Genomic DNA, 57,671 nt, shown 5'->3' with positions numbered 1-57,671 from the left:
ATTAAGCCAGACAAGGAACGCTTTACTTTGATTTACAGGACAGCGACAGAAGTTCATTGGGACAACAATGGACTTTTTCTTTATTCACCAAAACCAAGAGACTGGACATATTTTGATTGGTTTAGACAAATCACAGGAGTAGCAAAAACAGAATGTAGCTGTAAACTTATTTTGACTGACGAAACAAAATGGACAAACATATCAGATGAACTTAAACAACAAATAATTGATTACCAAAAAAGCGAACGCATAATAGCAATTTGGCAAACCGACTGAAAGGAGCTCAGCGAAGCTAAATATCGGGTTTTGAACCAAATCCTACGGTAATTCTTCGATTGAAAGTTTGTACAAAACTTAACATTTGCGCTTTGGTTGCCCAACCATCGCAAATCACAGAAATAATAGTAAAAAAACTAACACAAATGCTGTCATTTTAAATAATATTTAATTACTTTTAACTTAAATATTATACCTCCTAAATTTGTATGTATGAAAATATTTTTATCCTTATCACTATTATGTACTTCCTTAGCTGTAAATGCTCAAAAATCTGTACTTATTAATAATGTTCAAATATTTAATGGTAAAGATGAAAACACAACTGTAGGAAATATTTTGATTGAAGACAATTTAATCAAAACAATTTCCAGTTCTAAGATTGCAGTTGACAAGAGCGCAACAATCATAGACGGTAAAGGCAAATTCGCAATGCCAGGATTAATAGATGCGCACTCCCACACCATGATGGAATCGATGTCTCTTCAGATGATGCAGGTTGCAGATATGGGCTATATTAATTTGTTTGCTGCTCATGCTGCAGAGAAACAATTGTTAAGAGGTTTTACAACAGTACGTGATTTGGGAGGGGCTTCCTTAAGCTTAAAAAAAGCTATTGATCAGCACCTAACCAGCGGACCAAGAATTTACCCGAGTGGCGCAACTATTTCTCAAACTGGAGGTCATGGTGATTTTGGTCTACCAACAGATGTGCCCAGAGATGGAAGCTTATCTTATATAGAAAGGGGTGGCATGACGATCGTTGCAGATGGGGGTGATCAAGTTTTAAAACGCACAAGAGAACAGCTTCGTAATGGTGCTACACAGATCAAATTAATGGCTGGCGGTGGTGTTGCTTCAGAATACGATCCATTAGATGTATCACAATATACGGAGGAGGAGTTTAAAGCAGCAGTAAGCGCCGCAGAAAATTGGGGAACATATGTTACTGTACATGCCTATACGCCAAAAGCAATTCAAGCGGCTATCAAATCTGGCGTAAAATGTATTGAACATGGTCAACTGGTAGATGAGGAAACAGTTAAATTGATTTCAGAACAAAAAATATGGTGGTGTATGCAGCCATTTCTAGATGATGAAGATGCCATCCCCTTTCCTGAAGGTTCTGCAAACCGCGCAAAACAACTGGAAATGACTAAAGGAACAGATAATGCATATAAGTTGGCTAAAAAATATAATGTGAAATTGGCCTGGGGTACAGATTGCTTATTTGATGCTCGACTAGCAACACGTCAGGGTGCTCAACTAACCAAAATGACTAAATGGTTCTCTCCATTTGAAGTATTGAAAATGGCAACATCAACAAATGCAGAATTACTAGCATTAAGCGGTAGAAGAAATCCTTATCCTCAACCTTTGGGAGTCATAACGGAAGGTGCGTACGCAGATTTAATTATTGTAGATGGAAATCCGCTTACTAATATTAAGCTCATCGAAAATCCGGAGTCTAATTTTAAGGTAATCATGAAAGATGGAATTGTCTTCAAAAATACATTAAACGATTAATAGTAAAATAATACTGTCCATAACAAATAATTTTTAAAAAGTAAGAATAGCTAATATGTGATTGGTGTGTATTAGTAAAAAAGTCATTCTAATAAGAATGACTTTTTTACTAATTATTATTCGATTTTTACACAGTTTGAACTCGAGTAAAGTTTTAGAAATCACTGATTCGGGCTATTAAACTATATATGACATACTTACATCTACTAACCCCGTGTAAAAAGTAGAACGAAAAAGCTTTAAAAAACATAGCATAACCTAGCCCCTATTTTGTTCTGAAAAGAAAATTACGTAGATTGAGCTATCCAATTTCGTAGATATAGAGCTCAAAATAAAGAAGCGAAACCAAGTCTATAATTATATGATAACATACCTAGCACTACCTTTTTGCTTTTTAATGTCCTGCTCTTCTAACCCAATTGACACTAAAGTCAATCAGCTGAATCAAACAGCAGCACACACTGAGGAAATACAACCAATAGAAGAATTCAAAGCTCCTTCAAAGTATTCATTTGAAGAGATTTCTAAGTTTGCTATCTCCTCCTTAATGTTTCAGGACCCGAAAAATATGACAGTTGTTACTGATGGCAATAACTTCATAGTCTCTTACATTAAAGACTCAAAACCATATTCATATAAGATAAAATTTAATAAAAATCAGATTATGTGGGGAAATGCAGATGGTAGATGGAGAGATAACGATTTGGATGAAAAGTTATATTACAAAGAAGCTGAGGATAGAATTGAGATAATTATGAAATATAGTGATGGATCAAATGAGACTAAAGAGTATCATAAGTAATCCTCAACATTAGCCTATTTTTCTTCAAAAAAGTAAAGATGCTACCGAAATATACTCAATGAATTAACGCCGCATTAGCTCAAATTTGCACCTAAGATATAAAATTCTTGACATTAGCGATCTAATTTTGCAGAATTATCATGTTTCGAAATAAACGCATTTTCACCTAGTTTAATATTATTCACTTTAAAATCAATTTTCATTTTTACTAACTCATTGGCAGAAAAGTCGATAAAGCTCCATGGGAAATCTTTTCTAAAGCCAATAAAATTATCCCAAAAATGTTCTATATCGCCTTGATTGGTAAAGAGATTATTATCCTTATCACTAAATGGCACAATAAATATCATTAAAATATCTCCATACCGAAACTCACCTATCAAATCAGGATATCTCGTATCATTAATATTTCGTTTATACTTAATAAGCTTAGGGTGATCTGTATAAAAATTAGTTTGTTTTAATTGTGCTATTTGTGGTAAATCTATATCTTCAACACGACCGAATAACCAATCAATAGTTCTTTTATATAAATGGAGCTCTTCTCGTGGGACTATAGCTAATAAAAACTTAACTAATGAGCGATATACATCTACCGGTATATATTGTTCTTTTAAATAAAGTTCCATATTAACTTCTCCATCAGGAAAATCGGTGACTTTTCCAGGAAATTGTATATTAAATCCTTGAACAGAATCTAATTCAAAATTGTCACCTTTAACTTTTTTCTTTCCTCTTTTACCAGGAATACCGTATAAACTACGAAATAATGCAAAAAAATTGACAATAGAAGGTTCAATTGTCTCACTAAAATATTCATTACAACTGTTGCATTCATCTAAAGATGTTAAATTCTTGTTCCCTAAAGCCTCAGATATTAGATGTGCTTTATTAGAAAAACTAACCTCTTCATTTCTAAAATGAATATCTCCTGCGACACAATTGCAAAATCGACAAATCTTTTGGTTATTCTTCCCATGAAACTCCAAATGATTTACGTTCATCGCCAACGAAATCTATATTATAATATAGTACAGTAGTTCCCCAATCATATTTTTTTTCATCAAAGACCTCTACTCCAACTTTTTCATTAATTACCCCCAATTTAGACCATAATTCACTCATTTCTTTGGTTGTACGATCTCTATGTTTGAGAAGGTAAAAACATTCACCATTAATCAGATATGGAAAAAATTGATAGACAAAACTTATTAATTGTGGAAATTCATTTTTCCTAGAGGCAACATAACCATTTACACGTTGCATCAGTTCATCATCCTTCTGCTGCAAAGAGTTCCATTTAATAGACTTTCCATCTTCTTTAGCTTCAGTATCAAACACCTTCAAAAAAATTAAAAAATCTTTTGATGACATAGTAAGTTCAAGCCTGCTATTTCTTTTCGGAGAAATCAGGTCTATACGAAATGTTTGATGGGCTTTATTTTTTTCATTACCAATCATATTTCAATCCCTTTACATGATAATGTTCCACAGCTGTACATACCAGATCCTGGTCATTAAATACAGCTAAATTATATCCACCAACTTTCATCGCGCTTCTATATTCTACAGCATTGAAACCTAATGCTTTGATATACTCACAGAGGTATTGCGTGGGTAAATAATCTAAGTTGACATCTTGCTTACGAACGGGCTTGGAAAGTTCTTCTTCAAGTTTCATAAGATAAGATCGAACCAACATAAATTCTTCAATATCAAAACCACGGTCCTGTATTTCAAAAGGTCCAAAATGCTCAATATTTTTTAGTGAAATTACCTGTAAAGGAGCTGTTAATACAAAACGTCCAATACTGATAGACTCATGCAAAGAAACGCGAGTTTCATAAAATGTAGTCTCCTCGCTTTCTGAAATGTACAGATATGGAATACCAACAGGATTGGCTCTACCGGGTGTTGTAAATTGTTTAGGTGGCTTCCCTAATTCATGGACTGTAAGCGAATGATCACTGATCCTTGCACGATAAAAATGGGTCCCTATTGGATATGTCTTTGCAAATCGGATAAATGTTGATTCTAATAACTCTAAATCTAAGGTATTTGATATAAAAAAGCGGTTCTCTTCTTTTATTTCGGTGGCGAAGGTCTCCCATTGCATTGTATAAGATTCATCTTCAGCCACTCCATTTATATAAATCTGTAACTCTACTGATTGTTCAAATAATGGTTCGTTAAACCCTACCCAACCACGACCAATCTGATTAAGTAATTGTTTTACATCTTTTGATTTTAAACTTTGCTTATTGAATAACTGTGGCCAATAACAAAGTATATGCTCGTGCATTAAAACAGGTTTTTCATCCTTCAGTGATAATTTGGCCGTGGGATGATTAATATAAAGCTCAAAAAGTGCATCAAAGATATCGGACAACTCATCACATGCTATAATAAAAACATCATTACTTGCACAAAAATCACATAGTCCCCTACCATTAGATTCGGCTTCAATCCTATTTTGCAACCCTTGGTCTGCAAAACAGTTTACACAACAATTCATATGATTGAGCTTATTAAATTAACCCTTGAATCAATTCAATATGATGCATGATTGAAAGCTTTTTAACGACTCCTAGACCTGAAAAGGCCTGCTGATCGTAGTGTCTACGAAACTCTTTTAAAGCTATTGTTTCAGGTATATTCTTTTCATCGACAAATCGTATTAAATCTCCTAAGGCCTCAAAGTACTTCCTTGCGGGATCGGATGTATCGTCATTTGAGCTAGATACAAAGTGAGCGATACGAATATCTTCGTCCCCTTCCAGTTTGAAGGTTAGATGTATGGCTACTGCATAAGCTGGACCTCCTCCTTCAGTGTAGCCATTCCCTATTGTCTGGTAATCTGAAAAAGCGATACAATCCTCATCTGGATAATCTAGGTAATCGCTAGAAAACACTTCTTCAGTTATTGCAATGTAATTGGTGTTCTTAGTCTGTTTATTGAAATTATCACTCAATAGAACTCTATCGTTATACTTGCGTTTAAGTCCAAACAGATTATTAATTTGAATAGTATTAAAAAGACACCTAGTATTCTTCGTAAAATCACTTAATTCTTGAATATCATTTGTCTTATTGAGATGTACTAATGCATATCCACTATCATTAAAACCTCTTTGTTCAATGCTTTGTTGCGCAAAAGCACTGTCACGATCAGTTTTTATTAAGTACGTTGGTATAATAGATGTAATACCTAAATCTCTGAATTCCTGGATTAGAGTAAAAATTGGTTCTCTATCAACTTTTAATTCCCCATACTCAGGGTTTACGATCAGCTGTACTCTAATATCACCTGCACTTAAAACTTTAAGTGCTGTCCTCAAAGATGAGACATTTTTTTTTACCGGTTCAATAATTGGAATAATCTTCTCTGGGTTTAATGGAAGTACTACAAGATCACGTAATGCAATTAACTCAAACTGCTTACCTCGAAGATAAGGAAAATACATAGGCGTTTTATAATAATAGGTTCTTACTTAGATTATTAATCATAGTAAGATACGAATTTTTATTGTATTTCGCCTGGTAAAAAGAGAAGTTAACGTATGAAGGTACGTCTCCTTGTGACAAGTATAAATTGGTCTGCCGGTCGATACGACTTTTCAATATGTGACAATACATCATTTGGACTTCTTCGACCGGTAACTCTTCCAATATTTCTAAACATGCACGATAGTAAAATACAGGTGTTGCTTCGGGTATAAAACCGACCAATTGTTTAACTAGCTTACTGTATTCGGGCTTGCGCAAGGATGCCATCATAAAACTGGCGTCGAGATATTCTTTATTGTTGAGGGCAGCGCGATGCTCTAACACCTCTCCTTTTTCTGTATAAACCAATACCCCAACATAAGAAGGAAGTATACGTATATATTTGTCCAGCAAGGAAATATGGGTAAATAGATATACTTCGGTAAACGCTTTATAATAGTCGTTCAATTGACTTTCCAGTCGCTCGGGTGTATCTAACTCGGTCTTGATTTCGAAGACTTTATTTGTTCCGTTGACTAGGACTGCATCTGCAATGGATTGTCCGATGCGAAATTCATTGAGCAGAATGGTGTCATCTAATAAATATTGCTTCAATACATAATCATTGAGCAACTTATTCTTGTAGATATATTCATGCCTGTAATTTTGCTCCAGTATCTGATAGGAATGGGCAATAAGATCTCCCAGTTGTGCTGGCTTATCTCCTGCCATGTCATTCCAACCGACATACTTTTTCATCCTCCTGATATACGAAGACTGATTGCTACTGCTGGATAGCTTCTTGAATGCCGCATGGGACACCATAGAAGCTAATTCGCGCAATTGGCTTTTATCGTATGTAGGGGTGATTTGCATAATGCAAAGTTATAAACTTTGAGATAGTTGGCAACTATGTTAAGCAATCAAATCAAAATTAAGTATTAGTTCGCGATAAGGACCATAATAACATCTCCTCATCTTTATTGATTTCCTTAAAATCCAACTTTTTCAGAAGATGGATAGAGCTATTGTTTTCAATAAGGCATTTTGCCGTAATTACATTTAATATGACATTAGAAAAAGCCCATTTGATAAGTGCTCGAGCGGCCTCCTCGGCATAGCCCTGTCTTCTTTCTTCAGTGATGATACCGTAACCGATATCGGCACTGCTTTCTTCTTTATTAAACCCTTTGAAGCCAATGTCTCCAATTATTTCAGATGTCTCGCTTTTAATGACCATCCATGATTCGAATCCTGTAGGTGCTGATACTGCTGAAAGATTTTTGATTATTTTGGGTAGCGTTTCTATAACATCTATATCTGGCCAACTTCTACCCTTTTTAAGCCCTAGCTTATCTAAAAATTTAAATTCTTCATTTAAGATATGAGTACAGATTTCTGTGGTAAACGGAATAAGGGTGAGCCGTTCTGTCTGTAGTTTCACGATCTGTAAGGTAGCTGGTTTCAAAATTTCTCTTTATATTTTTGATATGTTATGGATATTGGCTGTTATATGATTTGAGCTCCCTGCTTATTGTAAGCTAGGCAAGCTTACAATCATCTCACAATTTTACATTTTTTTCCTTAGATTTTCGTCGTTAAAATCGATACTGTGTATATGTTCTTATCACTTGAAGTCAAAAATGGGTCGGGAAGGTTTTATTTTGAAAAGAAAATAAAGCAATATAAAAATAACATGTTTATTTCATCGAAGATCTTTTTGCTAAACTAATTGCTTTTTCTAACATAGGGTCTCTTTCGGTTATGATATCATCTAGGCTGTAATCGATGTAATAATCGGGTTTTACACCTAGCAAATGATGTTGAGACCCATCTGAATTTAAAACCTTTACTCCAGAGAAAGTGACAGATGTATTTCCTATTAATTCTAGGTAATTAATTGTGCCATTCGCCCCAGAAGTCGGGGTACCGATAATTTCACCAATGTGCCAATACTTCATGATATCGAGGAAAGATTCAGGAGCACTTTGTGTAGAAGCATCTGCCAAAAAGAAAAATTGCGCTTTAGGACCTTTATTCTCCGGTGTATAGGTATGCTGCTCTGAAACAAATTCTTTTTTATCAGGTGATAAAATGTGCCATGCGTTCATATTTTTTTGTATAACTGTGTCACGTATTAATTTTGAAATCATAGAAGACTCCAGCATCTGAGATGATATGTAGCCTCTTAAATCGAAAATAACAGTCTTACTTGGATCATCAATAAATCGTAGAAGCGTATCGGTATAACCGCTTTGGGTATAATCGAAATAATAAATATTCGAATCCACTAAACGATTATTTCGATTCTGAACGAATGAAGTTCCCTGGAATATATTTTGTTCTTGAAATGTTCGTTTGGTGACAATGTCCCGAACGTTATTATTTTTTGGGTTTCTAAGCTTGATGGTTGCTTCACTTCCTTCTGCACCGCTCAAAATGAAAAAAGCTGTTCGTAATAGGCGATTAGCTTCTGAACCAGAAGTTCTATTTTTAAATTTAGCTACTACTTCTGCAATAGGTTTATTGTCCACAGCTATAACTTCATCACCTATGGATACCATGTTTTTTAAAGTTTTATCATGAATTTTCTTAATATAGAAGCGTCCTTCCAAAGGCATTACTGTGAGCGGAGCCATCCATTTATATGCAGATTCAATGGAGTTCATTGAAAAGAAGATATGTGAATCTTGATACTGGCCCAACATTTGCCAAATCGTATCGTAATAATCCTCTATGCTTGTGGCCTTTATCATCCTGCTTAAGGTACTTCTCAACAAATCGTCTTGCTCTTGTTCAGTAAAAGTATTATAGACGTAGGCAATGCGAAATACATTCCATATCCGGATCACATTGGCAAGACGAGCCCAGTGATTTTCAATTGCTGTAGCATCATTGATCTCTGCTAAACTACTTTTCACATAAGGATAGTTTTCAATCGAGCTCCTAGGAAAGGTATGGTCATAGTCACCGTAAACGGCTAGTGGAAAAGATGCGTTCACATTTTTTGAAACCGCGAAATGCAAGCTATCGCCTATTTGGTTTTGTTTTTCAAATAATGGAGAGTCATTGCCATAGACCTTTAATCGACGTGTAAAAGTTAATGAGTCAACTTGCTTTTCATCATCATAACTCGAAAGAGTAATGTTTTTATTATCGATTTCAAAAGATGCTACTTGTACGTTTATTTTTTTATCCATATCCAGAAGTACGTTGAGATTTAAACGATTTTGATTAGCAGGAACGATTAGTTCCAACTTAAAGATTGAATCTGCATGAGTAAGCGATCTTGAACTCAACGTTTCTCTCCCTTTCATCAAGGCCATCTTCATCTGTTGATCTGGACCTTCATATCGGATACCGATCTTTATCTTCCTGTCTTTTCCATTTGTCGGTATAGCCACATTTAACATTGATATTTCATATAGATCTGTATCAGACCCTTCTGATCGTCTATTAAGACGAATACTTTTAAACCCTCTCTGCCTTCCTGTTAAGAGATCTATTCCAACTTGCTGTCTACTGATGACGATACTACTTATTTGAGGCTTATTGAAAGTACTAATTATCTTCTTATCATCCATGATGACCAATGACGGCTCCAAAGGCTTAAACAGACGAACTAATGAGTCGATAAATACATGGTCATCATGTGCTTTATCCGCCATTTGAATTCCATTGATGTTAATATGATCCCATCCTGAATATCGGTTAGCCCATGCAACTTGGTCAGTTGGTGAAAAATATTCAATATTGCCAGATAGTTTTGCCAACATCATCAAGCGATCAATAAAACGTTGGTTATCCTGCGCATGAACAGTTTGTATAGTCATGAAAATTAATATGAGTGCAGAGAATTTAGGCGTAATAGTCATTTATAAAGTTTTAGACTTTTGATTTATGTACTTAAAATTGGTGATCTCTCGTTAATTATTTTTAGCACTAACTGATACCCATGCTGACATCTTTTAAAGGAATGAACTACTATGCGCTATTCTTTCAAATTTGAGATTGAATCTGTTAGCTTTTTAACATGCTCATTTTCTAATGTCTCGGCTTATAATGTTAATTCAAACATATTAAAAATTATACTTTCAAAATGTTAAAAAACTATAAATAATCTCAAAAAATAATGATCCATTGGTATGCCATCCCTAGTTCTAAAGGATTTACAAATGGTTAACTCTTTATTCCTTTCTATAACGATGCAAATGCAGCTCATAAAAAGGTGTTTAGATAATTGGCTTAATATTTTCTTCTCAAAATCAACTACAATATAAAGTGAAAATAAAATATTACAAAATAAAACGTAAAATAGTTTTACACAGTTTGAACTCGAGTAAAGTTTTAGAAATCACTGATTCGGGCTATCAAACTATATATAATACACTTACATCTATTAAACTCTTGTAAATAGCATAGCGAAAAAGGGTAAAGAAATATAGCATAACCTACCCCCTATTTTGTTCTAAAAAGAAAATTCCGTAGATTGAGGTATCCAATTTCGTAGATATAGAGCTCAAAATAAAGAAGCGAAACCAACTCTATAATTTTATGAAAACATACCTAGCATTACCTTTTTGTATTTATTATGCCCTACTAATCTAGTTGATATTAAAGTCAAAATAAAATGAAAAAACAATTTTTAAGTATTTCAGTCCTAATTGCCATGACGATAGGATTAATAATATTTATTGAGCCAATAATGGCACAAACATCGAAAAGAGACATTCTCAATAACTTTGATCGATTGAGAGTATATAGCGCCAATTACGATGCTTATAGAGAATTCAACCAACATGAATATGCTGAAGTGAAAAAAAAACATAGGAAAAAATATATGGACCTAATAGATAAAATTAAACGGGGGCCAAATAGAGATCTCTACATTCAATTTTTAGATGAAGCGACTGGTAAAGATTCATTAGAATATAAAAGCCAAATAGGAATGCACTACACTTATGCTAATCCAATAATGGTTCATAGAAGAAAAAATATGACTAATATGTTTGAATATTTAAAAGTAGTAAAATATTCATTGTTTACTATGGATAAAGATGAGCTTCTGTTACCCTATGATGTTCCTTTCTTGAAAGGTACCGGCAAATACTAATAGCTATTTAGTTGACTTACTGGCAATTTCAGGAGTATTCTAAAGTAGAAGAATCGGCTATTTTGGTCTGTTATTCAATAAACATTTCAGGTGTCAGCCCCCCTAAACAGCTATGGAGTCTGAAGGTGATATATTCGTGTCTACGGTTGACGCAACTTCCGTAGTTCGGAGATAGCCCGACCATCGCATTTTTTCTTCCAATTGTAGCATATGGTTTCATTAATACCCATTTTACGACGGATTTCCTCCACCCGAGCGCCAGTCTCGGATTGTAAATGAGTACATCGATATAATGAACTGGTAGGTATTCGTGGTAATGGTAAATAATAAAAGCCATTCTGCGAAGAATGGCTTTTGGTGTTTTATGTATTAAGGGTAGATTTATTTTAAATTTTCAATCTCTTCGATAGTAAGGCCAGTACCCGTTGCAATTATATCTAACGGAATTCCCATCTCTTTAAATTTCAAAGCCGTCGCAAGAGCTTTTTTGTGCTCACCTTCGGCAAGCCCTTCAGCTTTTCCAGCTGCAAGACCCTCAGCTTTTCCCTCGGCTTTTCCGGTTGCTAATGCAATACTTTTGGCTTCTTCAAATTGTTCCTGTTGGTACATCCGCACTGCCTCGGCATCCCATTTACGTTTTAAACTGATATCATACATAGTGCGCTCCTCCTTTGTCAATTTTGCGTAGCTCGCCAACTGAAAGAACCGTTGGAATACTGCCGAATTCATGATCCGTGGCAAGGTCTTTAACGTAGACATATTTTTCAGCATAAAGAATACTTTGTCCAATTCATTATCAACCTCTGCTTCGCTTTTAACAAAGTTAATCAATTCGAGGTAAATAAACCCCAAACCTTCGTAGAAAATTTCTCCTGAGTCTCTACTACACAGGCAGGTATCATGAAAATAGGTTGTACGATTGCCTCCTGGCATATGAAAGCCATCCATCAGTACAATGGTATAGACTTCGGGAATGGCATAGCCCCAAGCTTTACGGTTGCCTTTGGGTGCCGTGTCGGAAATAACCTTGCTGGCATAGTACAACATCCGTTGCTTGAGATTGGTCTGGCTGCTGGTCTGCATCTCGATGATGATCTCTTCGCCTGTGCTGATCTGGACTACTAGATCAAAGATAACCTTGCCGATGTCTTCTGCTGCACCGATACGCTCGGTATCCCGATACGTAAGATCGGTGATGGTCTTACGCCCACGGAAGATGATGTTAAGGAAATTGATCAGGTTGATCTTGTCTCCGAATAATCGTTTGAACCCCTCATCGGTCGTCGGATCAATAAATACGGGTTGTGAATCATTGTTCATAATAATACGGTTTGCTTAAATAATTGATTACTTAAAGCAAACATCAGGAAACTAAAAATATTAGCCGTATGTTAAACGTTTATAGTCGTTTGTAAACGTTTGTTGTCGGATAGCATGGCCATAAAGTTGGCAACATAACCACAGATGAACTGTAAAAAAACCCGATGGTAATGCTTCAGAAACATGTTTTGCAGTAGTTGGAAAAGATTGAAACAAAAAAAGCCACGTCTCTCGACGTGGCCTACACTAAACATATGATTAAGTTAATTACTTGTAGGTATTGATCGATTGTGTTACTTTCCAAGTCTCGCCGTCATTTACCAAGGTCACAAGATCGGTCTTGGTAAACCCTTCAAATTGTTGGGTTACTTTTGCTACCATATAGTCGCTTGATTCTTCTAAGATTGTGGTGTTCGTTTTACAGTTCAGCTGCTCTCCTCTTTGTTTTTTCAAGAATGAAATAACTGCTGAACGGCTATTGGTTTTATCGTCCGATCCTTGTACTTTTTGGTTGAAATCTGCTGCGAACAATTGCTCTACTCCTGCCGACTGCCCTGCTGTCATTACGGCTACGTAATGGTCGATGGCTAGATCTGCTGTAGATAGATTGACTGCTGCATTTTTTGGATTGCTTACTACTGGTTTGCCTGCTGCCATAGTGAAGGTAGATACTGCGACCAAGGCTACTGCTGCGAATGTTTTTGCTAAAGTGTTCATAATGTCTTTATTTTATAATGTTAGTTTTTTGTTTCTAGTTATTGACTCAAAAGTAGGGTGTAATTCACCCTAACCCTATGGCAATTAGATTAACACAACAAAAAACTCGGTGAATGGAAGGAATGAGAAGGTGAAGTTGTGGAGATGAGATAGCCTTTGCTAACGTCGGACCTCTCGAACCATTGCAGTACAAAATCTCGATAGCCCTGCTCCAAGAGATCTTGGAAATTACTACGGGTCAATTGCTCGAAGGGATTGTACAGCATAAGCGGTGTGGCGTTGGTTATACCAAGATAAAGAAACCATTTTTCTTAATTTCTAATGCAATAATTCTGTTTCTATTATTAGCTCAGGTGCAGAACTTCGCTTATCAAATAAAGCTTATATTTCCATATTTAATTTGGTATCTTGTAGAAAACAAACCAATTACCTATCCATGGTAAAATTATAACTTAAAAGTTGCAAAAACATATCAGGATAAACGATAAGAGAACCAATGAAAATCCTGATGTTTCTTTACGACCCAAATTAATTTCACTTTCGACAACCTGCAATTAGCATGAAAAGAAAAATATCAAAATTTGTCATCCCATTGGTTATTATCATAATTATTTCCAACACTCCACCAATAAGGTGGATGTGTGATTGGGTACTAGATCCTAGGCATTATCGATTTTCAAATAATTCAGGTAATTATTATCGTTTTAATCCAAATAGTGCTGAATTCGATGGTATCGAAATGGGCTTTGAAAGATATATCAAAGAAAGAAAAAATACACCAAGTGAGGATACAACGCTCTACCGTATGTTCTGGAGGAATCCATTAACATTTTGGAGATATCACAACTACCTAAATCCAATTTATAATCTACCTTATAAAAACAAGAATGAGATATCGAGATAATGAAAGAAGTTAATGTCATAAATGATTTGCCTACTAAAAATGATAGAGCTACTGTGTTAGCTGATTATGAAATGGGGTACAAAGGAATAAAATGTCCATAATTATGAAATATGCAGTAATGATGATGATGATGCTTTTATGTATTAAAGGTATCGCACAAGCCCTAGATGACTATGGTCCTTCGTCAGAATTTAAAAAAAGTTTAGGTTTAAACTTAAAATATCCACCTGACTTAATAAGGGATTCGATCCCTTCTTTTATTACTCTAAAAGTTCTATTTGATGGGAAAGATACATCATGTACCATCGATTTTTCGGATAATGCACATCCACAAGTAATTAAAGAATTTTTAAGAATTAAGGATAAATTGAATTTCAAATCTGTTTATAAAGATCTCAAAATTACGAATCATCAAATACCGGTTTTGATTCCGATACAGATTGAGATGGTCATACCGTCTACATTGTTTCTTAAGCCAAAAAGCGATGTGTTGACAGATAAAGAAACTAAAGGAGAACTAGATAGTAATGAACCTTCATTTTTTAAAACCTATCCAAAAAGCGAAGTCTTCAAAGACATGTATACTTTTAAGGAAAAACTAGCAATAGGCGAATTTTACATTTATAGACCTATCTCTTTACTTATTATGAATAATTAATTTTAGAAGTGATGAAGAGCTATATATTTATAATCAACGTACTTTTACTGATCAGCTCAGTAAGCGTATTGTCTGCACAAGAGAAACAGAATGAAGACCTGTTTTCTCAATTTGAACATTCATTTGTGACAAATTTCAAAGTACCTCCCCAATTACACGAAAGGTGCCTTCCAATAGTTACAATCATGTCCATTAAATTTGATGAATATGGAAATATAAGTGCCCTTAATTTTTCAGATAGTGCGTACCCACAGTTTGTCCAAGAGGTATTCAGAATTAAAGACAGTATCCAATTTAGATATTTATATGAGGAAATTAGCGCTTTGGGAAAACAAAATGAGAATATACTTATCCCAATACAGATTAACCCTGGAATAGTCGGTGTATGTGCTTCTCGAGTACTTCAATTTGATCTGTTAAATTTATATTTATTTAATAAAAAACCTCTAGAAGGAAAATACTTCCTTTATAAGAATATAACCTATTTCATATTAAAAACAAGAACAATTTTCTAAATAACAAGAAGGAAACGTAGTGTTATTCCATCTGGATAATTGGGAGTGTAACTAACCCCTAAAAAGGAGCATTCTACTTTTACAAGCACTTTACAGGATTTGGCTAATGCGATAAAATCCTTTAATCCTTCAATGAGCAACGCTGATGCCTTAGTATTAGCAAAAGCCGGTATAGTATCCAATATGCCACAAACAGAAATAGATTTAAACTTAAAACATAGAAAAGGTAATGCAGGTACAAAATGTAATTAAGAAAATGAAATATTGGTTTTTATTGCCACTCTTATTGATTACAGTCAATTTGCCGGCGCAGGTCAAATATTTTATAATACAGGACCAGACAGACGACTATTCCCTTAATCACTATAAGTTATCCACCGAACAATTATATGGTGTGAAAAAGAAAGTGGAACTGTTTTGCATGACCTTTCCAGGATTGGAAACCATAAAAAAAACTCAAAAGCAGTATGCTGATATTAATCTCGATATCGTCCTTCTTTCTGTCCTGCCTGATTTATCAGGTAATAGCGATTGGATAGAAATCGATATGGATAGTATTAAAAACAATATAATTACACATTGGGATCTGAAAAGGCTCTTCTCACTAAATACTTTTTCAGAATTTGATCAGAAGTATGGAGCAGAGACCAAATATTTTAATGAATACCAGGTTATAAAAAAAACAGACAATAAATATTACGCATCCAGACATTGTTTACTGCAGTTTTTTGCAGTGCGGAAAAGACCTTCTGTTTTTCAGAATGTTTTTGGAACCATAAATATTGAACAAGAACCGCTCTCAATCATTGAGATGGAACGCATCTTTAAAAAAAGATACTCTGATTTAATCTTTCCACCTTATTCAATGGCTGAATCACTATATTCTTCTTCTAATTCATTCGATTTTCTACGGGATAGAAGAGAATACTTATCAAAAGTGATAAAATTGCGGAATAAGGAACTTGCTTATCAGTTCTGGACATATACTGGTTGGCGTGGACAAGACTTTGAATATAAAATTGACCGGGGTATAGACCGTTTTGTATATCTACCGGGTAAAGGCATTATCGGAGGATCCTTTGACTTCTATTTCTATTATCACAGAAAGAAGCTACCTATTGAATACAAAGATTTTATGCAAAATATAAAGGAAGAAAAAGTTATGATTGCTGATATTTATAAATAAAACGTTGATTCAAGATAATGAATTATTGGTTGTATCGTAAATATAACTCAAACGTCCATTGCGACATAAACTCTTCTGGTGTATAAAATATCCTTGTACGGATATGATATATCCAACAATTGTTTTCCAGCGCTAAATTTATGAGCGCTCGTACATCAGAAGGTATTTCTCTTTTTTTATCTAACCATGCGGGTACCATATATTTTTCATGAAAAATAACTTCTTACTACGCTCTAATCTACCAATCTCTTCTTGAGCAGCGCCAACTCCCCTGCTATCATATCTGGCCATCGTGCGAAGCCCTGCTTAATGATATGCTCGCCATCCGCTAACGAAAACAATTGAGAGATGCTGAAGGCAGACTCACGGATGCCTGCAATCTGTCTAAAGGATAGTTGTGCTCTGCTCTTGCCTGGCTTTACTGCTGTAGGATGCTTGAGTATATATTCTTGCTGTATTTGCTTTAAATTCATCTTTAGTCGTTTTAAATTAATCGGTTATCAATTAGAAAACCCGTAGGAATTTCCCTTCTAACACTTCTTCGGGCACATCTAAGATCTGCTCGATAACTACGGTAGCAGAATCCTTGTTGAACTCACCCATAAATGCCCATAGGTCATTTACTTTTGTCGGAACAAAATGCTGGACTACATCGTCCACACTGTTATCGGACTTCAGGATATTGTATCCTTTACTTTTAAGGTCCTTTAAGATTTCGATAGTCAATGGTACATTCATCGCATTTATTATTTATCTTTTTCGCCTATTGCCAACAGGTAGTTCTTTTAGGTTGCTTTACTTAAACTCACCTGGAGCCTACTGCCCTGTTTTGATTAACAATATTGAACAGATCGGGCACGCCAGAATGTTGAGCAACCAGTTATCTTGGAGCGTGCCCTCCCTGATTCAATATCCAAAGATATACAATAAAACTAAATATATTAGCGTATTTATGCTATTATTTTTAGTTTTATTGATACTCAATATTTTAAAATTAGGGTGCTCCTATTTAGTGGACAAACTCAATTATAAAGCGTAAGATTATCAATGCTTTAAATTAAAAAAAAAGCAAGTCAATAAAACAAGGTTTTTTTTAATGTGTATTCAAATTCTAGGGGGCTTACTTTGGTAAGTATCATCGACTCGCAACCATTAAAAATAGCAAAATCTTTTATTGATTTAACAAACTGATCTAGCCATAACTCCACATCAATATTGGTGTTTTCAATATGTAAATGTATGATTTCAAGTTTTTTGATATTTCTATGGGCTTTACAATCAAGCCGACCAATAAATATATCTCCAAACAAAAGGGGTAAACAGAAATAACCGTATAGTCTCCTTTCTTTTGGCAAATAGCATTCTAGTCGAAAATCAAAATTGAAGAAATCTTTTATGCGTTCTCGATGAATAATTGAATTATCGAATGGTGATAAAATTTGGATATTAGCTTGTGGTTTTTTGAAGTTATTTTCTGACAGATCATTATAAGCGTACATTAAAGGAAATCCATCAACTTCAATTTGATGAATTATTTTTTCTCGAACTAATGACTGTAAAACATCTCGTACATTTTTTCTTAATATCTCTCCAGTTCTGAGATATGTTATTTGTTTAAAAGTTATAATACCATAGGCTCTAAGAAAAGTTTTCACCAAATATTCAGCAAATTCAATTGGGGTTGGTACAGTTAAATCAACAGATTTCGGTAATACTCTTTCTGTAAGATCATATATTTTTTGCATCCCATTTCGTTCACTTATCATCAGATCTCCTTGCATAAAGAGTCTTTCGAGAGCCACTTTTGTAGGTTTCCAGCTCCACCAACTTCCCTGTTTTTTAGTTTCGTTCTCAAAATCCCGAGCTCTTTTTGGTCCCTCAGCGCGGATTGTATCAAGCACATATTTCATTATTCTTGGATCAGCATTATAATAGTGCGTATCGGTACGTTTGATATTTAGCATTTGCGGTAAAACATAGCGAAAATCCTTCATTGGAATATATGATGCAGCGTGAAACCAGTATTCAAATACTTTTCGCTCTGCCATCAGTTCTTCTAAATAGTGAGTTTTATAATCTTTTACCCGTGTCCAGAGTGTATGATGGTGAGCCCGCTCAACGATTGATAATGTATCTATTTGTAAGTAACCAAGATGTTCTAATGTTCTGAGAACAGCATTTTTTCCAGCTCCGAATTGAGATGTTTGCGTTAATCCCTGGCTTGATAAGGTTAATCGTTGAAAGTCTTGAGATGTCCATACTCTTTTCATATTATTTTATGTTTTTCCAGAAAACTGTAAAGCTATACGCTGATAAGACCCTTAAATTATGTTTACAAACTGAATAGATCTCGTCCATGTGAATTGGATATTTTGAATAATCTGAGTAGATCAATAATTATACTTTTTTACGAAAAATTAACCTAGTTCTTTTATTAGATAAGCTTCTAGATCCGAAAGTGATATCTTTTTATCAATTATATTTCCTTTCTTATCGATAAGTATAGATGTTGGAAACATTCTAATATACATTTCAGAGGAAGTTATTGCCGCATTTTCGTCAAGAAATTGTTTCCAGGGAAGATCCTGATCCTGTATAACTTTCTTCCAATTATCAATCCTTTTAGTTTGATCTGTTGATATTCCTATAATTTCAAAACCCTTATCTTTATAACGATTATAAAGGTTCGTTAATTTAGGAAAAGATGCCAAACAAGGTTTGCAGTTGCTGAACCAGAAATCTATCAACACAATCTTATTTTTTGGAATAACTAGTTTTTGATTGGCCAATTTTTGATCTTTTAGCTCAATCGTGGGAAAAGGATCTCCTTGTTTAATCAAAGCATTATGAATATCACTATAAAGTAAATTCCATATTTTTGATGCTTTGACATCTGTCGAAAATTGATCCAGAATTGCTTCGCGTAGCGCAATGTGCCCGAACGTGAAAAACCTTTGTGCCGCATGCCATAATGCAACGTAAGAATCTGGATTGGCTTTTACATAATCCATATAGGCAGAATCTACTTTTTCTGACCTGTCCATTGAGATTCGATAATAAAAGTTCTCATCATCTTCTTCTTTAAAATATGATTTTAAAAATGGTTGAAATTTATTTCGATATTCATTCCCTGCTTTTCCGATAACATACCCCTCTTCACCTATTGGGTAGTCAAAGACCAGCTTTGAACTTGTACCATCAATGAAAAATGACCCCATCCTGGATGATAGTACATTTATATCTTCTGTAAGATAGGTATAGTACAATTGTGGATAGGTCCATGTATTATTATATACAAATAAGTTTTTTGAAATCTTAGCCGAGCTTTCAGTTGGTTCATAATATCGTGGTGGTATAAATATATCAGGCTTCAGATAAATACTGTCGGATTTGGTATTTCCATTAACAATCTCACCGTGCACTATTTTGTTTATTTGACAAAATACGGGTAAGCTTGATAGCATTAAAATAACGGTTGTAAGAGTACGGCTTAAAATTGTCATTATTGTATTTATAATTGTTGAATAAGAATCTAGATTTACATTGAACTCGAATATTATGAAATTTGGAACTCAATCCTGCTAACCTGCTAAATCAAGATACAAAATAACTTTCTTAAGGAAAAATATATTTATATTTCTTTAAGTTAACGGCCATTCATTATAATTTCTAGAACACATTCTTTGAGGTCAATTATACCCTCTTTTAGTAATGCTTGATGGAAACATTTTCAAAATCTATCAAATAACTATATTTAAACCCATTGGACGAAATATAACAGACGAATTCTAGGCATTACGGAAATTGTTATTTTTATGTTTACTCATTATTTTACAGTTTTCCCTTTTGATAGTTTTTTAAAGCACGGTCAGCTTTAAGATAGATTAAATACAAAAAAATCTACACCGATCCAATATAGATTTGATTTACCAAATCAATAATTTTATTTCTTTAAACATTTTAATTTTGATTAGATTAGCTATGAAAATTGTTATAAACATTATCTTTTTGTAATGAAAAAACTCATACTATTAATTGCTTTTCATTTTTCTATCACATCTGTAAGTAATGCACAGGTTGACTCAGTTCTTTCAAAAAAACTAGTCCATATGGCAAAATTAGATCAGGAAATCATGCAGTCACCACCGAAAAACATGAAGTTGACAGGCGAGGAACATATGGCACTCATCGATAGTATAGCCACGGAAAATTATGGCGAAGCTAAAATTATATTTGAGAAATATGGATTCCCAGGTTTTGATTTAGTGGGAGAAGAAGGAAGCAAAAGTTTTTGGCTAATTGCACAGCATTGCGATAAATGGCCAGAGTTTCAAAAACAAGTGTTAAAAAAAATGGAGGCGGAAGTAAAAAAGAAAAATGCCCACTCGACCTATTATGCATATCTTTTGGATAGAATAAAGATTCGTGCTGGCGACAAGCAAATTTATGGAACTCAACTTTCATATCGCCTAGATTCTTGTCAAGCTTATGTTGAAAATATTGAAGATCCGAACAATATCAATAAGAGAAGGAAAGCCGTCGGCCTAGAAAACATCGAAAACTACCTTAATACAGTGAGTAAAAATCACTTTAAAAGAAATGAAGAGAGTTTTAGAAAAAAAGGAATTAATGGTCCAATATTGTATCCCATAAAAGAAAATTAAAGAGAAGCAATGACCTCCTCCCAATTTCAGGAGTATTCTAAAGTAGAAGAATCGGCTATTTTGGTCTGTTATTCAATAAACATCTCAGGTGTCAAATCTCCTAAACAGCTATGGAGTCTGAAGGTATTATATTCGTCTCTCCAGTCTTCAATTCTCTGTTTGGCATCCTCCGTGACCCTGCCCCATCCTGGGTATATCCAAAAAGATTTCACGTAGTGCTAGTATGTCTTCGGCAGCCACCTGATTGTAGATGAGCGAATCGATATAATGAACTGGTAGGTATTCGTAGTAATGGTGAAAAATAAAAGCCATTCTGCTTAGAATGGCTTTTGATGTTTTATGTATTTAAGGTAGATTTATTTTAAATTTTCAACTTCTTCGATGGTAAGGCCTGTACCCGTTGCAATTATATCTAACGGAATTCCCATCTCTTTAAGTTTCAAAGCTGTAGCAAGAGCTTTTTTGCGCTCGCCTTCGGCAAGCCCTTCAGCTTTACCAACAGCAAGCCCTTCAGCTTTTCCAACAGCAAGACCCTCAGCTTTACCCTCAGCAAGACCCTCGGATTTTCCGGTTGCTAATGCAATACTTTTGGCTTCTTCAAATTGTTCCTGTTGGTACATCCGCACTGCCTCGGCATCCCACTTACGTTTTAAACTGATATCATACATAGTGCGCTCCTCCTTTGTCAATTTTGCGTAGCTCGCCAACTGAAAGAACCGTTGGAATACTGCCGAATTCATGATCCGTGGCAAGGTCTTTAACGTAGACATATTCTTCAGCATAAAGAATACTTTGTCCAATTCATTATCAACCTCTGCTTCGCTTTTAACAAAGTTAATCAATTCGAGGTAAATAAACCCCAAACCTTCGTAGAAAATTTCTCCTGAGTCTCTACTACACAGGCAGGTATCATGAAAATAGGTTGTACGATTGCCGCCTGGCATATGAAAGCCATCCATCAGTACTATGGTATAGACTTCGGGAATGGCATAGCCCCAGGCTTTACGGTTGCCTTTGGGGGCGGTGTCGGAAATAACCTTGCTGGCATAGTACAACATCCGTTGCTTGAGATTGGTCTGGCTGCTGGTCTGCATCTCGATGATGATCTCCTCGCCTGTGCTGATCTGGACTACGAGATCAAAGATAACCTTACCGATGTCTTCAGCTGCACCGATACGCTCGGTATCCCGATACGTAAGATCAACAATGGTCTTGCGACCGCGATAGATGATGTTAAGGAAATTGATCAGGTTGGTCTTGTCTCCGAATAACCGTTTGAATCCCTCATCGGTCGTCGGATCAATAAATACGGGTTGTGAATCATTGTTCATAATAATACGGTTTACTTAAATAATTAATTACATTAAAGCAAACATCATAAAACTAAAATTATTAGCCGGTTATTAAACGTTTATAGTCGTTTGTAAACGTTTGTTGTCGGATAGCACGACCATAAAGATGACCACATTGCAACAGCAAATGAATTGTAAAACTCCGATGGTAATGCTTCAGAAACATGTGCTTCGGTAGTTGGAAAAGATTGAAACAAAAAAAGCCACGTCTTTCGACGTGGCCTTCACTAAACATATGGTTAAAGTTGATTACTTGTAGGTATTGATCGATTGTGTTACTTTCCAAGTCTCGCCATCGTTTACCAAGGTCACAAGATCGGTCTTGGTAAATCCTTCAAATTGTTGGGTTACTTTGGCTACCATATAATCGCTTGACTCCTCTATGATTGTGGTGCTCGTTTTACAGTTCAGCTGCTCTCCTTTTTGTTTTTTCAAGAATGAAATAACTGCTGAACGGCTGTTGGTCTTATCGTCAAAACCCTGTACTTTTTGGTTGAAATCTGCTGCAAACAATTGCTCTACTCCTGCCGACTGCCCTGCTGTCATTACGGCAACGTAATGGTCGATGGCTAGGTCTGCGGTAGATAGATTGACTACTGCTTTTTTAGGATTGCTTACTACTGGTTTGCCTGCTGCCATAGTGAAGCTAGATACTGTGATCAAAGCTGCTGCTGCGAATGTTTTTGCTAAAGTGTTCATAATGTCTTTATTTTATAATGTTAGTTATGTTTCTAATTGTTGACTCAAAAGTAGGGTGTAATTCACCCTAACCCTATGGCAATTAGACTAACACAATAAAAAACTCGGTGAATGGAGGAAATGGATAGGTGAAGTTGTGGAGATGAGATAGCCTTTGCTAACGTCGGACCTCTCGAACCATTGCAGCACAAAATCTCGATAACCCTGCTCCAAGAAATCTTGGAAATTACTACGGGTCAATTGCTCGAAGGGATTGTACAGCATAAGCGGTGTGGCGCTGGTTATACTACGATAGGAAAAAGGAGACCATTTTTTTTAATTTCTAATACAATAATTCTGTTTCTATTATTAGCTCAGGTGCAGAACTTCGCTTATCAAATAAAGCTTATATTTCCGTATTTAATTTGGTATCTTGTAGAAAACAAACCAATTACCTATCCATGGTAAAATTGTAACTTAAAAGTTGCAACAACATATCAGGATAAACGATAAGAGAACCAATGAAAATCCTGATGTTTCTTTACGACCCAAATTAATTTCACTTTCGACAATCTGCAATTAGCATGAAAAGAAAAATATAATACTTTGTCTTCCCATTGGTTATTATCATAATTATTTCCAACATTCCACCAATAAGATGGATGTGTGATTAGGTACTAGATCCTAGGCATTATCGATTTTCAAATAATTCAGGTGATTTTTATCTAGTTAACCCGAATGGTTCTGAATTCGATGGGATTGAAGAACTCTTTAGCTCTTATCTCAAAGAAAGAAAAAATACACCAAGTGAGGATACAACCCTCTACCGTCTGTTCTGGAGGAAACCATTGACATTTTGGAGATATCACAACTATCTAAATCCAATTTATAATCTACCTTATAAAAACAAGAATGAGATATTGAAATAATGAAAGAAGTTAATGTCATAAATGATTTGCCTACTAAAAATGATAGAGCTACTGTGTTAGCTGATTATGAAATGGGGTACAAAGGAATAAAATGTCCATAATTATGAAATATGCAGTAATGATGATGATGATGCTTTTATGTATTAAAGGTATCGCACAAAATCTAAAAGAAAATAGGATTCGGACAAAATGATTTCATTGATTAACCTTGTTACATAATCGCTTGCAAATGATCCCGTCCCGTTGTCAAAATCTGTGATAGTTTATCCCGACCTCCTCCTTAGAAATATATTACACAAGCTCTACCGCTTGTAGTTCAGCTGCTAGACGGTGAAGACCATCCTCAATCTTCTTAAGCTGAGGTTGGCGAGGCTTCTTTAAGCCCGAGGAGTAATGTTGCAACTGACGTTGATTAATGCCTGTAATCTTCTCTAAAGCAGAATTGGTAAAGATGCCCTTATAGTAGGTAAGAAAACTCTCTGCATCGAAGTGATACACAGTTTCGTATTTACCTTTTAGAATGGTGGGTATATTCTCCGAAGTAAACTCTTCAGTTATTATTTTAATAGCATCTAAGATAGATTGTTTTGCCTCTTCGACAGTATCGCCACCGCCATAGATGCCTTCTGCATTCTCTGCGTATGCACTAAACATATCTTCACTACGTTCAATAACAATTTTTAAGGTTTTCATATTTTGCTCCTTTCTGTTTTCATTTGAGATTCAAAGCTTAATTAAGCCCCAGATCCTTCCTGATTTTCTTGCAAAAAACCTTCCCCAATTTCTTTACTTCCATGATAGGGAACTGGGTATGTTTCTACCCTCCTTCTCATAAATGTAGTGAGATCCACTCGTGCGGATATGGTTCCAGTCACTTTTTCGCAAAATCTTGTGGAATTCACCTGATTTCATATTGAAACAAATTGAAATGTGAGCGGATAATTTACGCCTTAAACTTCCATTCACATCTCGAATACCACAATACAAAGGTAGTATAAATACTACTGTTGTGCAAAATAATATTAAATTTAATTTTTAACCGCAGATATTAACAGGAACTAATACACAATACTTTATACTAAGAATGCATCTAAGAATCTTCTTGTCAAGACTGACATCTCTTATATCTTTTTCAGTTGGGCATTCTCTTCTTAAAGCTAACGAAGCTTTCGGTGTTCCGAAACTACTAGACCACCGTATTTCTTCTTCCAATTGTAGCATGTAGCCTCGCTGACACCCATCTTACGGCAGACTTCTTCCACCCGGGTAACTGTCTCGGATTGTTTGATTGGAAAGGCTATCTGTGGTTCGGTAAAAACCGACCGAAGCTCATGCGAAGCTTAGCTTACGTTGCTCTTTTTTTCGTATTTCACAACTTTAAAAATTAGTAATTCAACCCCGGATTCTATTCTTTTAAAATGACCAGTTTTTCGGGAGGAGGTCAGCCCAAAGCACTGGCGGTCTGAGTAGCTTTTTAGTGTTTAGTAAATTAATTTATAGTTTCCTATTTGAAAAACTGCTTTGAATCCTATTTTAGTATATATTGATAATCCTAATAATGAAGATTGTAAATGGGCATAATCTAACCCTGCTCTTTTGGCATCTGATAACAATAAATGCATTGCTTCTTCGGCATAGCCATTTTTCCTAAACTCTTTGAGAATTCCTAAACTATGAATTCCAATTTCATTATCCTTTTCATAAGTTGAAACACAACCAATAACTGTATTTCCCCAATAAATTAAATAGTATTTTACTTTATACCTTAAAACTTTTATGACGTGAAAAGGAATTTTATAACCAAAACATTGTAAAAAAATTGTTGACCATTGATTTACACTATCATCACTATGTATTGCTATTAGCTTAGTAAATGCAGATACCTTACAAATAATATAATCATCAAATGCCAAAGACATACCAATCTGATTAAACAAAAGATTTAACCCTAGATTTTGACTTTCATCGATTATTTTATCTGTTTCTTCATACCACTTGATATAGATTAGTTGTGATTTATACTCATCTAAAAGATTATGAAGATTACTTAAATCATCTTCTTGAAAGATATTCTTATTCCAAATTCTATTGGGCCATTCGGAATCTTTTACCTCTGCTATATTATAAGTTGAATTTACTTTTAAACCAGTATACATATCTGAAGCTAATGTCCATAATGTTGTAAGGTTATCAATATTATTCTGAATCAATTTTCTTGACATGAAAATACATTTATTTAGAAAATGAAATAAAATCTATCTATTTGAATTTAGATATGCATTGCCTTTCCTTAAAATAATTAATATAAAACTTAAAACTAACTTCACCATTACATTTTTTGAATTGCTATTGCATCGACCTCAAACATCATGTTTGGTAATGCTAATTGATTAACTGGTATCAATGTACTTGTTGGTAGATTAGAGTTTTGCCAAACTTTTTTAGCTTCTTCAGTCCATATTTCAAGCTTTTCTTGATTATGATTGGTGATTAATAAGGTGATTTTCACAACATCATTAAGAGACATTGAATTTTGATTCAATACAATTTTTAGATTATTCAAAGCATCAGTCACTTGAGTTCTAAAATTGTTTGATAACTGATGGTCTTTACCAGTTCCACCACTTTGACCAGAAATATAACAGATTTTTAAAGGTGAATCTACAACCACACTATGTGAAAAACCAAAAGGATTGGGATCAAATAGTGCTGGAGGATTATTAAATTTTATTTGTTCGTTTACCATATTTAATCATTTTAAACAGTGTAAAATTGTTGTTTAAATTGATTAAAAACGTATACATATGTTGAGAGTTTATTAAATTTTATTTTTGCGAATTCGACTTAGCTGAGTAGGTGTAATTCCAAGATGAGAAGCGATTTCTTTTAACGACACGTGTTGCTCTATATTTCTACATTTTGCCAATAAATTCTCATATCGAGTTTGAGCTGAATCCATTACAATGGAAACTTCACGTTCTTCTTTATCAATTACCCAATTTTTCTCTAAGTATTTAATATAGAAACTTTTTATATCATCAACTTCAAAAATCAACTCTTTAAGCTTTAAATATGGTATGCATAAAACCGTACAATCAGTAGCTGCTTTTATTGTAAAATTAGAAGGAGACTGTAGGATGCTTGATATTGTAGAAACCAACCCAATCATCAGGTGAAAAAATATTTTTATTATATATTTTACCTTCAATATTAGATATATAAGATATCATATAACCCGAATCAAGATAACTAAAGTAGCGACTTACAGAACCTTGTTCAACAAAAACATTATTTTTGTTAATTTGCTGTAATGAAGTGATTGAAGCTATCATATCAAATGAAGAATTTGATATTTGATAAAAGCTATTTATTTTACTTCTTAACCTTTCTATTTGCTGATTATTCATAATAATTTGAAGGACAAAAGTTAATAAATTATAATACTTATTCTTCTTAATTTACACTGCTGACTAAGTTACTAACTCCTCTGTTAAAAATCACCTCATTAAATAACTATTTCGTCAAAAGTATACCCTTTTATTTTTCTTATTTAGTACCTTTAATAAAGAACCTGAATATATCAAATATGAACACAAAGATATTAATAGCTATTATCTTCATTTTTTTAGGAATAAGCGCACATGGACAAAAGCATGGAAAAATTACGGCCAATATTAAAGGTTTAGAAAACGATACCGTATGTATTTACCAATATCCCTTAACTGATGCAAGTCTTATTACAAAAGACACCATTATAGCACAGGATAACCGATTTACTTTTAAAACTCCTAAAGAACCAACGGCCTTTGCGATAATACCCTACCAAGCTATTTATAAGAGAGGAAGTGGAGGTTTTTATATTGCTCAGTCTAAATTTATTGAATTATTTACCCGAGCAGATGAGCAAATAAATATTGTGGGCGACATGGAAAAGTATTACATCAATTATAACATAAATGGTAATGATATAAGTACGGACCTTGCTCAGCTACGCAAAACCTATAAAACTCCTGCAATAGAAGCCGTAAAATTAGAGTTGGGTATGGATTCACTCAGACAAGTTGGTGAGAGTGACGAGGTCATCAACAAATTGTTTGAAAGTCGGAACCAATATTTCGATCAGATTTCTCAATCTAAATCTCAATACGTAGATCAAAATCTTGATAAAGATTTATCAGCCTATCTTATTTCTAGATTCTCACTGGAATCCTTTACGAATTATTATCCAAAATTGACTAAAAATATCAGAGAAGGGTTATTTGAGAAAATGCTTAAACAGCAATACCAAAGGTATCAGAACTATCTGGCTACTAATATAGCCGAAAAGCAAATAACAGCAGGTACTGAGGCACCGAATTTCTCTTTACTGGATAATAATGGCCAAACTGTTTCTCTATCAGATTTTAAAGGAAAATTAATCGTTCTAGATTTTTGGGGAACCTGGTGTGGCCCCTGCCTACAACAGCTACCCATATTGAAATCCTTTCACAATGATTATGGATCAGATGTGGCATTGATAAGTATTGCATGCAATGACAAAGAAATTGAATGGAAAAAAACGATTGCAAGACCAGGTTTTAACTGGACACAATTAATAAATAACGAAGAGCACGATGTTTCTGCTTTATACGGTGTCAAAGATTTCCCAACAAAAATAATAATAGACAAGGATCTAAAAATTATTAAACGTTTTATTGGAGCTAAAAAGCATTTTTTTATTGAAATGGAAGAACTATTAAAAAAGAAATGAGTTAACTTTATGAGGTGTGAATTCCTATTTACAGCTAATGCTGATTATTATAAATCATTTAAATAACGACCAATGGATAATAAAAAATATTATAAGTTCGGTATATTCTATTATAACCCTTCAGATGCTCGTTTATTGATTCCTAAAAGATCATCCATTATGCATGGGTACACGCTTAATTGGGCAAAACCAATTAGCTCTGTAATAATAGGTTTACTCCTCTTTTTGGCGATTGTGCTAATTTATTTAATATTTAGAAATTGACATTGTTTTATGTGTTCTTGACCTCCTCCCAAAAAACTGGAGTATTTAAAAGTAGAGAATTCGGGATTGAATTACTAATTTTAAATAGGAGGAAAAACGATGAAAAGATTGAAGAAAGTTATGCTTCGCATGAGCTCCCTTCGGTCGGTTTACCGAAGCTCAGATCGCCTTTGCTATCAAACAATCCGAGACGGGCACCCGGGTGGAGGAAGTCTGTCGCAAGATGGGCATCAGCGAGGCTACATTTTACAATTGGAAGAAGAAGTACGGTGGCCTAGGAGTTTCAGAACTTCGAAAACTGCGCCAGCTTGAAGAAGAAAATGCTCAGCTGAAAAAGCTTGTTGCCGATCTGAGTTTGGATAAACAGATGTTGCAGGATGTGTTAAAAAAAAGTATTGAGACCTTCCCAACGAAGAAAAATAGTGAAGGGATTAGTTGCGGACTATCGGGTTTCATTACGGAAAGCATGCGAGGTATCACTACTAAGTACTTCTGTTTGGTACTATAAGACCCACCGTCGCGAAGATCTTCCATTACGTATAAGGATACGTAATATAGCCGAAACACGGGTACGTTATGGACTTTGGCGCGTCTATATTCTTTTACGTCGCGAAGGCTGGTCTGACAACCATAAACGTGTATATCGGATCTATAAGGAAGAAGGTCTGAACTTAAGGAGTAAACGCCCGAGACGCTGCAGAGCAGTCTCTCATCGTTCTGAAAGACCTTCGTTTTCCAATTTACATGACTGCTGGAGCATGGACTTTGTCGCCGACGCACTGTTTGACGGGAAGAAAATCCGTTGCTTAACTATAGTGGATAATTATAGTCGTAAATGCATGGAAATTCATGTTGGACAGAGTATAAAAGGCTATCAGGTTGTAGAAGTTCTGGAAGAATTGAGGTTGTTTAAAGGAGCCAAACCAAAGAAAATTCAAGTGGATAATGGGTCTGAATTGCAAAGCAATCATGAACTCCGATAAAAATAGACACGAGTGAATAATTTATCTCAAAGGAAATGGATAGGTGGGCCTACGAACAAAAAGTTGAACTTGTCTTTTCAAGACCTGGAAAACCAACAGATAATGCGTATATTGAGTCGTTCAACGGGAGCTTTCGTGACGAATGCTTAAACACAAATTGGTTCCTTTCGTTGGAGGATGCCAAGCAGAAAATTGAAGACTGGAGAGACGAATATAATACCTTCAGACCCCATAGCTGTTTAGGGGATTTAACACCTGAAATGTTTATTGAAAATCAGGTCAAAACAGCAAATTTTTCTACTTTACAATGTTCCTGAAATTGGGAGGAGGTCACAATCCCGAATTCAATTCTTTTAAATGATCCAGTTTTTGGGAAGGAGGTCAATCCATATACTTACTAAAATAACCACATTCAGCAATTACATCTTTGTAATACTTCGTATCGCTGAACTGATTTTTTAAATCGATAAAACCTTGCCAAGCTTTAAAATCTGCCCCTTCGTGGTAGCCCCAATATCCATCAATCCCCATAAAATACTCGGTCGTATAAAAATGGTTACGCTCAGCCTTTGAAAACAGATACGCCATTTTAGCTTTTTGCTCGTTATCTAAAGCTGCATGCTGAGCCATTTTATAATACTTAGTTACATTTTCCATACCATACAGCATTTTAGCATGTTCATTTCCGATATTATTGCCATACTCATTTATAATAGCATTATAATAAAAGAATCGCCCATTACCGAAATAGGAAGTATTATAAAAAGCATTGCCTACTAATAAAGCATTATTAAAAACATCTTCTCCTGCTGCTATCTTCGCTTTCATTTCCTTTATTTTCTTTAGGAACTCAAGTTGAGAATATTTTACAGGTTGCTTTGCAAGGTGATCACAATCGTTGCAATCTTTAATTTTACCATTAAATGGATTACCTGGAAATTGCTCTTTTTTATAATCCACCATTTTGGTTTCGTATTGCTCCTTTTCCCAGTTGTACTCTCTGTTTTCAAAGGGTGTTATTTTTTCAAATTCTGCGATAGCTTCATCAATTTTGTCTTCATAAAATAGATAAATACCTCGACTTTCATATAGGTCTTGAAATTTATATGGGTACACATTAACAAACGCATTTTGCCAAGAACTTCTGTTATTGGTTAACAATAGTTTTTCCATAGCAACGCTTTGTTTTTGATCTTTATAAAATCCTTTTATAGGGTAAGTTAATTCACTCATTAACTTATCACCTTCTTTTTGATATAAAGCACTAATGTATTTCTTTGTAAAATTTTGAAGGTAATTTAATCGTTCAAATTTCACAGAAGCATCAAGATTTTCAGCATAACCTGGGTAAGCATCATTACTTATGATCCAAGATACATCCGCAAGCAGTTTCTCCTCAGCAGTTTTATTAATTTTATTAACACTTAATAAGTTGTTCAATAAATTTAAAGAACGTATCTGTTCTTTTTGTCCATCATTACTAGCTAGCGTATTCGCTGCATTTAAAAAGTTTGTTGCTTTCTTGTAATCACCAACTAACGTATTAAAATATCCTGCAGTAGCTTTCCAAATAAATGGATTGTTTACTTTACCATTTGTAGCAACTTCATTAATCCATTTTAGTTCGCCTTCATCAACTTTAGATTTCAGCTCTTTCTTCACCTTCTTTACATCGATATCTAACGTTTCATACCCCGTGTATGTATTAATGCTTTGTTCATTGATATTTACCCAACGCGACAATAAAAAATCGATATGCGGTGAATTTGCATTCATTTTATAAAGTTCTTGTAGGGCATCAAAACTGTTAGTATAGTAACCTTGTAATGCATATAATGCTTCTTTGGTTGCCTGATTGGCTGCTGTTTTTACAGTGCTTTCGAATGCTGCTTTTTCTAAAGGTTTGTAATCGAATAATGATGCTGCCATTAAAGGTTTTGACGCTGTAAAAACAAGAGCGAACAACTCGTTCGATTTTTGAAAGTCACCCATTTTTTTATATGCACCTGCTACATAACTTAATCCACGATAATACAAGGTGTTTTTGGGTTGTGCAGCACTTGTTTCGTTAAAAAAGGTAATTACAGCCGCTTTATCATTAGAATAAAACTTGGTACGTAATACTTGAAACCAGATTCTGTTTTTAAAGAACGTATCATTTTGAGAAACCTCCTTATAATACAAGTTCTCTACTTTAGCTGTCAAAGAATTATCTGCGTTTAATTGTTTACGATTATCGTAATCCCAATAATCATACGTTTGGTTAGAATACGTTTCAACTCCACGTGCAATCATTAAAAACAACACAAAATGTCGCGATTTTTCATCACTTAAATCCAAACTGTGTTTAACTTTTTGCTTATTAAGCTCGGCCTCAACATGCTTTGATTTTCCAACTTTTGCTAAAATTTCATTCAAATCTTTGTCGAATAAATAATATTCAACAACTTCAGATTTGTACTTCTTTAAATATGTAGTCCAATCATTTATCGTTTCTTCTTTAAATAAACCGGTTGTACTTTCAATACTATATCCATTGTAAAAGGTACTATAATCATCGTAGAAAAAAGGTTCGTAATGCTTATTATTCACCGTTATTTCTGGAGAAAAAATAGATGCATAACCACTTCCCCGCCAATCTCCTGCACAACCATAAACATAAAAGCCGTAGCTAAATAAACTAACTAAGCTACCAACGACTAACGTTTTTAAAATCTTTTTTTTCATAAGCGTTGATATTATTTTCATTTAAATCGTAAAATATAATTTCATTTGGTTTTTGTAAACTATTGTTCTTAATATCATTCATCATCTCCTTTAATTGAGATCTAGTTACATCTTCTAACTTTATTTCATCATTTTTAGCTAAATACCTTCCTTGGTAAACAACATCTTCAACAACTTTATAGCGCTTCTCAGTAATTTTTTCAAAATGCTTTACTTCTAAATCAATTAGCCGCATTCCTCCTATTAAATTGACAATTTGATTATCTCTTACCTGAACACCCCAGCTAAAAATGGGCAAAGCGATGTTTAAAGGTAATTTATAATTTATTAAACGATGAACATAATTGTTAGCTACCTTTTGGCTGTAGATGGAGTTCGATTCATCAGCAGATATGGTACCCATATTGTAATACATTAAGGTACCTGAAGTAACATTTGGTATACCCGTTTTTTCAGGATATTTAACTTGATGTAAACGAATTGTTGTAGACAATTGTGGGTGTAATTTTTTAAAATCTTCAATAAACTTAAAATAAGTTGACTTTGACTTGAGACTCCAATCACAATCAAACTGAATTTCATCCACCTTAATCGCTATTGTTTGATTGATTTGATTAATATAATTGAAGATATTTTGTGCTAAACTATCGGTTGCAATGGGTTTTAAAAACACTTCGTTTTTAATATAGACCACTGGTACAATTTTATAATCTGTCGGACTTTTATTAAAAACAATAGGTGCAACCGGCTTAGGTATTTCTTCATGCAAAGCCACATCAAAATAGCGTATATACAATTTTGTTACAGCTAAATCGTTAAGGAGTTTTTCTTCTTTAGGACTTAAATTAAAAGATGTTTTCCAAAAATAGAACGAGATATCAATAGGTTGTGACTTTGTATTGCAACCTATAAATAAAATCATTTCGAAAAAAAGCAAATACTTTTTCATGCATCAAATGTAGAAAAAAGCTACGCAGAAAAGCCTAGCTATTTTTAGGGATATTTAAAAGTTTTTATTCTAGCTGTCTTTAGATAAAGAATTAATCTCGTTTACCTCCAATAACCTCTTCGTGGATTCGTTTTACTCTTTTCTAATGTAGCACTGGATCGGATTTCGCTATCAGTTTCTCATACACATTCCTTTTCATAACATCCTCAGATATAAACTTAAATACCACAAAGCCTCCTGTTGAAAATAATGATAGTTGCTATGTATGTTTTTCACATCTGAATCATAAAAGATTTGGCTATCTCTTTAGTGTAATGAAATGTAGGATGCTCGGTTATAAAAAGCGTTTTCAACAACTCATATAAAGGTTCGTAAGTTGTTTTTTCGATATTGTGAATGGTACTTTTGTTAGTTTCGAAACTAAATTTTGCTGCACTGGCAATAAATCTGCTTGATTCAGTTTACTTAACAAATGAATGATTGCTGCCATTTTAGTTCAATTTTGTTTTAGAATTAGTATCGTGAATACTGAAAAAAGCTTGTTTGGTTAATTCAACCTTTTCTCTGGCATTTTTCCAACAGTGATGAAACCATTGCTCAAGTATTTCACAACGATCCTCATCATAATTTGAAAGAATATTGTTGTAAATTTCTTCTTCGCTATATCCTTGATCAAAAAGTTCGTCTTCTAAATCAATATCAGATAATTCATTAGGAAATAAATCATCTGTTTTATTGATAGGAATAGCGAGCACACGATCGTTTAAAACGTTATGATCATAATCTTCTTGCCAGAAATAAATATTCAGATAATCATATTCAAAATGGATTCTAACAACATCGTCAAAAGTCTTTCCTTCTTTCAAATTTGTCAATTCACCTGTAATAATCTTAACCAAATCGTTCTCTAAATCGATCGATACACTATTTAGCCGGTTTTGTATTCCATCTAGTATATATTTTACTCTTGGATGCATGTTTTATAACTTTTGAATCGTTTTTTAATCTTATAAACCAATGAATTCTTTATGATTTAATCCTGCTGCTCCAACTCTGCTTGTTCCTGTTTATTACCAATTAACCACAAAATGCCACCTACAACAATTAAAGCAATTTTAATGCCCCAAGCGACTGTTTCACCCCAGCTGTAAATCCAAACTAAGATTCGAGGTACAGCATCAACAAAGTTTAAAATAATTGCAAACACAGCAAAAAACACCATCAATGATCCTATCTTTTTCATAATTTATTCGTTTTAATTATTCTGTTCTGATTTTTTGTTTTAAAAATATTATTACGCTTTCTGAGAACAAAGGTCAGCCATAAATGTGATGAAAAAAATCCCTAGAATTGGCTAATTTTTAATTACCTAGGAAGTATTGGTTAGGTTAGGTGTGAAGTTGCTAACTTAGTCGGCATATGAAGTTAAGAACAATAAATATCTTAATTTTGAAATGAGGACTAAAATCCGTAAAAAATACGATCGCAGCTTTAAAGAACGTGCTGTGGAGTTAAGTAAAGACAGGAAAAATATTTCAGAGCTAGCCCGAGAATTAGGTGTATCAGCCTCTAATAAAAATTCATTTATATCGCGAGAAGATTTGAATTATCTAAATCAGGGAACTGTTAAATGTTGGGACATGATGATTATCGAGAAAGGTATTAAAAAAGATATCTGATTACCAATATTGACGGGTACAGGTAACGATGTAGCAATTTCAAACTACCTTTCTCAAAGAACTTTATCAACCAACTTATGCTTTCCCAATTTCTAAATCAAGATTTAAAAAGATACATTAGGAGCAAATTTCAGTACTTTTATCATACTCAAAAAAAAATAAGTTCCTTCATTTGCTATACTATGGAAATGCAGGAACAATATGTCTATTTTGCCATCTCGGAATAGAAAACAATGTGATCAACGATATGGATGATACCATTGTCCGGAACAAGATTTGACGTGCGGATTTGCCATTGCTTATTGGTTTCCCTCATTGATGAGCCCTACATAGGTACCGGTATGGGATAAATACATGATCTGACCTTTTTCAGTCTGATATGCAATGGGCTTGTTCTTTGGAGCCAACGCGGGATCATTAAAATTCACTACTGCTTTTACAATATGATATCGCAACATATCTTTCACTATGGATACCGGTATTGCACCAATGGCGTCGTAATTATTTTCTTCTAAATATGCCTTAAACGCGCGATTCGTGGGTAGGATAAAAGTCGCTTTCTCTGTACGTTCGTATAATGCTTCATCCTTAGCTAGCACAATTGCTTCTTTTAGGGAAGACAAAGAGTCATTTTTTTGGATATAGGTCCATGCAGACATATTTAATTTGCTATTGTCTTCTGCGTAATCGTATTCAAAGCTGTCCTGTACTTCGCAACTAAAAAAAGTAACCACCACTGCAAAACTGGACAGAAAAAAAGTAACGATATATTTGATCTTCTTCATATGATTATCTATAGAATTCATTTTGTTTCAAATTTGGATTTTTAAGTAGTTCGCCTTCGTGTATTGGCCACAGCAGATTTCGTTTGTCCGAGAGGCCATTGATCGGTTTCATCGTTGAAATGGCAGTTCCAGTCCTTACAAGATCAAACCACCGATGTCCTTCAAAACATAGCTCTATGGATCTTTCATGCAAAATGCCTTTGAGTAAGCTTCCAAATTGGATGCTGGCTTTATTTTGATCCAAAGCGGAGAGTCCTGCACGCAGGCGGATACGGTTAAGTAATTCCAATGCTTCGACGGTCTGGTTTAGATTTGCATGCGCTTCGGCCTTTAGTAAAACGATATCAGCTACTCTGGTTAATACAATATTACCTGCCGAAGGTTCTGGACTCTCATCATTAAATTCCTGCCCAAAAAACTTCCATATCTTACGTGGCTGTACTTGGGACACATCGTAAATACGTGGTTTGCGAAGATCTCCAGATTCGATAGAAGCGATAAAAGATGTACTGGGTACATAGTCACTATCTGATCCCATGGCATACCACGCACGGAGGTTATTGGTTTGTACTTCATTGTAGCCGACTTCAAAAAGACTTTCGGCACTGCTCCCTTTTACAAAAATATTATTCCAATCCTCGATCGATACCAATGTATATTGTGGATCCGCGAGTACTTTTTCGGACATTTCTATCGCCTGCGCATATTTCTTTTCCCACATATAGAGCTGCGTCAGAAAAGCATAAGCAGCCCCTTTGGTAATCAATACGCGATTGCCGGCACCTGAATAAATTGTAGCACAATTCTCCGCCGCTAGCATCAAATCTTCTTCCACCTTAGCCAATACTTCTGCCTCCGTATTCTTTTGGACAAACAGATCTTGATCCAAACCCTCATAAGGTTCTATGACTAAAGGTACCTCCCCCCAGATCCGAACTAAGTAAAAATAAGCTAGTGCCCTCAACGCATGTGCCTGCCCGAGTAATTGTTTTTTAAGTTCGCTATCCTCAGCCCCAAATGCTTGCGGAATATATTTGATCGCGTAATTCGCCCGGGATATAACGGTGTAAAAATTATCCCACCGTGCTGAATTGATAATTGGCGTTAACGTATTTTGTTGCAGCGCGGCAGGATCACCGGCATGACGGGTCACAACATTATCAGCCCGGCCCTCGCCCCAATATGCATAATTCTGACGGAAAAGAGCTTGTAGACCATTATAGATTCCATTGACTCCGGCTTGGGCGTCACTGGGCTTTTTATAGTACCCTTCACCAGAAAAATTGCTAATCGGTTCCTTATCCAGCAACGAATTGGAGCAACTGGTAACAGATAGAATAAGAATAGAGCAAAATATGTATTTATACAATTTTTTCATCGTTATTTATTAAAGTCCAAAGATTAAACCAAACGTAAATGTGCGGCTCTGTGGGTAAGAACCTTCATCCAATCCTACACGAAGGCCGGAATAGGAATTGACATCAGGGTCAAAGCCAGTGTATTTTGTCCAGGTGACCAGATTCGTAGCGGTAACAAAAGCATCCAACTTGCGCAGACCGATACGTTTGCTCAAAGCTGAATCAAAAGAATATCTTAAATTGACGTTCTTTAATTTGAGATACGAACCATCTTCAACCCATCTACTTTGTACTCTACTATCGGACTGTTTTGGATCGTCCCGAATCAGTCTAGGAAAATCTGTTTGATTTCCCTGCTCCCGCCACCGATTAAGGGCATCGGTAGATAGATTGTTGTAACGAACAATTGAATTTCGCTGATGATTCAATTCGCTATAAATCTGATTACCGACAGCATATTGGAAAAATACATTCAGATGAAAGTTCTTATAGCTAAAATCGTTGGAGAACCCGCCAAAATACTTAGGTTCTGCATATCCGATAATTTCCCGGTCATTCTCATCAATAATATTGTCATTGTTGACATCCTTCCAAATGGGGTCACCACCTACAAATACAGCTCCGTTGGCACCGTTGGTTAGCTTGTTTGTATTGTCTTGATCACGGGCATACACGCCAAGAAAATTCCAACCATAAAATACTCCAATAGGTAAACCTTCTTGCAGGATATGGAAATTACCGTTTTGGATATGCCCGTTAGTCTGTAAATTCTTAGGTAATGAGGTCACTTTATTCCTATTCAAGCTAATGTTTACATTCGTGTTCCAACGAAAAGCTCCTTCTAGATTACGGGTCTGTAAGCTAAATTCCAAGCCTCGATTCTCAATCGACCCTATGTTTTGTGTAATATATTCAAAACCGGAAGTTCCGGGGGTAGGTACATTATACAACAGATCTTTTGTTTTCTTCAAGTACGCATCTGTTGAAAACAGGATTCTATTTTTAAAAAAACCAAGTTCTAAACCCAGATTATATTGCTGGGTAGTCTCCCAAGTGAGGCTCGGATTGGGCATCACTGTTGGCGCAGCGCCCGAAAAATCCAAATAGTTTGTTCCTAAGGTAAACTCTCCTCTTGAAGTGTAATCGCCGATGGCTTCATTTCCAGTACTTCCGAGACTAAAACGAAGTTTACCGTCACTCAACCAGCCCAAATTTTTGATACTTTCTTCTTCCACGAAACGCCATCCTGCGGATGCAGAGGGAAAGAAACCAAACCGTCGATCACGGCCAAAGCGGGAAGAACCGTCAGTACGAAGATTGAATTCCAACAAATATTTGCCCTCATAATCGTAAGTAACCCGACCAAAATAGGAAAGCATGGCATGTTCGGAAGCGACATTTACGCCTTGATTTGAAATCACAGATGCACCATTTAGAGTACGGATATCATCGCTTGGAAAATATTCTCCGTCAAGTCCTGTCCTGTCATAACGCCATTTCTGAAAACTCATCCCAAATACCGCCCCAATATTGTGCTTATCCGCCACATTTTTTGTATAGGTGAAGTAACTCTCATTCCCCCAAGTAAGATTTCCAGAAGATCGTACAGCACCGGTGTTGTATCCTTCGCGATAGTCCAATATAGATGGCATAAATTCATCTTCCTTCATTGAAATATAATCCAGATTCACATTGCTCCGGAATTTAAGATCCTTATAAATATCAATTTCTAGATATTGGCTTCCAATGATACGATTACTCTTATTGAGATTGGTTGAAAATAAAGCCATACCGACAGGATTGCGCTGTCCAATCATATAGCCGTTCAGTGATCCATCAGGCAAATACATCGACATATTTGGTGGTCTTACCAATAAACTCCTGATAATACTCAAATTCCCAGACCCTGCAGCATTCGTTCGATTGTTTACCGCGTTTGTATAGGAAATACTCTGCCCTATTCTCACGCGATCTGAAATCGTAAAGTCAACATTCAGTCGGGAGGTAAACCGTTTATAATTCGAATTCAATATGACTCCATCTTGATTCAAATAGGATGAACTCCATGCATATTTTGTTCCTTCATTCCCTCCCCTTACAGAGAGATCTAACTTATACTGTTTTGCTGTGCGCATCAACTCATCCTGCCAGTCTACATCGCCATTGTTCATGGGGTTGAGGGAATCTATAATCGTATAGAAAGGGTCTTCTGGAATTGTCATACCACGATAAGAGTCCAAAACTGCTTCTCGATATTGCCTGGCGTTCAAAACACTTAGTTTGCGTGTCAAGGAACTAACCCCCGCATTTGCATTCAATATTACTTCCGGCTTACCTGCTGCACCCCGTTTTGTGGTAATCATCACAACTCCATTGGCAGCCCGGGAACCATAAATTGCTGTAGATGCTGCATCTTTTAATATTTCAATGGAGGCGATATCGCTTGGATTGATATCTGCCATTGGATTTAGACCTGAATTTTCAGTGCCATTTAAAGAAGAAATAGAATTGGATTCAAGTGGAATACCATCCACAACAAAAAGCGGATTATTACCCGAATTCAGCGAAGAACTTCCCCGGACGCGTATACTCATCTCTCCTCCAGGTGCTCCCGAATTGGATGATACCTGCACGCCAGCTGCTCGTCCCTGTAAAACGGAAATAGGATCCTGTAACGTTGTTTTCTCAATTTCAGCAGCCCCCACAGAAACAATAGCTCCTGTTAGATTTCGTTTTTTCTGACGGCCATATCCCACCACAACCGTTTCTTCCATCACATTGGAAACAGGTGCTAAAGATATTGTATAGCTTGTACGCGTATCTATTTTTATCGTCTGACTGGAATATCCCAAAAATGAAAAAGTTAGCGATTGTCCTATTGCCCCATTGTCTAATACAAAACCACCTTGTTTATCTGTCGTTACTGTCGTGCCTTTTTGATCGTCAAGCTTTACAGTAACTCCGAGTAAAGGTGACTTTGCCACCGCATCGGTCACTTTCCCGATGATCGTTTTTTGCTGCGCTGTCGCAGCGCCAGGAATAATTAATAGGACATGCAAAAAAAACAAGGATGGTACATAATACGACAACCATAGTTTACATTGGGTAGTACTAAATTTCATACGAAGGTTTTAAGTTTATATCATCTATAAATTGTCGATAACGATTAATAAAAAGTATTTTAATGAAAAGATTTACATTAAAACGTTAACCATTACCAAATAATTAACGTTTTAAATAAAACTATAGTATATGGAGAAGTGTTTTTTGTAACATTATTGTTATGAAATAAGGTTTCGTGCTCTGTGCGCACAGTAATTCTGACCAATTTATGAGCGAAATGGGCAGATATAAATTATTAAATAAGATTAATGAGGTACCTAGTTGAGGTGTAAAAGATTTTTTTCAAGTACTACCTATGACCATAGGTTTCAGGACTCTTTCTTTGAAAATCTTTCCAGCTCGAGACTCGGAAAAACTTTTGAAATCCTGAAGACTTTTTATTTTTTCAAGTGCTGAATTGAGAAAAGGATCAGACTTTATTATTGCTAAAACTGTTGGGTCATCTTTCCAGAGATCAGTCAAAATAAGAATACCTTTTTCCAGTCCAAGAGCAATCAATTCAGCAAGCTTGGTATTGACAAATATATGTTCCGGTTTTCTGAAATACGCATTGTTGAGCTGAATGTATTTACTGATAATCCATGAAGCTGCCATTTCATTCCGAACACCAATCTTTCCATCCTGAATACCAAGTTCATTTATAAATTCATGCGCGTCAACAATATTGATCAGTCCAAAATGATATAAATCCCTAATGGTGTAATCTATCCTGTCCGCACAGAGCGCAGGAAGTGGCATCTCAAGCAGGGTATACTTCGGATCTTGCAGTAAAGAAGTACTAAATCCATTTTTAGCAAGTATAGATGGTATAGTGGAGTTTGCTATTACTTCCTCAAAAATTTGCTCATGATAATCTTCTCCTTTATGCTGCAGGACGTAATCGATAACATGTGAAAAAGCGGTGTGGGAGACATCGTGTAAAAGGGCAGCAATTTGCTCTTCCAGACTACCTCCAAGTTTCCTCACGAGAAGCAAAACACCAATAGAATGTTCATATCTGCTGTGACCAATATTTGGAGAGACCAAAAAAATGGCACCTCCCTGATGAACATTTTTTAATCGTTGAACTGGCTCCGAGAGTATGAGATCAATAAGTATATCTTCAAGTTCGAAATTGCCGTAAAAAATATCGCTTACAATCATAACTCAAATATAAAGCATTTAAAGTTACGATGGAGGTGAAAATGAAAACGCCCTTCTTAGTACAAATATCTTATTTAAAAAATCATTGACACTGCAATTGAGCTAGCAGGATTTACTGTAGAAACTTGTTTACAACGTTGAACCACATTTTTTAACAAATAATTCTAATCATCGGATGGACCTTATTAAAAGAAAATCAAACTCATAAAGATCGAAGAAAGTTATGCTTCGCATGAGCTCCCTTCTGTCAGTTTACAGAATTTCAGATCGCCTTTACAATCAAACAGCCTGAGACGGGTACCCAGGTGGAGGAAGTCTGCCGTAAGATGGGTGTCAGCGAGGCTACATGCTACAATTGGAAGAAGAAATACATTGGCTTAGGAGTTTCAGAACTCCGAAAACTGCGCCAACTTGAAGAAGAAAATACTCAACTGAAGAAGCTTGTTGCCCATCTGAGTTTGGATAAACAGATGATTCAGGATGTGTTAAAAAAACTAAGCGAAGCGTCTCATGAATCACATTAAAAACAGACACGTTTGAATGAAAAAGTCAATTTTTTAGAAGGTTTCAAGGTGCGTTTTGTAAATGTGATGTCGATTTTTACGAAATTTAGTCATTGTTCAAAATTCAGATATTTATTGTTCTTAACTTAATCTGCCAACTAAGTTAGCAACACCAGACTAATTTTTTGTATATTATCTGCAAATTTCTTATCGGAGTAATTATGTTTGATATATTAATAAAATCCTATTTTAAAATTATTAATCTAATTAATCTCAAAAAAACGATTGTATGAAAAAAATCATATTGCTTACAATAGTACATTCTATTTTTATAACACTCTTCGGGCAGGAACGAGAGGTGAGGTACTCAGAAGATTTCATAAAAATAAATGATGCAAAAGTAACTATAGAAATAAATGAAGTTCAGGAGCTAGCCCATGTCCTTATGGCGATTACTGATATCGGATTAAAAGATTCCAATCTAATTAATCACGATAGTGAATACTATGATAATGTTATTAAATGTTTTGCTCCTTATCGAGATCATAAGGCTGTAAGAATAGTAGACTCCCTACTGAATGAGAGTATAATTTATTATATTTTTTTATCTTCAAATGCGAATGGTTTCGCGTTCAACAAAAATAAACTTATCAGAACCAATATCTATACTTTTCCAGCAAAAGGTGTGGGAACGGTAGAAATTTCTGAAGATCCAATGCTTAAATATCAAAAAGAGCTGGAAGATTTTGTAATTGTGACTGATTTTAGAAGATTTTATGCTGAAAATAAACCATTCTATGATAGAATCAAGCAGGATTACGAGAAATATGGGGAAATTGATAAACAGAAAGAATGGTTGGAGAAAAAGTTTGATTATAAAATAAATAGTTATAGGGTTTTAACTTCTCCTCTTATTCGAGGATTAAATGCGACTACTACCTTCGAGGACAATAATTTTAAAGAAATGCTTCTATATCTTCCAATGATTAGGAATGATAAAGAAGTGACGAAAGTATTAAATATTGCGATGAATAGTCGAGTAATATTTACTGAGATCGACCATAATTATGTGGGGCCATTGAGTGATAAATATAAGGGCACTATCGATACAATATTCAATAACAGAAATTTATGGGTTAACACGTCAAATAAATCAACTATGCATTATTTCAATCCAGTTAAGGTTTTTGATGAATACATGACATGGGGGCTTTTTATTTTATACGCATCAGACACCTATGCTAATGATCAAAATAGCTTAAAATATATTATTGATCATATCAACAACAAAATGATGGCTAAAGGGTTTCCAAAATCTGAAACGTTCAACACAGAACTGTATAAACTTTATAACGAAAATCCGAATAACAAGATTGAAATGATTTATAAAGAGATTTTAGAGTGGTGTTCAAACCAACAATAAAGAAATCTTAAAAACAATGGAACAGAAACATTTCAGTATATACAGCTCGTCGCCCCGGAGGAATTAACAAAAAACGATAGCACATTGAACGAGATATTTGATCTCTCCAACCACTGTTATCTTTTAGGATTTTATCACTTTTTTTTTAGTTTTTCAGAAATCTAAGCTGAAGATGCTTGAGAGGGAGCTTAATCTTTGAGTCCAAGGAAATCGTTGGCATTAATAATAATAATCATATTCTCCATTGCTTAATCTCAGCCCTAACTCATTTCCTTTACTGAACCAGTTTAATGCCAATTGAATAGTGCTAAAATTAATATGATTGGTTTACTGCTTAGTACCATGAACAATTGATTATAGCTATTTCAATACATTATCCAATGTTAATATACTTTATTTTTATAATATATCTACTTGTACGAATTGATAGATTGTGTTACTTTCCAAGTCTCGCCATCGTTGACCAAAGTCACAAGATCGGTCTTGGTAAACCCTTCAAATTGTTGGGTTACTTTTGCTACCATATAATCGCTTGACTCCTCTATGATGGTGGTGTTCGTTTTACAGTTCAGCTGCTCTCCTCTCTGTTTTTTCAAGAATGAAATGACTTCTGAACGGGTGTTGGTCTTATCGTCCGATCCTTGTACTTTTTGGTTGAAATCTGCTGCGAACAATTGCTCTACTCCTGCCGACTGCCCTGCTGTCATTACGGCAACGTAATGATCGATGGCTAGGTCTGCTGTAGATAGATTGACTGCTGCAGTTTTTGGATTGCTTACTGCTGGTTTGACTGCTGCCATAGTGAAAGTAGATACTGCGATCAAAGCTGCTGCTGAGAATGTTTTTGCTAAAGTGTTCATAATGTCTTTATTTATATTATTAATTTTCTATTCGTAATTGTTGACTCAAAAGTAGGGCGTAATCCATCCCTACCCTATGGCAAATAGACTAACACAACAAAAAACTCGGTGAATGGAGGAAATGGGAAGGTAAGGTTCAAAGTGAATGGCGCGATTAAAATAATTACACCAGTATCGATGGATACGTAGATTTTTTTGTACTTTAATACCATAGACCTTTTTAAGAAATGAACATAGAAAAATTTTTCTCTACTGAATTGATTCTGGAAGATGAATCAATTTTATTGCGCCCATTGACCATAAATGATATTGACAATATAGAAACCATAAGCTACAATAAAGAACTTGGCGAATTTGGAGCAAGGGTAAAAAACAGATCTGACTTAACAGATTATTTTAATTTTTGTCTAAATTCAAAAAAAGAAAAAGAACTATATCCACTTATAATTATAAGAAAGGAAAGCAATACTCCAATAGGATTAACCATGTTTGGGAATATTAGCTTTCAAAATAAAAGATTGGAGATAGGATGGACATGGATCGGTCAACAATTTCAAGGCACAGGGGTGAATAGGATCTCTAAAGGACTGCTGCTTGATTATTGTTTTAACAGTTTAAACCTAAGAAGGGTAGAGTTTAAGATAGATGTAAAGAACCTGAAATCGCAAAAGGCTATAGAAAAAATTGGTGCTATTAAAGAAGGGCTTTTAAGAAATTATAACATTCAGTCTTATGGAGAGAGTGAAGGAACTTACGTGTACAGTATTCTTAAAGAAGACTGGAAGAAAGCATCTAAACTTTAATAGCCACCCTAGAAAATCTTAAAAAAACTGATTAACGCATACTGCCAATTTTATTTGCAAGTTCATACTTCAAAATTGAACCATAATGACTAAAATAATACTACCACTCATTCTGTTATTGACCAGTTGTAAGCTGTCTACCGACGAGACTAATTATTTTGGGCAAACCTATCCTGGTTCTATTCCTGAGATTTTTGCACCAGGCATAGTTTCAGTGAAAGGCAGATTGGAGCATGGTATTTCATTCACTCCTGACGCAAAAGAATTAGCATTTGGTGTACTGAACGAAGATGATTTCAGTGGAGTAATTTTTCATTCCAAACGGATTAAAGAAAAATGGACTGAACTCAAGATTTTTGAACCGTTAAAAAATCAATGCGTATATCTCCCCTATTTTTCACCTAATGGTAAATCCTTACTTTATACGCAAAGTAAATCTGATACAGACAATGTATACACCGATGTTTGGATAATCGAAAAGATAAACGATGAGTGGGTTTTTCCCAAAAAAATAGCAGAACCATTGAATTCAACAAGCAGGGAAGCTAATGCTTGTATGACCTCTGATGGTACAATATATTTTTCTTCAAATAGGAATTGTGATGAAAAGAAAAATTGCCACACCGCTGATCTGTTCTATTCAAAAATAATAGATAATGAGTATAGCAGCGTGAATGTTATTTCTGAATTTATTTCAACTAATGATGAGGAAAGTGTTTTCATTTCTCCAAGGGAAGACTACATCATCTTTTGTAGATATACGGACAATGAGACAGGTGTGGATTTATACATTAGTTATCGTGATATTAATAATAACTGGATTGAGCCTCAAATAGTTGATTCAACAATTAATTCCAAAGATTGGGATCGGAGACCTTTTGTAAGTATTGACAATAAATTTCTGTTTTTTACTCGACTGCAAATCGCAGAAAAAGGATTAACAGAGTCGGATATATTTTGGGTTAATACGTCAAAACTATTTAAACCATTTGTTTATCATTCACCTCATGACATAACAGTCCAAGTTGGAGAGGAATTCGAAATATCCATCCCTAAAGATTACTTTAAAGACATAGATGATAAACAGTTAACTTACAAATCAAATCACAACCAGTTTGACTGGTTGCATTTTGATAGTGAGCAAATGAAATTATCTGGCAACCCAACTGTAGGGGGAGTTTTTGAATTGACTTTCACAGCAATTGATAAATCTTCGAATTTAATAAATGATAAGATTTTAATAACTGTTACAAATCTTAGAAGCTAATTCGCGCAATTGGCTTTTATCGTATGTAGGGGTGATTTGCATAATGCAAAGTTATAAACTTTGAGATAGTTGGCAACTATGTTAAGCAATCAAAATTAAGTATTAGTTCGCGATAAGGACCATAATAACATCTCCTCATCTTTATTGATTTCCTTAAAATTCAACTTTTTCAGAAGATGGATAGAGCTATTGTTTTCAATAAGGCATTTTGCCGTAATTACGTTTAATATGACATTCGAAAAAGCCCATTTGATAAGTGCTCGAGCGGCCTCCTCGGCATAGCCCTGCCTTCTTTCTTCAGTGATGATACCGTAACCGATATCGGCACTGCTTTCTTCTTTATTAAACCCTTTGAAACCAACGTCTCCAATTATTTCAGATGTTTCGCTTTTAATGACAATCCATGATTCGAATCCTGTAGGTGCTGATACTTCTGAAAGATTTTTGATTATTTTAGGTAGCGTTTCTATAACATCTATATCTGGCCAACTTCTACCCTTTTTAAGCCCTAGCTTATCTAAAAATTTAAATTCTTCATTTAAGATATGAGTACAGATTTCTGTGGTAAACGGAATAAGGGTGAGCCGTTCTGTCTGTAGTTTCACGATCTGTAAGGTAGCTGGTTTCAAAATTTCTCTTTATATTTTTGATATGTTATGGATATTGGCTGTTATATGATTTGAGCTACCTGTTTATTGTATGCTAGGCAATTGTGCAATCATCTCACAATTTTACATTTTTTTCCTTAGATTTTCGTCGTTAAAATCGATACTGTGTATATGTTCTTATCACTTGAAGCCAAAAATGGGTCGGGAAGGCTTTATTTTGAAAAGAAAATTTAATAGATATAAGTGGTGCTCCGATTTAAAATGGAGATCTTTATAAACCAACATGATAAAACCATGGAACCTAAAAAACTATACACGGCCGTAACCTATCATAAGTATGTTAGCAGTTGTACTGCATCGAGGCTTAAAACGCTCGAAGTAATCGTTAACGTATTTTTATACTCAAGCTTATACTATTTCAAAATTTGTCGTTTACCTAAAAAACACCTCCATTCACCGAGTAATATCAATACACTAACCGAAAACAGCTTGATAGATCCCTAATATTAAGATATTATTGAATAAAATTATAAAATCCGAATATGACAATCATCAATACGCGTATTTCTTTCGCTTTTAGCAAAGTATGGCTGTTTTTTTCATTTCTGCTAACATCACTGACATTATATTCTCAATCTACAACTATAAATCCTATCAGTTTTTATAGCAAAAAGATTAAATTATCGGGCACAATTTATGCCGCCAAAAATCCGAAAGCAGGTGTAGTTATTGTTCATGGATCTGGTCATGAATTGAGGTCTACTGCATTAGCAACATTTTTAGCTAATAATGGTATTTCTGTCCTTACTTATGACAAACGAGGGGTTGGTGAGTCAGAGGGTGAATATGCTGGTCCCGAAGTCGGCACTAACAACATTGACCCCTATAATCTCAACCTACTGGCGACAGATGTGCAGGCAGCATTAAAAACGTTAAAAGAGGTTATAAAGGACAACAATGTCCCAGTGGGTCTTATGGGAGGCAGTCAAGCTGGCTGGATAATACCTATAGCCGCAAATAAATATAAAAAAACTGATTTTATAGTATTATTAAGTGGTCCTGTAATACCTACGCTTGAACAGCTTCGTTTTCAATTTTTCACGAATGGTAATCCCCATTTTTGGGATACGCATTCTGAGTCAGAGGTACGCCAACATATCAGCAATGCACCGGACAAATTTCGGTTTGTAAATACCGACCCTGTAAAATCTCTTAAGAAATTAAAAATTCCTGGACTCTGGCTTTTTGGCGACAAAGATATCCAAGTTCCTATAAGATTATCTATTGAAAAATTAGAAGATCTTAAAGCTCAGGGAAAAGATTTCGACTACAAAATATTCCATAACTTTGGACATAACCTTTCCATCTCGATCAATATGGAACCCACTCAATTTGCTATAGATTGGATCAAAAGTTTAGCAGAAGGGTTTAACAAATAAGTTTCTGATAATTAAGTACAAAAAGATGCACTTTTATTGATGCTCGTTTTTAAGAGATGTTAAAAAAGGAAATCCACCTCTTGAATGATAAACTATTAAAGATATGAGGGGAATTTATAATAACTTGAAATAAAATGTATTGGGGATATAATTTTAAAAACTCTGAAGACTTCATTTTGGAAGAAGGCAGCTAATAGGGTTACCTGCAATATCCCCTCCTCTATTTTGGGTTATCATGCCAATTGGACTGGAACAAGCGACAAAAACTATTGTTATAAGGTCAAAAATAGACTAGTTTTATACTGGCAATAAAGATGCCTTATCAGTAAATAGAGTATTTGATATTCAAATAAATTATAAAAAAAATATAACCAATTAAAAATTATGAAAAATATAGTCCTTTTTATTCTCTTGCTATCGTCTATTTTTTGCTTGGCTCAGTCGTCAGAGGAAGAAAAAATCGATATTAATCTTTTAATTGAAAGCGTAGCAAATAAAATGATTAAAAAACCTTTAATTCATTCTACTTCAATCGCTATAGTTTATCAAGGAAATGAATACATCGGTCACTATGGAGAATTAGAGAAAGGGAAAAATAATTGCCCTAATAATGAAACAATTTATGAAATTGGTTCTCTAAGTAAAACATTTGCAGGGACACTTGCTGCTAAGGCAGTTTGTGAAAATAAATTGAATATTGAAGATGAAATCCAAAAATATCTACCGGAAGATTATTCAAATCTAAAATATGGAAGTCAGCCAATTCTTGTAAAACACCTGCTCTCACACACAAGTGGCTTTCCAAACATGCTTCCGCTGGAAGCAAATGCAATACTTCAGGATTTCACCAACTATGAAACTCCGGCTAAAATCAATGAACTTCATAAGAACTTTGGACAAAAAGATTTTCTAAGAGATCTCCATAAAGTCAAGATTGATACGATTCCAGGTTATAAATATTCCTATTCTAGTGCAGGCAGCGAACTTATAGCTTTTATTTTAGAAAAAGTATATAAAACAAAATATGAAAAACTATTAACAGATTACCTGTCTAAAAGTATTGCAATACAGAACACAAAAATCAGCCTTTCTGATCAGGATGTCAAAAAGCTTGCAGTAGGTTACCACAGTGATAATAGTATCATCACCTCTCCAATGCCACAATTACCCTGGGGGGCATCCGGTAATATGAAATCGACAATACCTGATATGGTTAAATATATTAAATTTCAATTGAAAAATAATAAAACCGTTGCTGAGTCACATACATCAATTGTCAAGTTTGGTCCTGGGTTCAGCATTGGATATTTTTGGAATATTGTCACTGATGATAAAAAATTAGGTACATTTTACATACATCATGGTGGAGTGCCACGGTCCCAATGTTATATCTATATTATTCCAAAATACAATTTAAGTGCTTTTATTATTACCAATCAAAGCGGTGTAGACACAGCCGAGGTGATGGAAGATGCATTAAATGAAATATTTGAAAAAATAACGAAAGAAGAAAGCAAAGGATAAAATTGATTTTAATCTAGGTAGTCCATTACTATTAAATCATAATGTGAGCGGATAATTTACGCCTTAAACTTCCATTCACATCTCGAATACCACAATACAAAGTGTAGTACAAATACTACTATTATGAAAAAATAGTAAATTTAATTTTTAACCACAGATATTAACAGGGACTAATACACAATACCTTATACTAGAATGCATCAAAGCAACTTCTTGTCAAGACAAACATCGCCCATAAGATTTTTTCAGTTGGATATTCTCTTCATAAAGCTAACGAAGCTTTCGGTGTTCCGAAACTACTAGACCACCGTATTTCTTCTTCCAATTGTAGCATGTAGCTTCGCTGACACCCATCTTACGGCAGACTTCCTCCACCCGATTGCCAGTCTCGGATTGTTTGATTGCAAAGGCGATTTGTGGTTCGGTAAATCGACCGAAGCTCATGCGAAGCTTAGCTTACGTTGCTCTTTTTTTCGTATTTCACAACTTTAAAAATTAGTAATTCAACCCCGGATTCTATACTTTCAAAATGACCTGTTTTTTGGAAGAAGGTCAATACTTAAAAAGTAAAATTCAACTTATCATTTACCTAAAGCCATTACCAGATCATATGTGTCTTCCAAAAGTTTGTATTTGACTATCAACCCCTCAACAATGGTTATTTCAGTGAAAAATAGAGATTTATAAACTTTCTGTGTTTTCAACATCCGTGTTGCAAAGCTTCCCGAACTGATTACCACATTTTCTATTACAGCTATATGATCAATCGTTGCAGAGACAGTTTCTGTACTATGCCAAAGTAGTTCAAAAAATTCTCGAACCTGATCACGAGTTGTTCTAGTTCCCAACCAGGGCGCAAGAAACTTGTTACCAGGAACATGCCAATCGGTATGCTCAGGAAACATTTCTATTATCTTTTCAATGTTATGTTCACTCAATGCAGAATAATATCTCAGGACTACATCAAGCGGATTTTCAGATTCAATTACTTTCATATTTTTGAGTGTTAGAATGTTAAGTACCGGACAGATATGGTCCGAAAATTTCTCTGATGTTAAATTGTAATTACTTGGTCCAAAAGCGATCTTCGTGTTCCTCGTCTGCTGAGAAGATTTTCACTTTGCTTATTTTGCTGTTCTCGACCGTGTAAATATCAACATTATACACATCGAGTTTTTCACCTGAATTTTATTCGGCCGTCCAATGTAATAAGCATGCAACCTGGTTACCGTGAATACTAATTGAATTAAAAGCATTTAATTGTAAAGTGTTATCGGAAATTTCGAACATTTTTCCAACCATTCCAAATACCTCTTGCTGTGAACACTTCAAACCAGAGATCATATTGACGCCAGGTTGGGACCAGTTAACATCTAAAGTCAATAGTTGCCCAATTTTTTCAAGATCGAGCGATTTTACTGAGGTCCAAAATTCTACCACTATTTGTTTTTCTTGATTTCCCATAATATCTTATATTTAGTATTTCAATCAAAGTTCGTACTTAAACCGAAGCTAAAACTATCTTTGAGCGACATCTGATTATCATTTCGCGTCAAATAGTTTTTTATCTATTATATTGATATTTTAGCTTCCTAGATATTTCAAGTATGGAAGACCAAGTTAAAAATTTTATATCAAGACTGATCGGATACGCAGTTCAAAGAGACGTGACAGCAGACGAACTTCTGCGTGCATCACAAATCACTATAGAAGAGCTAACAATTTTAATAAATCCACTTACAGCTAAAAAGATCGATGATGTCTGGATCAATGCAGTATGTATGAGTAAGGACGAAATGTTTGGTCTTCATTTTGGTGAATCCTTGCAGCTCCAGGCATTAGGCATAGTCGGAGAAATAATAAAAACAAGCAAAACGGTAGGTCAAGCACTCACTAACGCAGCACCATTGGCCCACATAATCTCGTCATCGGTAAAACTTACAATCTTCCGGGACGATGATCATTTTTCCGTAGATTTTAAACCAACCAATCAGGACTGGAAGCAAAATATATCTGACATCCAAACTATTGATCTTTTAATGGTTCTGGTAATACATGAACTTGATGGATTATTGTTTAAAAAACTTGTTCCAAGTTCAGTCAGCTTCGCCAGACCGCTGACTAACCATGAGGAATATAAACGGGTTATGCGCTGCAAGCCGGACGAAAATACAGAAAGCAACCAAATTTCATTCGATATAGGCTACTGGGATGAAAGAATTATAACATCCAAACACGAACATCAGCAAATCCTTCTTAAGGAAGAGGTAGTTTGGCAAAACAACCATGCAGCAGAACGGGGACTGAAAGAACGCATTTACAATTATCTACGTGCAAACTCCTATCTGAAAATGGTAACCCTTGAAGATATCGCATGCAACTTTAACATCAGTCCACGCACACTACAGCGTAAATTAAAAAGTGAAGCGATTAATTTTCAGGCATTAGCTGATGATGTTCGTAAAAACCTTGCTTTAATGTATTTAAAAGACGAATCTTTTCAGATTAAAGAAATTTCTTGGATGCTCGGATATAATGAAGTAAGCGCATTTGTACGTGCCTTCAAAAGATGGACAGGAACGACTCCTACCGCTCATGTTAAAAAGCAGGTCAATAATAATATAGAGAGAATTCAAGACCACGTTAAATAAAATATCTTTTACCATCCTAACAATTTGAAACCGCGTACTTATATCAATAAGGGTTTACTTATATCAATAAGGGTTTACTTATAAAGAACATGCAACGCTTATCGCTTTTGAATATACCGGAACTTGGTACAGCAGTAAAAAATTAAATGCCACACTGGGACATATGATTCCAGAAGAATTTGGAAAAAAATTAATCTGTTTAATTTTTACAATTAATAGATTAATCAGAAAACCTGCAAGAATTTTCCTTCTAACACTTCTTTGGGCACATCAAGAATCTGTTCGATAGCTATGGTAGCAGAATCCTTGCTGAATTCACCCATAAATCTCCATAGGTCATTTTCTTTTGTAGTACTTCAGGATATTGTATCCTTTACTTATGAAGGTAGCCTACAAAAGATAATTGATGTTCCCAAATTGCAGCCAGGGCGATACCTTATGGAGTTTACAATTGGTGATCTTAAAGAAATGGTGCCTATTGACTTCCGATAGATAATGTAGCTAAATGACAACTGGTTACGTTCAACACATAACTAATTAAACAAACTAGATATGAAAAAATTTTTGAAACTTCTAATTTTATCGATTACACTCGTTACCCTTGTATCTTGTAAAGATGATGAAGAGATTATTGCCTGCCCTGATATTTATGTTGCTTTAGTAGCTAACATTAATTATGTCGATGGTAGCGGGAAGGATTTAGTCTTTGTAGATAATCCAATATATCCACCTGAGAATATTAAAATGTATAAAGTATTGGCAAATGATCAGACAATGCCAATTTCATTTACAATTATTAAAAATGAGAAATTCTTAGCAGTAAATTTAGACAAAGTAGAAAATGGAACATTTTACATTGAGCTTAAGCCAGGAGTAACAGACAAAATTACGTACGCTGCAAAGATTGACGAGAGCTCGCCTTGCAAGGATTACAAATTAATAGATATTAAACAAAATGATGCCTTAGGGCAATATGAAGGTAAAACCCAAATATGGACATTAAAAAAATAAAGAGACCTTTATTTATAAATTGAAGAAGCCGTCTAAATTGGTAGACGAGTCACCTGAGAATTGAATATTTGGATACCCACCAGTGAGAGGGTACGAGCAAAAATGAAAGAGGTTGACCTTTTTGGACAGAATCTTTTTGTAAAAAGGCCTAGTTCAATAAGTAGGCTATTTCTGAGGTTTGGGTTTGAGCTCGGCTTTATAGATTTCAAGCTTTATTAAGATGGATTGCAGCTCTTCATTTGCTTTATTGATCTACTCGGCACGCTGCTTGATGGCAACATAAGGGCTTTTGACCGCAAATTCTTTATTGTTACTGAGCCCTCTTATCCCTTCTGTATACAATAATGTCCTTTGCGCCATAAACTCATCTGGTATATAAAATATCCTTGTACGGATATGAAAAATCCAACAGTTGTTTTCCCGTGCTAAATTTATGAGCGCTCGTACATCAGAAGGTATTTCTCTTTTTTTATCTAACCATGCGGGTACCATATATTTTTCATAAAAAATAAATTCTTACTACGCTCTAATCTATCAATCTCTTCTTGAGCAGCGCCAACTCCCCTGCTATCATATCTGGTCATCGTGCGAAGCCCTGCTTGATGATATGCTCGCGATCCGCTAACGTGAACAATTGGGAGATGTTAAAGGCAGACTCACGGATGCCTGCAATCTGTCTAAAAGATAATTGTGCTCTGCTCTTACCTGTTTTTACAGCTGTAGGATGCTTGATTATATATTCTTGCTGTATTTGCTTTAAATTCATCTTTCGTCGTTTTAAATTAATCGGTCATCAATTAGAAAACTCTCAGGAATTTTCCTTCTAACACTTCTTCGGGCACATCTAAGATCTACTCGATAACTACGGTAGCAGAATCCTTGCTGAACTCACCCATAAATGTCCATAGGTCATTTTCTTTTGTCGGAACAAAATGCTGAACTACATCGTCCACACTGTTATCGAACTTCAAGATATTGTATCCTTTACTTTTAAGATCCTTCAAGATTTCGATAGTCAATGTTATAGTCATCGCAATTATTGTTTATCTTTTCAGCTTTTTTCGAATAGGTTTACATTTCAATCTTAAGCCACATAACTAGCACATACTTCAGAAAAGCCATTAATTAAGCGATGGAAAAATTGCAGAAAAAAATATAAAAAGATGCAAGAAAACTCTTAATTTTATAAATATAACTCTCAGAAAACTGTAAAGCATTCACCGTATTAGACCAATACCATAGGCCTAATTATATTCATATGCATCTAAATATTTAAATATGAGAATTTCAGATATTGAAACATTCTATGCTCAGTACGTTGATCGTACCCAAATCCATGAGGAAAGTTTTCTGGGTCATTTCGATTTCATATTATGGAAAGATCTTCAAAAAGACCTATCTGCTTGTAAGCAACTCCAAAGAAAACCTTTTTATAAGATTGCATTGGTAAGCGGAAATGCCATTTATCAATCTAAGTCAACACAAATTCCTATCTCGGGGTATAGTATTGTTTTTAGCGCCCCCTTGGCAAGATTTGCATTTAAGACGAATGATCCACATTTTTTTGGTAAATATTGTGTTTGTAGCGATACTTTTCTTCGAGGAACGAACCAATTCAATCTTCCAATATTACCTATTTTCAAAAACAAAGACATTTATGTAAAATCATTGTCTGAAATTCAATATGAAGAATTGATGTTATTATTTAACCAAATCGATACGGACTATAAGTCCGACTACCCTTATAAGGAACAGTTGATCAGGAACAGGGTCTTCGATATTGTTCATTATGTGCAGAAACTTGATGAACGATTTTATAAAATCGAAACAACAGAGGATGTAAATCTTGAGAACCTGTTTTTCTTGCTGCTTGAAAATGTATTCTTAAACATCAACATGGAGAAAATGCTTATAAGTAAATCACCTTCTTATTATGCAGGACTATTGAATACAACTGTAGATAATCTCAATAATGTATTAAAAAAGTCGACTGGTAAGACAACGCAATCCATTATTCACGAAAGAATAATAGAGGAAGCCAATGTATTTCTGAGACATACAGATCACAGTGTAAAGGAAATTGCGTGGTGTTTGCATTTTCAGGAAACTTCTCATTTCCAAAACTTTTATAAAAGATTAACCGGACGCACTCCTATTGAATATAGAAAGAGATAGTTTATTTGCAACTAATACAGGTTTATTTGCACCTTGATACTACATCCTTCGCTATAATTTTGTATTATAAAATTTAATAGAGTTATGGAAAAATCATTTTTAGTTATTGGTACAGGTGAGGTGGGAATTGCTATGTTAAAAAGTCTTTATAAATATAAGGAAGCAAATAATGGGCAATTTACTATTGGAGTCTTGGTCCAACCTTTAAGCGTTGGAGATAAAAATGCTCCACATTCTAAGTTCGCTGGAATCGCGGTTGAAGCGGTGGATTTAGTTTTAGAAAGTATTGAGAGTCTTGCAGAAACATTCAGGAAGTACGATACCGTAATATGTTGCAGTGGATTTTCAATTGGAGCTGGTATGCAGGTAAAGATTACAAAAGCGGTATTGGAGGCTGGGGTGAGAAAATATGTGCCGTGGCAATTTGGGGCCGATTATGACAAGATCGGACGTGGGAGTGCGCAGCCAGTTTTTGATGAGCAGCTGGATGTTAGGGATTTGCTTCGGGAGCAACAAAAAACCCATTGGATAATAATATCGACAGGAATGATAACTAGCTTCTTGTTTCGTGAAGACTTCGGCGTTATAGATTTGTCAAATAAGGTCATACATGCGTTAGGCGATTGGCAGCATTCGTTGACGCTAACATCCTGTGAAGATATTGGTGCCGTTTCTGTTGAAGTTTTATTTCATCGACCGGAAATACTCGATCAAGTGGTATTTGTCTCCGGAGAAACAGCATCCTTTAAAGAAATTGGAGATAAGATGGATAGATTGTTTAATATTAGGTTCGAACGCGTATTGTGGGATCACAAATTCCTGAAAAAGAAATTGAAGGATGATCCCGCTAATATATTTAACCGGTATCGGTTAGTATTTACACATCCTGGTGTGACATGGCCTATGCAAGTTACTTTTAATCATCGCAATAATATTCCAACAGTTGGAATAGAACAATGGGCTAATGAGCATATTTATATAAACTGATTGTCATGGATTTCTAATGGTTATCATTATAATTAGCGGTGAAAAGCCATTTAAAATAGTTTAAGTAATAATAAGGCCTGGATCCATAACGATCCAGGCCTTAAATATTATTTTCAACTTCTTTGTTTCTAGTTAAATACTTTAGATGATTTGATTGTACTCGAAAATTTAATTAGTTCATTATTGACTACTGTCGCTGCTTCGTGTTGAATCTAGTGACCTAAATTTTCAAGTGAATCACATTAACCAATCCGGGCGCAGTTTTTCGAGCTTCCTCAATAGTTGGAGGTAGTGGGTGAAACAACTGAAAAAGTCCGTCTTCGGATCCCCAAATGTAAAGTGATGACCACTGCCTCACCACTTTTCAAATAAGGAGAGCATATGACTCCGTTTTACTTGTGCTGTATTCATATCAACAAAATTTACTTAGCACAAATGATCAATCAAATATGTACTTACTAGGACGATACCAACAAACACCCGACTTTCTTTACGCGCTGAGCTGTTGCTTGGAGGTTTTGAGAGGTGTGCC

56 protein-coding genes and 5 pseudogenes (1 of these 61 cut by a window edge) are annotated in these 57,671 nt (G+C 34.9%); 22 read left to right on the top strand and 39 right to left on the bottom strand.

Features of this window, described 5'->3' with window-relative positions; genetic code table 11:
• The 3 genes from ACFX5U_RS08425 to ACFX5U_RS08415 all read left to right on the top strand — a co-directional run.
• On the top strand, positions 1-276 hold the 3' portion of the coding sequence (locus tag ACFX5U_RS08425) for a hypothetical protein (RefSeq protein WP_400263079.1). Its footprint begins 54 nt before the window's first position; 276 of the gene's 330 nt are visible here — the last part of the coding sequence; its start codon lies off the left edge, out of view; the stop codon is at positions 274-276.
• Positions 277-489: 213 nt separating this feature from the next.
• Entirely contained in the window at positions 490-1,803 is a 1,314-nt protein-coding gene (locus ACFX5U_RS08420; protein ID WP_400263078.1) for an amidohydrolase family protein, read from the top strand.
• 361 nt (positions 1,804-2,164) lie between these two features.
• The gene (locus ACFX5U_RS08415; RefSeq protein ID WP_400263077.1) at positions 2,165-2,605 is read left to right on the top strand and encodes a hypothetical protein; all 441 of its coding nucleotides are present in this window, start codon (positions 2,165-2,167) and stop codon (positions 2,603-2,605) included.
• Positions 2,606-2,718: 113 nt separating this feature from the next.
• Here the strand turns inward: ACFX5U_RS08415 and ACFX5U_RS08410 are convergent, their stop codons facing one another.
• From ACFX5U_RS08410 to ACFX5U_RS08380, 7 genes are all read right to left on the bottom strand, one after another.
• Positions 2,719-3,609: a hypothetical protein gene (locus tag ACFX5U_RS08410; protein WP_400263076.1), complete on the bottom strand. Its 891-nt coding sequence runs from the start codon at positions 3,607-3,609 to the stop codon at positions 2,719-2,721.
• Positions 3,572-4,066 carry a hypothetical protein gene (locus ACFX5U_RS08405; protein WP_400263075.1) on the bottom strand — a complete coding sequence of 165 codons (495 nt, stop codon included), beginning with the start codon at positions 4,064-4,066 and terminating at the stop codon, positions 3,572-3,574. Before ACFX5U_RS08405 ends, ACFX5U_RS08410 begins: the two co-directional genes overlap by 38 nt.
• A complete protein-coding gene (locus ACFX5U_RS08400) occupies positions 4,056-5,120 on the bottom strand; it encodes an RES family NAD+ phosphorylase (RefSeq protein WP_400263074.1) in 1,065 nt (354 codons plus the stop codon). Before ACFX5U_RS08400 ends, ACFX5U_RS08405 begins: the two co-directional genes overlap by 11 nt.
• Positions 5,121-5,133: 13 nt before the next feature.
• Positions 5,134-6,069 carry a sce7725 family protein gene (locus tag ACFX5U_RS08395; RefSeq protein ID WP_400263073.1) on the bottom strand — a complete coding sequence of 312 codons (936 nt, stop codon included), beginning with the start codon at positions 6,067-6,069 and terminating at the stop codon, positions 5,134-5,136.
• Positions 6,070-6,076: 7 nt separating this feature from the next.
• Positions 6,077-6,967 carry a sce7726 family protein gene (locus ACFX5U_RS08390; protein ID WP_400263072.1) on the bottom strand — a complete coding sequence of 297 codons (891 nt, stop codon included), beginning with the start codon at positions 6,965-6,967 and terminating at the stop codon, positions 6,077-6,079.
• 58 nt (positions 6,968-7,025) lie between these two features.
• Positions 7,026-7,559 carry a GNAT family N-acetyltransferase gene (locus tag ACFX5U_RS08385; RefSeq protein ID WP_400263071.1) on the bottom strand — a complete coding sequence of 178 codons (534 nt, stop codon included), beginning with the start codon at positions 7,557-7,559 and terminating at the stop codon, positions 7,026-7,028.
• A gap of 232 nt (positions 7,560-7,791) precedes the next feature.
• Positions 7,792-9,966, bottom strand: coding sequence for a S41 family peptidase (locus tag ACFX5U_RS08380; protein ID WP_400263070.1), 2,175 nt, complete (start codon positions 9,964-9,966; stop codon positions 7,792-7,794).
• Between the two features lie 755 nt (positions 9,967-10,721).
• Here ACFX5U_RS08380 and ACFX5U_RS08375 point away from each other — a divergent pair.
• A complete protein-coding gene (locus ACFX5U_RS08375) occupies positions 10,722-11,204 on the top strand; it encodes a hypothetical protein (protein WP_400263069.1) in 483 nt (160 codons plus the stop codon).
• A gap of 146 nt (positions 11,205-11,350) precedes the next feature.
• Here ACFX5U_RS08375 and ACFX5U_RS08370 read toward each other — a convergent pair.
• The 3 genes and pseudogenes from ACFX5U_RS08370 to ACFX5U_RS08360 all read right to left on the bottom strand — a co-directional run.
• Positions 11,351-11,512, bottom strand: a pseudogene (locus ACFX5U_RS08370) (transposase); the annotation flags it as partial.
• A gap of 73 nt (positions 11,513-11,585) precedes the next feature.
• Entirely contained in the window at positions 11,586-12,524 is a 939-nt protein-coding gene (locus ACFX5U_RS08365) for an Rpn family recombination-promoting nuclease/putative transposase (protein ID WP_400263068.1), read from the bottom strand.
• Positions 12,525-12,791: 267 nt separating this feature from the next.
• Positions 12,792-13,241 (bottom strand): nuclear transport factor 2 family protein, encoded by a 450-nt coding sequence (locus ACFX5U_RS08360; protein WP_400263067.1) that lies wholly within the window; start codon positions 13,239-13,241, stop codon positions 12,792-12,794.
• Between the two features lie 559 nt (positions 13,242-13,800).
• Here ACFX5U_RS08360 and ACFX5U_RS08355 point away from each other — a divergent pair.
• The 4 genes from ACFX5U_RS08355 to ACFX5U_RS08340 all read left to right on the top strand — a co-directional run bounded on the left by ACFX5U_RS08355 (position 13,801) and on the right by ACFX5U_RS08340 (position 16,504).
• Positions 13,801-14,145 (top strand): hypothetical protein, encoded by a 345-nt coding sequence (locus tag ACFX5U_RS08355; protein WP_400263066.1) that lies wholly within the window; start codon positions 13,801-13,803, stop codon positions 14,143-14,145.
• Between the two features lie 103 nt (positions 14,146-14,248).
• Positions 14,249-14,803, top strand: coding sequence for a hypothetical protein (locus ACFX5U_RS08350; RefSeq protein ID WP_400263065.1), 555 nt, complete (start codon positions 14,249-14,251; stop codon positions 14,801-14,803).
• Between the two features lie 11 nt (positions 14,804-14,814).
• Positions 14,815-15,318: a PTS sugar transporter gene (locus ACFX5U_RS08345; RefSeq protein WP_400263064.1), complete on the top strand. Its 504-nt coding sequence runs from the start codon at positions 14,815-14,817 to the stop codon at positions 15,316-15,318.
• 256 nt (positions 15,319-15,574) lie between these two features.
• The gene (locus ACFX5U_RS08340; protein ID WP_400263063.1) at positions 15,575-16,504 is read left to right on the top strand and encodes a hypothetical protein; all 930 of its coding nucleotides are present in this window, start codon (positions 15,575-15,577) and stop codon (positions 16,502-16,504) included.
• A gap of 233 nt (positions 16,505-16,737) precedes the next feature.
• On the opposite strand, the gene ACFX5U_RS08335 is transcribed toward ACFX5U_RS08340, so the two are convergent.
• The 4 genes from ACFX5U_RS08335 to ACFX5U_RS08320 form a co-directional block, all read right to left on the bottom strand.
• Complete coding sequence (locus tag ACFX5U_RS08335; protein WP_400263062.1) at positions 16,738-16,977, bottom strand: hypothetical protein; 240 nt, start codon at positions 16,975-16,977, stop codon at positions 16,738-16,740.
• Positions 16,978-17,008: 31 nt separating this feature from the next.
• Positions 17,009-17,242: a hypothetical protein gene (locus ACFX5U_RS08330; RefSeq protein ID WP_400263061.1), complete on the bottom strand. Its 234-nt coding sequence runs from the start codon at positions 17,240-17,242 to the stop codon at positions 17,009-17,011.
• A gap of 335 nt (positions 17,243-17,577) precedes the next feature.
• A complete protein-coding gene (locus ACFX5U_RS08325) occupies positions 17,578-18,774 on the bottom strand; it encodes a winged helix-turn-helix domain-containing protein (protein ID WP_400263060.1) in 1,197 nt (398 codons plus the stop codon).
• Positions 18,775-18,921: 147 nt separating this feature from the next.
• Positions 18,922-20,007 carry a TlpA family protein disulfide reductase gene (locus tag ACFX5U_RS08320; protein ID WP_400263059.1) on the bottom strand — a complete coding sequence of 362 codons (1,086 nt, stop codon included), beginning with the start codon at positions 20,005-20,007 and terminating at the stop codon, positions 18,922-18,924.
• Between the two features lie 510 nt (positions 20,008-20,517).
• Here ACFX5U_RS08320 and ACFX5U_RS08315 point away from each other — a divergent pair.
• Positions 20,518-21,168, top strand: coding sequence for a DUF6624 domain-containing protein (locus ACFX5U_RS08315; protein WP_400263058.1), 651 nt, complete (start codon positions 20,518-20,520; stop codon positions 21,166-21,168).
• Positions 21,169-21,236: 68 nt separating this feature from the next.
• On the opposite strand, the gene ACFX5U_RS08310 is transcribed toward ACFX5U_RS08315, so the two are convergent.
• The 9 genes and pseudogenes from ACFX5U_RS08310 to ACFX5U_RS08270 all read right to left on the bottom strand — a co-directional run bounded on the left by ACFX5U_RS08310 (position 21,237) and on the right by ACFX5U_RS08270 (position 27,534).
• Positions 21,237-21,380, bottom strand: coding sequence for an integrase core domain-containing protein (locus tag ACFX5U_RS08310; RefSeq protein ID WP_400263057.1), 144 nt, complete (start codon positions 21,378-21,380; stop codon positions 21,237-21,239).
• 144 nt (positions 21,381-21,524) lie between these two features.
• Complete coding sequence (locus ACFX5U_RS08305) at positions 21,525-22,499, bottom strand: Rpn family recombination-promoting nuclease/putative transposase (protein WP_400263056.1); 975 nt, start codon at positions 22,497-22,499, stop codon at positions 21,525-21,527.
• Between the two features lie 270 nt (positions 22,500-22,769).
• Complete coding sequence (locus tag ACFX5U_RS08300) at positions 22,770-23,219, bottom strand: nuclear transport factor 2 family protein (protein ID WP_400263055.1); 450 nt, start codon at positions 23,217-23,219, stop codon at positions 22,770-22,772.
• Positions 23,220-24,418: 1,199 nt separating this feature from the next.
• Positions 24,419-24,781 (bottom strand): type II toxin-antitoxin system HicB family antitoxin, encoded by a 363-nt coding sequence (locus ACFX5U_RS08295; protein WP_400263054.1) that lies wholly within the window; start codon positions 24,779-24,781, stop codon positions 24,419-24,421.
• A gap of 503 nt (positions 24,782-25,284) precedes the next feature.
• Positions 25,285-25,437 (bottom strand): annotated as a pseudogene (locus tag ACFX5U_RS08290) (transposase); the annotation flags it as partial.
• Positions 25,438-25,608: 171 nt separating this feature from the next.
• The gene (locus tag ACFX5U_RS08285) at positions 25,609-26,349 is read right to left on the bottom strand and encodes a GNAT family N-acetyltransferase (RefSeq protein WP_400263053.1); all 741 of its coding nucleotides are present in this window, start codon (positions 26,347-26,349) and stop codon (positions 25,609-25,611) included.
• 107 nt (positions 26,350-26,456) lie between these two features.
• Positions 26,457-26,873, bottom strand: a complete 417-nt coding sequence (locus tag ACFX5U_RS08280; protein WP_400263052.1) for a RidA family protein — start codon at positions 26,871-26,873, stop codon at positions 26,457-26,459.
• Between the two features lie 72 nt (positions 26,874-26,945).
• Positions 26,946-27,296 (bottom strand): Crp/Fnr family transcriptional regulator, encoded by a 351-nt coding sequence (locus tag ACFX5U_RS08275; protein ID WP_400263051.1) that lies wholly within the window; start codon positions 27,294-27,296, stop codon positions 26,946-26,948.
• A complete protein-coding gene (locus ACFX5U_RS08270; protein ID WP_400263050.1) occupies positions 27,247-27,534 on the bottom strand; it encodes a hypothetical protein in 288 nt (95 codons plus the stop codon). Before ACFX5U_RS08270 ends, ACFX5U_RS08275 begins: the two co-directional genes overlap by 50 nt.
• Before the next feature lie 179 nt (positions 27,535-27,713).
• Here ACFX5U_RS08270 and ACFX5U_RS08265 point away from each other — a divergent pair, with 179 nt between their 5' ends.
• Together ACFX5U_RS08265 and ACFX5U_RS08260 are read left to right on the top strand one after the other, a co-directional pair.
• Positions 27,714-28,877, top strand: a complete 1,164-nt coding sequence (locus ACFX5U_RS08265; protein WP_400263049.1) for a redoxin domain-containing protein — start codon at positions 27,714-27,716, stop codon at positions 28,875-28,877.
• A 409-nt stretch (positions 28,878-29,286) separates the two neighbouring features.
• Positions 29,287-30,441, top strand: a pseudogene (locus ACFX5U_RS08260) (IS3 family transposase); the annotation flags it as partial.
• 64 nt (positions 30,442-30,505) lie between these two features.
• Here ACFX5U_RS08260 and ACFX5U_RS08255 read toward each other — a convergent pair.
• The 4 genes from ACFX5U_RS08255 to ACFX5U_RS08240 form a co-directional block, all read right to left on the bottom strand.
• Positions 30,506-32,851: a hypothetical protein gene (locus tag ACFX5U_RS08255; RefSeq protein ID WP_400263048.1), complete on the bottom strand. Its 2,346-nt coding sequence runs from the start codon at positions 32,849-32,851 to the stop codon at positions 30,506-30,508.
• Positions 32,814-33,800, bottom strand: a complete 987-nt coding sequence (locus ACFX5U_RS08250) for a hypothetical protein (protein ID WP_400263047.1) — start codon at positions 33,798-33,800, stop codon at positions 32,814-32,816. The genes ACFX5U_RS08255 and ACFX5U_RS08250 overlap by 38 nt, the downstream gene beginning before the upstream one ends.
• Positions 33,801-34,291: 491 nt before the next feature.
• Entirely contained in the window at positions 34,292-34,777 is a 486-nt protein-coding gene (locus ACFX5U_RS08245; protein ID WP_400263046.1) for a hypothetical protein, read from the bottom strand.
• Between the two features lie 56 nt (positions 34,778-34,833).
• Positions 34,834-35,043: a hypothetical protein gene (locus ACFX5U_RS08240; protein WP_400263045.1), complete on the bottom strand. Its 210-nt coding sequence runs from the start codon at positions 35,041-35,043 to the stop codon at positions 34,834-34,836.
• Between the two features lie 211 nt (positions 35,044-35,254).
• On the opposite strand from ACFX5U_RS08240, the gene ACFX5U_RS08235 reads away from it, so the two are divergent.
• Entirely contained in the window at positions 35,255-35,479 is a 225-nt protein-coding gene (locus tag ACFX5U_RS08235; RefSeq protein WP_400263044.1) for a transposase, read from the top strand.
• A 299-nt stretch (positions 35,480-35,778) separates the two neighbouring features.
• On the opposite strand, the gene ACFX5U_RS08230 is transcribed toward ACFX5U_RS08235, so the two are convergent.
• The 4 genes from ACFX5U_RS08230 to ACFX5U_RS08215 form a co-directional block, all read right to left on the bottom strand.
• Positions 35,779-36,264: a hypothetical protein gene (locus tag ACFX5U_RS08230; protein WP_400263043.1), complete on the bottom strand. Its 486-nt coding sequence runs from the start codon at positions 36,262-36,264 to the stop codon at positions 35,779-35,781.
• Positions 36,265-36,268: 4 nt separating this feature from the next.
• On the bottom strand, positions 36,269-37,642 hold the full coding sequence (locus tag ACFX5U_RS08225; protein ID WP_400263042.1) for a RagB/SusD family nutrient uptake outer membrane protein: 1,374 nt from the start codon (positions 37,640-37,642) through the stop codon (positions 36,269-36,271).
• Between the two features lie 9 nt (positions 37,643-37,651).
• A complete protein-coding gene (locus ACFX5U_RS08220) occupies positions 37,652-40,744 on the bottom strand; it encodes a SusC/RagA family TonB-linked outer membrane protein (RefSeq protein ID WP_400263041.1) in 3,093 nt (1,030 codons plus the stop codon).
• Positions 40,745-41,027: 283 nt separating this feature from the next.
• On the bottom strand, positions 41,028-41,888 hold the full coding sequence (locus tag ACFX5U_RS08215; RefSeq protein ID WP_400263040.1) for an HD domain-containing protein: 861 nt from the start codon (positions 41,886-41,888) through the stop codon (positions 41,028-41,030).
• Between the two features lie 248 nt (positions 41,889-42,136).
• Between ACFX5U_RS08215 and ACFX5U_RS08210 the strand changes: the two are divergent.
• A pseudogene (locus tag ACFX5U_RS08210) lies at positions 42,137-42,382 on the top strand (transposase); the annotation flags it as partial.
• A gap of 298 nt (positions 42,383-42,680) precedes the next feature.
• Entirely contained in the window at positions 42,681-43,814 is a 1,134-nt protein-coding gene (locus tag ACFX5U_RS08205; RefSeq protein ID WP_400263039.1) for a DUF4932 domain-containing protein, read from the top strand.
• 410 nt (positions 43,815-44,224) lie between these two features.
• Here ACFX5U_RS08205 and ACFX5U_RS08200 read toward each other — a convergent pair whose 3' ends face one another.
• Positions 44,225-44,674: a nuclear transport factor 2 family protein gene (locus ACFX5U_RS08200; RefSeq protein WP_400263038.1), complete on the bottom strand. Its 450-nt coding sequence runs from the start codon at positions 44,672-44,674 to the stop codon at positions 44,225-44,227.
• 227 nt (positions 44,675-44,901) lie between these two features.
• Here ACFX5U_RS08200 and ACFX5U_RS08195 point away from each other — a divergent pair, with 227 nt between their 5' ends.
• Positions 44,902-45,477 carry a GNAT family N-acetyltransferase gene (locus ACFX5U_RS08195; protein ID WP_400263037.1) on the top strand — a complete coding sequence of 192 codons (576 nt, stop codon included), beginning with the start codon at positions 44,902-44,904 and terminating at the stop codon, positions 45,475-45,477.
• Between the two features lie 85 nt (positions 45,478-45,562).
• On the top strand, positions 45,563-46,744 hold the full coding sequence (locus tag ACFX5U_RS08190) for a putative Ig domain-containing protein (RefSeq protein WP_400263036.1): 1,182 nt from the start codon (positions 45,563-45,565) through the stop codon (positions 46,742-46,744).
• Between the two features lie 95 nt (positions 46,745-46,839).
• Here ACFX5U_RS08190 and ACFX5U_RS08185 read toward each other — a convergent pair whose 3' ends face one another.
• Positions 46,840-47,373: a GNAT family N-acetyltransferase gene (locus tag ACFX5U_RS08185; RefSeq protein ID WP_400263035.1), complete on the bottom strand. Its 534-nt coding sequence runs from the start codon at positions 47,371-47,373 to the stop codon at positions 46,840-46,842.
• Between the two features lie 521 nt (positions 47,374-47,894).
• Between ACFX5U_RS08185 and ACFX5U_RS08180 the strand changes: the two genes are divergently transcribed.
• A complete protein-coding gene (locus ACFX5U_RS08180; RefSeq protein ID WP_400263034.1) occupies positions 47,895-48,791 on the top strand; it encodes an alpha/beta hydrolase family protein in 897 nt (298 codons plus the stop codon).
• 384 nt (positions 48,792-49,175) lie between these two features.
• A complete protein-coding gene (locus tag ACFX5U_RS08175) occupies positions 49,176-50,315 on the top strand; it encodes a serine hydrolase domain-containing protein (RefSeq protein ID WP_400263033.1) in 1,140 nt (379 codons plus the stop codon).
• 203 nt (positions 50,316-50,518) lie between these two features.
• On the opposite strand, the pseudogene ACFX5U_RS08170 reads toward ACFX5U_RS08175, so the two are convergent.
• The 3 genes and pseudogenes from ACFX5U_RS08170 to ACFX5U_RS08160 all read right to left on the bottom strand — a co-directional run.
• Positions 50,519-50,759 (bottom strand): annotated as a pseudogene (locus ACFX5U_RS08170) (transposase); the annotation flags it as partial.
• Positions 50,760-50,896: 137 nt separating this feature from the next.
• Positions 50,897-51,310 (bottom strand): nuclear transport factor 2 family protein, encoded by a 414-nt coding sequence (locus ACFX5U_RS08165; RefSeq protein WP_400263032.1) that lies wholly within the window; start codon positions 51,308-51,310, stop codon positions 50,897-50,899.
• A gap of 193 nt (positions 51,311-51,503) precedes the next feature.
• On the bottom strand, positions 51,504-51,779 hold the full coding sequence (locus ACFX5U_RS08160; protein ID WP_400263031.1) for a hypothetical protein: 276 nt from the start codon (positions 51,777-51,779) through the stop codon (positions 51,504-51,506).
• 143 nt (positions 51,780-51,922) lie between these two features.
• On the opposite strand from ACFX5U_RS08160, the gene ACFX5U_RS08155 reads away from it, so the two are divergent.
• Together ACFX5U_RS08155 and ACFX5U_RS08150 are read left to right on the top strand one after the other, a co-directional pair.
• The gene (locus tag ACFX5U_RS08155; protein WP_400263030.1) at positions 51,923-52,966 is read left to right on the top strand and encodes an AraC family transcriptional regulator ligand-binding domain-containing protein; all 1,044 of its coding nucleotides are present in this window, start codon (positions 51,923-51,925) and stop codon (positions 52,964-52,966) included.
• A 552-nt stretch (positions 52,967-53,518) separates the two neighbouring features.
• The gene (locus tag ACFX5U_RS08150) at positions 53,519-53,977 is read left to right on the top strand and encodes a hypothetical protein (RefSeq protein ID WP_400263029.1); all 459 of its coding nucleotides are present in this window, start codon (positions 53,519-53,521) and stop codon (positions 53,975-53,977) included.
• A gap of 252 nt (positions 53,978-54,229) precedes the next feature.
• On the opposite strand, the gene ACFX5U_RS08145 is transcribed toward ACFX5U_RS08150, so the two are convergent.
• The 3 genes from ACFX5U_RS08145 to ACFX5U_RS08135 form a co-directional block, all read right to left on the bottom strand.
• Positions 54,230-54,469, bottom strand: coding sequence for a hypothetical protein (locus tag ACFX5U_RS08145; protein ID WP_400263028.1), 240 nt, complete (start codon positions 54,467-54,469; stop codon positions 54,230-54,232).
• Positions 54,470-54,557: 88 nt separating this feature from the next.
• Complete coding sequence (locus ACFX5U_RS08140) at positions 54,558-54,743, bottom strand: hypothetical protein (RefSeq protein WP_400263027.1); 186 nt, start codon at positions 54,741-54,743, stop codon at positions 54,558-54,560.
• 85 nt (positions 54,744-54,828) lie between these two features.
• Complete coding sequence (locus ACFX5U_RS08135) at positions 54,829-55,008, bottom strand: hypothetical protein (protein WP_400263026.1); 180 nt, start codon at positions 55,006-55,008, stop codon at positions 54,829-54,831.
• A 247-nt stretch (positions 55,009-55,255) separates the two neighbouring features.
• Here ACFX5U_RS08135 and ACFX5U_RS08130 point away from each other — a divergent pair, with 247 nt between their 5' ends.
• Both ACFX5U_RS08130 and ACFX5U_RS08125 read left to right on the top strand, forming a co-directional pair.
• Positions 55,256-56,152, top strand: coding sequence for a helix-turn-helix domain-containing protein (locus tag ACFX5U_RS08130; RefSeq protein WP_400263025.1), 897 nt, complete (start codon positions 55,256-55,258; stop codon positions 56,150-56,152).
• Between the two features lie 84 nt (positions 56,153-56,236).
• Positions 56,237-57,139 carry an aromatic alcohol reductase gene (locus ACFX5U_RS08125; protein WP_400263024.1) on the top strand — a complete coding sequence of 301 codons (903 nt, stop codon included), beginning with the start codon at positions 56,237-56,239 and terminating at the stop codon, positions 57,137-57,139.
• Positions 57,140-57,671 lie beyond the last annotated feature (532 nt).

The sequence above is a fragment of the Sphingobacterium sp. SG20118 genome (genome assembly GCF_044740685.1).
Taxonomy (GTDB): domain Bacteria; phylum Bacteroidota; class Bacteroidia; order Sphingobacteriales; family Sphingobacteriaceae; genus Sphingobacterium.
This window is presented reverse-complemented; position numbering and strand designations above follow the sequence as displayed.

What these genes read in the sequence shown, in the direction of transcription:
- ACFX5U_RS08420 (WP_400263078.1), top strand. Translation starts at nt 490, where the DNA reads ATGAAAATATTTTTATCCTTATCACTATTATGTACTTCCTTAGCTGTA.
- ACFX5U_RS08415 (WP_400263077.1), top strand. Translation starts at nt 2,165, where the DNA reads ATGATAACATACCTAGCACTACCTTTTTGCTTTTTAATGTCCTGCTCT.
- ACFX5U_RS08410 (WP_400263076.1), bottom strand. Translation starts at nt 3,609, where the DNA reads ATGAACGTAAATCATTTGGAGTTTCATGGGAAGAATAACCAAAAGATT.
- ACFX5U_RS08405 (WP_400263075.1), bottom strand. Translation starts at nt 4,066, where the DNA reads ATGATTGGTAATGAAAAAAATAAAGCCCATCAAACATTTCGTATAGAC.
- ACFX5U_RS08400 (WP_400263074.1), bottom strand. Translation starts at nt 5,120, where the DNA reads ATGAATTGTTGTGTAAACTGTTTTGCAGACCAAGGGTTGCAAAATAGG.
- ACFX5U_RS08395 (WP_400263073.1), bottom strand. Translation starts at nt 6,069, where the DNA reads ATGTATTTTCCTTATCTTCGAGGTAAGCAGTTTGAGTTAATTGCATTA.
- ACFX5U_RS08390 (WP_400263072.1), bottom strand. Translation starts at nt 6,967, where the DNA reads ATGCAAATCACCCCTACATACGATAAAAGCCAATTGCGCGAATTAGCT.
- ACFX5U_RS08380 (WP_400263070.1), bottom strand. Translation starts at nt 9,966, where the DNA reads ATGACTATTACGCCTAAATTCTCTGCACTCATATTAATTTTCATGACT.
- ACFX5U_RS08375 (WP_400263069.1), top strand. Translation starts at nt 10,722, where the DNA reads ATGAAAAAACAATTTTTAAGTATTTCAGTCCTAATTGCCATGACGATA.
- ACFX5U_RS08365 (WP_400263068.1), bottom strand. Translation starts at nt 12,524, where the DNA reads ATGAACAATGATTCACAACCCGTATTTATTGATCCGACGACCGATGAG.
- ACFX5U_RS08360 (WP_400263067.1), bottom strand. Translation starts at nt 13,241, where the DNA reads ATGAACACTTTAGCAAAAACATTCGCAGCAGTAGCCTTGGTCGCAGTA.
- ACFX5U_RS08355 (WP_400263066.1), top strand. Translation starts at nt 13,801, where the DNA reads ATGAAAAGAAAAATATCAAAATTTGTCATCCCATTGGTTATTATCATA.
- ACFX5U_RS08350 (WP_400263065.1), top strand. Translation starts at nt 14,249, where the DNA reads ATGAAATATGCAGTAATGATGATGATGATGCTTTTATGTATTAAAGGT.
- ACFX5U_RS08345 (WP_400263064.1), top strand. Translation starts at nt 14,815, where the DNA reads ATGAAGAGCTATATATTTATAATCAACGTACTTTTACTGATCAGCTCA.
- ACFX5U_RS08340 (WP_400263063.1), top strand. Translation starts at nt 15,575, where the DNA reads ATGAAATATTGGTTTTTATTGCCACTCTTATTGATTACAGTCAATTTG.
- ACFX5U_RS08335 (WP_400263062.1), bottom strand. Translation starts at nt 16,977, where the DNA reads ATGAATTTAAAGCAAATACAGCAAGAATATATACTCAAGCATCCTACA.
- ACFX5U_RS08330 (WP_400263061.1), bottom strand. Translation starts at nt 17,242, where the DNA reads ATGAATGTACCATTGACTATCGAAATCTTAAAGGACCTTAAAAGTAAA.
- ACFX5U_RS08325 (WP_400263060.1), bottom strand. Translation starts at nt 18,774, where the DNA reads ATGAAAAGAGTATGGACATCTCAAGACTTTCAACGATTAACCTTATCA.
- ACFX5U_RS08320 (WP_400263059.1), bottom strand. Translation starts at nt 20,007, where the DNA reads ATGACAATTTTAAGCCGTACTCTTACAACCGTTATTTTAATGCTATCA.
- ACFX5U_RS08315 (WP_400263058.1), top strand. Translation starts at nt 20,518, where the DNA reads ATGAAAAAACTCATACTATTAATTGCTTTTCATTTTTCTATCACATCT.
- ACFX5U_RS08305 (WP_400263056.1), bottom strand. Translation starts at nt 22,499, where the DNA reads ATGAACAATGATTCACAACCCGTATTTATTGATCCGACGACCGATGAG.
- ACFX5U_RS08300 (WP_400263055.1), bottom strand. Translation starts at nt 23,219, where the DNA reads ATGAACACTTTAGCAAAAACATTCGCAGCAGCAGCTTTGATCACAGTA.
- ACFX5U_RS08295 (WP_400263054.1), bottom strand. Translation starts at nt 24,781, where the DNA reads ATGTTTAGTGCATACGCAGAGAATGCAGAAGGCATCTATGGCGGTGGC.
- ACFX5U_RS08285 (WP_400263053.1), bottom strand. Translation starts at nt 26,349, where the DNA reads ATGTCAAGAAAATTGATTCAGAATAATATTGATAACCTTACAACATTA.
- ACFX5U_RS08280 (WP_400263052.1), bottom strand. Translation starts at nt 26,873, where the DNA reads ATGGTAAACGAACAAATAAAATTTAATAATCCTCCAGCACTATTTGAT.
- ACFX5U_RS08275 (WP_400263051.1), bottom strand. Translation starts at nt 27,296, where the DNA reads ATGATTGGGTTGGTTTCTACAATATCAAGCATCCTACAGTCTCCTTCT.
- ACFX5U_RS08270 (WP_400263050.1), bottom strand. Translation starts at nt 27,534, where the DNA reads ATGAATAATCAGCAAATAGAAAGGTTAAGAAGTAAAATAAATAGCTTT.
- ACFX5U_RS08265 (WP_400263049.1), top strand. Translation starts at nt 27,714, where the DNA reads ATGAACACAAAGATATTAATAGCTATTATCTTCATTTTTTTAGGAATA.
- ACFX5U_RS08255 (WP_400263048.1), bottom strand. Translation starts at nt 32,851, where the DNA reads ATGAAAAAAAAGATTTTAAAAACGTTAGTCGTTGGTAGCTTAGTTAGT.
- ACFX5U_RS08250 (WP_400263047.1), bottom strand. Translation starts at nt 33,800, where the DNA reads ATGAAAAAGTATTTGCTTTTTTTCGAAATGATTTTATTTATAGGTTGC.
- ACFX5U_RS08245 (WP_400263046.1), bottom strand. Translation starts at nt 34,777, where the DNA reads ATGCATCCAAGAGTAAAATATATACTAGATGGAATACAAAACCGGCTA.
- ACFX5U_RS08240 (WP_400263045.1), bottom strand. Translation starts at nt 35,043, where the DNA reads ATGAAAAAGATAGGATCATTGATGGTGTTTTTTGCTGTGTTTGCAATT.
- ACFX5U_RS08235 (WP_400263044.1), top strand. Translation starts at nt 35,255, where the DNA reads ATGAGGACTAAAATCCGTAAAAAATACGATCGCAGCTTTAAAGAACGT.
- ACFX5U_RS08230 (WP_400263043.1), bottom strand. Translation starts at nt 36,264, where the DNA reads ATGAAGAAGATCAAATATATCGTTACTTTTTTTCTGTCCAGTTTTGCA.
- ACFX5U_RS08225 (WP_400263042.1), bottom strand. Translation starts at nt 37,642, where the DNA reads ATGAAAAAATTGTATAAATACATATTTTGCTCTATTCTTATTCTATCT.
- ACFX5U_RS08220 (WP_400263041.1), bottom strand. Translation starts at nt 40,744, where the DNA reads ATGAAATTTAGTACTACCCAATGTAAACTATGGTTGTCGTATTATGTA.
- ACFX5U_RS08215 (WP_400263040.1), bottom strand. Translation starts at nt 41,888, where the DNA reads ATGATTGTAAGCGATATTTTTTACGGCAATTTCGAACTTGAAGATATA.
- ACFX5U_RS08205 (WP_400263039.1), top strand. Translation starts at nt 42,681, where the DNA reads ATGAAAAAAATCATATTGCTTACAATAGTACATTCTATTTTTATAACA.
- ACFX5U_RS08200 (WP_400263038.1), bottom strand. Translation starts at nt 44,674, where the DNA reads ATGAACACTTTAGCAAAAACATTCTCAGCAGCAGCTTTGATCGCAGTA.
- ACFX5U_RS08195 (WP_400263037.1), top strand. Translation starts at nt 44,902, where the DNA reads ATGAACATAGAAAAATTTTTCTCTACTGAATTGATTCTGGAAGATGAA.
- ACFX5U_RS08190 (WP_400263036.1), top strand. Translation starts at nt 45,563, where the DNA reads ATGACTAAAATAATACTACCACTCATTCTGTTATTGACCAGTTGTAAG.
- ACFX5U_RS08180 (WP_400263034.1), top strand. Translation starts at nt 47,895, where the DNA reads ATGACAATCATCAATACGCGTATTTCTTTCGCTTTTAGCAAAGTATGG.
- ACFX5U_RS08175 (WP_400263033.1), top strand. Translation starts at nt 49,176, where the DNA reads ATGAAAAATATAGTCCTTTTTATTCTCTTGCTATCGTCTATTTTTTGC.
- ACFX5U_RS08165 (WP_400263032.1), bottom strand. Translation starts at nt 51,310, where the DNA reads ATGAAAGTAATTGAATCTGAAAATCCGCTTGATGTAGTCCTGAGATAT.
- ACFX5U_RS08160 (WP_400263031.1), bottom strand. Translation starts at nt 51,779, where the DNA reads ATGGGAAATCAAGAAAAACAAATAGTGGTAGAATTTTGGACCTCAGTA.
- ACFX5U_RS08155 (WP_400263030.1), top strand. Translation starts at nt 51,923, where the DNA reads ATGGAAGACCAAGTTAAAAATTTTATATCAAGACTGATCGGATACGCA.
- ACFX5U_RS08150 (WP_400263029.1), top strand. Translation starts at nt 53,519, where the DNA reads ATGAAAAAATTTTTGAAACTTCTAATTTTATCGATTACACTCGTTACC.
- ACFX5U_RS08145 (WP_400263028.1), bottom strand. Translation starts at nt 54,469, where the DNA reads ATGGTACCCGCATGGTTAGATAAAAAAAGAGAAATACCTTCTGATGTA.
- ACFX5U_RS08140 (WP_400263027.1), bottom strand. Translation starts at nt 54,743, where the DNA reads ATGAATTTAAAGCAAATACAGCAAGAATATATAATCAAGCATCCTACA.
- ACFX5U_RS08135 (WP_400263026.1), bottom strand. Translation starts at nt 55,008, where the DNA reads ATGACTATAACATTGACTATCGAAATCTTGAAGGATCTTAAAAGTAAA.
- ACFX5U_RS08130 (WP_400263025.1), top strand. Translation starts at nt 55,256, where the DNA reads ATGAGAATTTCAGATATTGAAACATTCTATGCTCAGTACGTTGATCGT.
- ACFX5U_RS08125 (WP_400263024.1), top strand. Translation starts at nt 56,237, where the DNA reads ATGGAAAAATCATTTTTAGTTATTGGTACAGGTGAGGTGGGAATTGCT.